The organism is Algoriphagus sp. 4150, from assembly GCF_031457395.1.
Taxonomy (GTDB): Bacteria; Bacteroidota; Bacteroidia; order Cytophagales; family Cyclobacteriaceae; genus Algoriphagus.
Genome location: NZ_JAVDWS010000006.1, coordinates 115,344 through 173,014 on the forward strand (window position 1 = coordinate 115,344; position 57,671 = coordinate 173,014).

A 57,671-nucleotide genomic window follows, 5' to 3' on the forward strand; every position below is an offset into this window, starting at 1 on the left:
CGCATTGATATTACCGACACCGCTTATCCCGAAATTGTAGTCAAATCCCTGACCGGTTTCCACTTCAATTGATGTGATGTTTTCTCTAATCTGAAACTTCCCCACACTTACCTCATTTTTCAAAGGATGCGGCGGAAGAGGCTTGACTTTTATCGTTTTTGGAGTAGAAAAGAAGGTCTTGAAATCCTCTTGTCTATTTGCCCCAAAGAAACTCGGGTTTTTGGCAATTTTATATTTGACCATCTCCCACGGTATTCTTGGGATAGCTATTTCTCCTTCGGAAAAAGGGAAAAAAGTAGCCTCATACACCTTGAATTTTGTCCATCTTTTCCCGTTGATTGTGACTTGTTCCGGATCGATATTGCTGATGTTGAAATTTTCTTCCCAGACATTTTTAGGCTTTATCTTCTTCAATATATCATCCAGCTGTCTACCCGGCTCATGAAAATTAAACTGAGCTTGATTGGATTCGGATATGTAAAATGCCAAACTCAGATCGAATCCCTCCCCTTGATAGACCTCTTCTTTATCCACAGACACCGCAAAGAAAGCATCATCTTCCAGCTCCACATATTCGGGATCTTCCACAGCCGGCCGCCCAAAGAAATCCGCAAAAGGATCAGTAGCTGAGCCCCGTCCACTGCCGGCACTTGCCGCATCTCCCACAGTGATTTTTTTTCCTGGAGAAGAATAAGACTGGCCATTGATAGCAAGCTCAAATGAAGGCAATGTAAACTCTCCCTTTCTAGTTGGCTTATAATACTGGATGATGCTGTTGGAACTACTCATCTGTCCGTTGATCAGGTTCATAGAGGAGGATTGGGAAATCCCCTGCTTCTGAAAACCCGGTATATCCGGAAACTGGTCGTAAGATTTGATTTTCTCGTTGCTGAGTGTTACTTTGATAGTGAAAGTTTCATTCAAACCGATCTCAGCAGGTCCAAGCTCAATCTGAACGTCCTGAGCTATAGCCCATCCTGAAAATAAGATTAGGCCACATACGAAAATGAATTGGGCAAGCGTTTTAATCATGGTTGCGAAAATAGGGAATATTCTACTCTTTGATTTCTAAAATAACGCAACATATGGATAAATGCCTCCGTATTGAAACTTAAAATCAGTTAAAACCCTAAACTCTTTAGACTATGATCGAATATGTGAAGACTATCTTACAAAAGGTCAGCTTTTCGAAGTATTTGTTTGAGCGTGAGCTGAGAAAAGGCTTAAGGCTTATTTCCCCTACTGAGGTTCAGGAATTCAGAGAATGGTGTTACCTGATGTTTGGCAAAATGCACCATTTAATTCTCAATAGATATTTCGAACCTGCAATTTAATTCAAAAGCCCCGGCCAAATGATGGGCGGGGCTTTTTCATATAGGATAGTTGGTCCTCCTTTAATTAATCTTTTGTTGCAAAATCCGGATATGCACGCATGCTGTGCTCATTGATATCCAATCCTTCCGTTTCTTCAGCCTCATCTACCCGGATACCGACGGTCTTTTTCATCACAAAGAAAATCACTCCCGCGAAAACAACACAGAACAGACCTACCGCAGCGACCCCTATCAACTGAGAAACAAACTGGCTCACGCCGGCCAAATCTCCAAAGATCCCAACTGCCAAAGTTCCCCAGATACCACCTACCAGATGGACTGAAATCGCACCTACAGGATCATCCACTTTGATTTTGTCAAAGAACACCACTGCCAAGACGATCAAGCCACCACCGATCAAACCGATGATGATCGATGAAGTAACTCCCATCAAATCCGCACCCGCAGTGATCCCTACCAAGCCTGCCAAAATCCCATTCAACACCATAGTGATGTCATATGTTTTGAACATCAGGTAGGAAACAATCAGTGCACCAATAGCTCCTGCTGCTGCTGCCATACATGTGGTCACAAAAACCTTGGACACCAATCCCGGATCAGCGCTTAGGACAGAACCTCCGTTGAATCCAAACCATCCGAACCATAACAAAAACACACCAAAAGTAGCCAAGGGAATATTATGACCCGGAATCGCAGTCATACCCCGAGAAGTGTACTTGCCAATTCTAGGACCTAACAAAGCTGCTCCTATAAGGGCGCCCCATCCGCCTACCGAGTGTACGATAGTAGATCCGGCGAAATCATAAAATGGCGTCTCAAGAGTATCCAAGAATCCTCCTCCCCATTTCCACATCCCTACGATAGGGTAACAAATAGCCACATAGAGAATAGAGAAGAAGATAAACGGCCCCAGTTTCACCCGCTCAGCCACTGCTCCGGATACTATCGTAGCGGCAGTAGCTGCAAACATCGCCTGAAAGATAAAATCTGTAAAGAAGGTATATCCCTCATTGTAGTTGCTAGTATCCCAGCCTTCCGGCAGTGAGAGCCCAAAGCCTGCAAATCCAAAGAACGAGCCTGCATACTCTGCTCCAGGGTACATTAAATTGAACCCAACAAAAGCATAAGTCAAAAGTCCAATTGCCGGGATGATGGTGTTTTTGAACAGGATGTTCACGGTATTTTTAGAACGGGTAAGTCCGGCTTCCAAGCTGGCAAATCCCAAGTGCATGATGAAAACCATGGTAGTGGCGATCATCATCCATAAATTATTGACGGTAAATAAGTCTTGCATTAGATAAAATAGGTTCGGTGAATTAAGTGAATAAGATTAAAGTGCCTGCTCGCCTGTATCGCTGTTTCTGATACGATACGCTTCCAAGACGTCATAAACGAAGATTTTCCCGTCTCCTACCTGACCGGTGTTGCCTTCAGTCAGGATACAGTTGATCACAGGCTCCACCAATTCTTCAACAGTGACAATTTCGATTTTAGTCCTAGGAATGTAGGCGGGTTCATAAGGAACACCACGATACATTTCAAGCCTGGCATGCTCCAAGCCCATCCCTTTCACTTCATAAAAAGTGAGAAACTTTACCCCAAGTGCTGCCACACAAGTGTGGATTTGGTCAAAGCGGGAAGTCCTGATAATCGCTTCAATTTTTTTCATTTTTTTCAATGGGTCTAATGGTTTTTTGAGATTATGGCATAAAACTAAACAGAAAATTAAAATAATTCATATTTCGGATAAAAATTTACCCTTCAATCAAAATATTCTTAGGAAATATTCGATTAGAAGGTATAAACAAAGCCAATATTCAAATTGAAAAATATAAATATTAATAATATCGGTTCAAATCAAAACGAATAGCTTTTCATGATTCACCAACTTCGACTTGCCTCGCCAACATAAAAACTTAATTTTGCCATCGTTTTAAGAACCTACATATGAACCAGAAACCTACCTTACTTGTACTTGCTGCCGGAATGGGAAGCCGCTACGGAGGAAACAAGCAAATCGACGGATTCGGCCCAAGTGGAGAAACCATATTGGAGTATTCTATTTTTGACGCTATTAGAGCAGGTTTTGGCAAAGTGGTCTTTATCGTGCGGGAAGAAATCCTGGAAGTAGCCAAAGAGAAATTTCTCCCAAAACTTAAGGGCAAAATCGAAGCTGACTTTGTAGTCCAATCGCTGGACAGCTTTGTCCCTTCAGAATTGAAGCAGGCGGAGCGCAAGAAGCCATTCGGAACAGCCCATGCCGTGCTTTGTGCCAAGGATGTCATCAAAGAGCCATTTGCGGTGATCAATGCGGATGATTTTTATGGAAAAGAAGCTTTCGATGCGATTGGCAAATTCCTGATGACTGAAGTAAAGCCGGACCTTCATGCGATGGTGGGTTATGCTATTCAGAATGTACTTTCTGAGAATGGCACCGTAAGCCGTGGGGTCTGCGAAACCAATGAAAAAGGCCACTTGATCGGAATGGTGGAAAGAACTTCCATCGCTCGTGAAGGTGACAAAATAGTTAGCAAAGGAGACGATGAAGTGTTGGAAATTGCAGAAGGTACGCCTGTGAGCATGAACTTCTGGGGCTTTCACCAGAATGTGTTTACTGACATCGAGAAAATGTGGAATAAGTTTCTTCCGGAGAATCTCGACAATCTCAAATCTGAATTCTACATTCCTACTGTAGCAAATAATCTGATACAGGCCAATGAAGCGGCATTTGACCTACTTGAAGGCGGAAAAATATGGTTTGGCGTCACCTATACAGAAGATAAACCCGTGGTGATCGATTCCCTGAAAAAACTGCATGAGGCCGGGGATTATCCCGCTGATCTATGGGAATAAGGTAAAGGAGCTTCGGCTCCTTTTTTTATTCATCGGCCTTAATGATTCCTTCATTTATCGAAAAGAAAAACACCTCACAATCCAATTCAGTTAATATTTTCTTTGACCGCTCCGGTCTGGCATCTGTCAGAAATATCTGCCCAAACATATGCTGTGAGATCAATTTCATCAGTTGGGCAATTCGCAGATCATCCAGCTTGTCAAAAATATCGTCCAGCAGCAAAATCGGTTTATCCCCTTTTTCTTTTTCAAAAATCTGAAATTGGGCTAGTTTCAGTGCGATGATATAGGACTTCTGCTGTCCCTGGCTCCCAATCTTACGGATGGGATGTCCTCCTATCATAAAAGCGAAATCATCCTTATGAATGCCCGCGTTGCTGTTTTTGGTGATCAAATCCTTTTTCCGCAAGCTTTTGAAATAATCGGCAAAATCTTCACGCAATGCCTCAGTCTCATAGATCACACTGACAAGCTCTTGCCCTTGAGATATTTGGGAATAATGACTTTGTAATAAAGGTGCCATTACTGCCAATAGCTCATTTCTCCTTAATGCCAATTTTAAACTGAGTTCGATCAGTTCACTGTCGTAACTATCCAAAAGGGTCAAATCGCGCCGCCCGGTCTCTGCAAACTTTTTCAGCAGAGCATTTCGCTGCTTTAAGAAGTGATGATACCGAATCAACTGATCCAGGTACGTATGATCAAGCTGAGAAATCAGCCCATCAAAAAACTTTCTTCGCCCCTCACTTCCACCTTTGATCAACTCCGTATCATCAGGGGCAATCAAGACTAAAGGAATACGCCCCACATGCTCGGACGTTTTGGCGAGTGCCTTTCCGTTTTGATAAATCTGTTTTTTCTTTCCCAATTCCACCGTGCATCTCACTTCCAGCGGCTTTTCATCTGCCAGTTCAAATTGCCCTTTGATGGCAAAAAAATCCCGCTCGTGCTGCACATTTAAGCTATCGCTGGACTGGACTGCACTTTTGGTCAGGGACAAGTAATGTATCCCGTCGAGCACATTGGTTTTTCCACTGCCATTCAACCCCACAAAACAATTTATCACGTTGGAGAATTGAATTCTAGTCTTCTCATGGTTTTTGAATTGTAAGAGTTCGAGAGACTTCAAGTGCATGAGATTGGGTAATTATTTCGAAGGGAGCCTGTTATTTAGGGCGGGATGATTATATTTGAGACCTAAAATTAGCATATTTTCATCAGTACGATATGGCAAAGAAAACTGCAGCAACTAAATCAAAAGTAAAATATTCGAAGGAGACCTACACCTTTTGGTACGAGAGCATGCTCTTAATGAGGAGGTTTGAGGAAAAAGCGGGGCAACTTTACGGTCAGCAAAAAATCAGAGGATTCTGTCATTTATACATTGGTCAGGAAGCTTGTGCATCCGGTGCTATTTCTGCCTTGACCAAAGACGACAAGTGGATTACAGCTTATCGCTGTCATGCCCATCCACTTGGATTGGGCACTGACCCGGGAGCTGTCATGGCTGAACTTTTCGGCAAAGCAACAGGTACTACCAAGGGAAAAGGTGGTTCCATGCACATTTTCGACAAAGAAAAGAACTTCATGGGAGGTCATGGAATCGTAGGGGCACAAATCCCTATGGGTCTAGGAATGGGCTTCGCAGAGAAATATAAAGGCACCAAAAACTTAGCTATTTGCTACATGGGTGATGGTGCTGTACGCCAAGGTGCTTTTCACGAAGCGTTGAATTTGGCTATGCTTTACAAAACCCCGGTGATTTTCGTAATCGAAAACAACGGCTACGCAATGGGAACTCCTGTTAGGAGATCATCGAATGTGGAAGATCTATCTACATTGGGAGAGTCTTATGACATGCCTTCTTTTGCAGTGGACGGGATGAATGTGGAAGCTGTACACGAAGCAGTAGCCGAGGCAGCTGATAGAGCAAGAAGAGGCGACGGACCTACCTTGCTCGAAATGCGGACTTATCGATACAAAGGACACTCGATGTCTGATCCTCAGAAATACAGAACTAAAGAAGAGGTAGAGGAATACAAGCAGCGTGATCCTGTGGAGCAGGTACTTGCTACGATCAAAGAAAACAATATCCTCAGCGAGGAAGAGATCGAAGAAATTATCAAAGGGGTGAAGCAGAAAGTAACCGACGCAGTGAAATTTGCCGAAGAATCCCCTTGGCCTGACGGGCAGGATGCCTTCAAGGATGTTTACATCCAAGAGGACTATCCTTTTGTAATGGAATAAATCAACAAAATCCTAACGTCTTAAAAGCCATGAAGACAGAAAGCTTTCATGGCTTTTTTATTGGGCTTTGAGGAAATTATAAAAACCGTATATTTGCGGCTGAAATTTGAGTAGCATGGCAACGAAACAGACTAAAAAAGTACACCCGGAACATCACAATGATATTTTGGAAGACCCTTCCGAGATAGCATCAAGACTAGGCAGAGGTGAGGCTTTTTTAAAGCAGAATAGCAAGGTACTGGCTGGCGTATTAATCGCCGCAGTGGTTTTGATCGGAGGAATCTTATTTTTCCAAATCAACACACAGAACCAAAATGAAAAAGCACAGAAGGAAATGTTCCAAGCTGTATATTTCTACGAGCAAGACAGTGTGCAGTTAGCATTGAACGGAGATGGCATCAATGCCGGATTTCTAACGATAGTGGATAACTATCCAAGGACAGACGCTGCAAATCTTGCCCATTTCTACATTGGCTCTATTTACCTTTCTGAGAGAAAATACGAAGAAGCATTGAAAGAATTGGAGCAGTTTTCTGCTGATGATTTCCTTGTACAGGCTAAAGCCTATTCTCTTATCGGCGATACCCACATGGAGCTTGGAAATACAGACAAAGCTATTTCCAACTATAAAAAGGCTGCTGAATACGATGAAAACAAGTTTTTCACTCCTAAGTATTTGAACAAATTGGCTATTGCATACGAAGCGGCAGGTAAAACTGCTGAAGCAATCGCTGCTTATGGTCAGATCGAGGACAAGTATTTCGAGTCATTCGAATTTGCTGCAGCACGAAAACATAAAGCTCGCTTAGAAGGTCTTGCCTCTAAGTAATGCTTCTTGAATAGCATACTAAGAAGAGTAAGGCCCTGTGGTCTTACTCTTTTTTTGTTTAAATCAGTTCTACTTCCCCAGAATACGATAATCCAACGGTTCCAAAATCCAGATTCTTGGTTCTTGATTCTTGATTCTTAAGCCTTAAACTCTAAAAGCTTCCCCATATGGCAACTTCCCTTAAAAGCCTCAGTGCCCACTCCTCCAAAAATATTCAGGACATCAGTAAAAAAACATTTGGCATCATCGTCTCCGAATGGAATGAAGATGTGACCGAAGCACTCTATTCCGGTGCCTATCAGACACTTTTGGAAAATGGAGCAAAAAAAGAAAATATAATCCGTAGAAATGTTCCGGGTTCGTTTGAACTCACGCTGGCAGCCCAATGGCTAGCTCAGGAAGAAAGTATAGATGCCGTAATCTGTCTAGGCTGTGTAATTCAGGGTGAAACTAAGCACTTTGACTTCATCTGCGACGCGGTAGCACATGGCATCACCAACGTAGCCTTGAAATATAACAAACCTGTGATTTTCGGAGTATTGACACCGAATACTCAGCAACAAGCTATGGATCGTGCCGGAGGAAAGCATGGCAACAAAGGCGACGAGGCAGCTATCACTGCTGTCAAAATGCTTGGATTCTAAAAACAAAAACCTATTAACCTTATACTGATTAATCTATGAAAATCATGAAATTTGGAGGCACCTCTGTGGGCCGTCCAGAACGCATGCACCAGGTAAAAGACCTGATCATCCGTGGTGATGAATCAAAAATCGTAGTTCTCTCTGCTCTTTCAGGTACCACCAATTCCTTGGTGAGCATCGGTGAGGCGTTGGCAGCGGCAGATAAAATCCTGGCAAAATCCAGAATTGACGAACTCCATGCCCATTACAACGACTTTTATCCCAAGCTAGTCACAACTGAAACGGCTAGAGAAAAAGCTCAGGAAATCATCAAGGAACATTTTGAGTTTCTGAATATCCTGCTGAAAATCTCCTTCAATGAAGCGATCAACCGTGATATTCTCGCTCAGGGTGAATTGCTTTCCACCAAGCTTTTTCATACGCTATTGGAAGAATTGGAGATTCAGTCAGTATTTCTGTCAGCATTGGATTTCATGAGCATAGATGAAAATGCCGAGCCGGAATTGCAAAAAATTTCAGACCGATTGAAGTCAATTCTAGCGCAGCATCCCGATGACACCATTTTCATCACCCAAGGGTTTATTTGCAAAAATCACCTGAATGAAGTGGATAACTTAAAACGTGGTGGAAGCGATTATACTGCCTCATTGGTAGCAGCGGCAATCCAAGCTACTGCCTGTGAGATCTGGACAGATATCGACGGCATGCACAACAATGATCCTAGAATAGTCGACAAAACCCGACCCATCGCAGAGATGTCATTTGACGAGGCGGCAGAGCTTGCCTACTTCGGCGCCAAAATTCTCCACCCCGCATCCATCTGGCCAGCCCAGCAATTCAACGTGCCCGTGAAACTGCTCAATACCATGCAACCGGAAGCCCACGGCACGCTGATCAAAGCAAAAGTAGAGTCAACAGGAGTAAAAGCAATCGCCGCTAAAGACGGAATCACAGCCATCAAAATCAAATCCAGCCGCATGCTGCTGGCTTACGGTTTCTTGAGAAAGGTCTTTGAGATCTTCGAGAAATATAAAACGCCCATAGACATGATCACCACTTCAGAAGTGGCTGTTTCTGTCACCATTGATGATTTAAGTCACTTGGAACATATTCTGGAAGAGCTTGGCACGTTCTGCAATGTGGAAGTAGACCGTGACCAGACGATTATCTGCATCGTGGGGAATATGGTTTCGGAAAGCAAGGGAGCAATCCAATCTGTCATTGATTCTCTGATAGAATATCCTGTACGGATGGTTTCCTTCGGTGGTAGCCGCCATAATGTATCCGTCTTGGTGGATTCCAAATTCAAGAAAGAGGCACTTCAAAGTCTTAATCAAGACCTGTTTACTTGGTAAAATCAAAGAGGCGGTTTCAAAAGTCAAGGAAAATGTCTTCGCGGGTGAAACGAAGCGATCTCAATGTCGATTCAAACGAAATCGGCTTAGATTGCCTCTCCGCCTATGGCGGATCGCAATGACGAAACACTTTTGAGATCGCCTCACTTTTATTTAGACTGAATCTGATTATTTTTACGGCATGTCAGATGAAAAAGAGAAAGCAGGGTTCTTAAAGCGCCTACAAACCAAGTGGAAATTGGATAGCCTGCTTCAGGTCGTTCTGGTTCTGGTGGTTTTCGCCTGTACAGGTTTCACTATACTTTTTATCAAAAACCCAATCTTAGATTTTTTCGGGGTCGAGAAAGGCGGATTTGTCAACACATTTTTATACCTCTTGTTGGTGCTGCCTCTATACCAGATTTTTTTGCTGATCTACGGCTTTATTTTCGGCCAGTTCACCTTCTTTTGGGAAAAGGAAAAGCAGATTTTTAGGAGAATTGGAGAGATGTTTAAGCAAAAAAAGACATAGTCTAAAACTCTTCCTTAAGGATTACCTTCTGGTTTTTATCGAAAAGCCTTAGAAAATCAATTTCACCTGTACCCTCAAAAAAGTAGGCAACACCCACTATATCCCCCGCATCTTCAGAAAATGATTTTTGTAAAACCAATTCATCAGCCATGTGGACTTTCACTTCCTTATTTATTACAGAAACTTGCATTTCAGCCCATTCTGAAGAATCCACACCAAAACCTGACAAGTCAGCCTTTTTCCCCTCTATGCTTTCCCCTGCCAAAAACACACCAATCTCAGAGGAGCATCCCGGGATCGAAACCGGGATCATTAAGGCACTATTCTGACAAATAATTACCAACTGGGAAAACTGACAGGTTCCACTACCCTCCGAATAGGTATTCCGAAAACGCGTTTCCAAAGAAAAAGAATCACTGGATAGCCCCCCAAAGTCCTCCACATAATAAAACCGGGAAATTGGCAATTCCGGTTGCAAACTGACGTTCTTGCTCAGAAGATCGCTTTCAGAAAGGCCTAATTTACCATTTTTGATAACTACCTCTTTTTTGAAATAAATGGGGACAGGATCTTTTTCGACAAGTGAAAGCCACCCACCTGTGGCTATTAAAAGATCATGCTCCTGCATCACTTCTTCTCCCATAATCAGTTTTGCCCTAAAATAGCCCGGATAGTAATAGACGGAAGTAGCTTGATCTTGATTTTTATCGATTTTAAACCTCTTGCTTGTGTCCCAGGATTGCTGAATAAAAAGAGAATCTGTGGACGCACTTGAAACATCAAACTCAAATACTACCGAATTAGGAACCCCGGAAGTGACAGGCTGGCTGCTAAAAGTAAATGCTGCAGGGTCCACTGCCTGTTCAGGTTTTTTATCCAAAAAGTCCCATCCGACTAAGACCACAGTAATTAAAGCAGCAACAACTAATAAGGCGGAAATCTGCTTTGAACTCCATTTTAACACCCCCTTTTTTTGAAACGGTGCATCTTGCGGTTTTTCGGGCTCAGGGGTTTCTATTCCTACCTCTTCGTGAATTGAGTCATTGAAAGCTCTAAAGCTATCAAATCCAACAAATTTAGCCAGTGCGTTTAAGGTAGTAATCTGAGGTTCACTCTCATATTTGACTTTTCCCCAAAGTCTCCTTAGGGTACTTGTGCTCAGATTTACGCCTGTTTTAGAAAAGATTTTCTCACTCAATAATTCGAAATCATTATTTTTCCAATGCCGGCTGTCACCCCAACCCAAATTTTCTTCAATCAGTGCTAAGCATTTTTTTAAACTGGATGGATTATTTAGCATTCGTTATTCTCTGTTTTCTACAAAGAAAGATAACAGTTTGATTTTTTGCCCACAGAAAAAAGTTCGTGAAAAGCCTTGAACAGCTTTTGAACAGCCTTTTAGCCTTGGTTCAATGACTGTGCTCTTAAATTGGCAACCATATTCTCGCACCCTAAACCAACAAAAATGAAAAAACTCATTCTACATAGCGCTGTACTTTTCCTTTTTTTCAATGCCTATAGTCAATCAATTCCACTTAATTCCGAAAGTTGGAATTTCACGCCGAATTCTGTTGAATTCAAAACTAAGAATGGGGTTGAAAAAATGCTTATTTCTCCTTCATCCGGGAAAGTCGTAGCGAAGAACATTGAGTTTAGCAATGGGACTATCGAGTTTGATTCATTTGCCACCAAGGCACTTTCCTTTTTCTTCAGGATGGAAAATAAGGATGAGAATGAATATTTCTACCTAAGAACTGCTAGAGCCGGGGATTCCACTGCCATGGATGCTATTCAGTATGCCCCCTACATAGATGGCGTTTTGATGTGGAATATTTATCCTCAGTTTCAATCAAATGCCAATTTTAGTCTGGAGGGAAAGAACCATTTCAAGTTTGTAGTCTCAGGTTCCAGAATGGAAATCTATATCAATAGTGAAACTCCAACTTTAGAAGTGGATCATCTGGAGGGAAATTTTGAGACAGGACTATTGGGTTTTGAGGGAGAAGCGGAGATATCAAATGTAAAGATTGACCCAAAGAATACAGGTAGTCTTTCTACTTCACCGGGTATCGATCCTGTAGCAAATGATCCCAGGTATATCCGCAACTGGGCTGTGAGTGAAGGAATACAAATACCTGATAAGGTGGATTTTAGTTATGAATATCTTCCTTCACCGGATACTGAATGGAAGATAATAACGACAGAAAGAAGAGGCTTAGTAAACCTGACAAGGCTATTTGGTAAAATAGAAGGAAAAAGATTGAATTGGCTCAAACTGAAAATTGAGTCAGAAAAAGAACAAACCAAGCAAGTTGATTTTGGATTCCTTACCGAAACATGGGTATTCCTGAATGGTCAAATGCTCTACTTAGACAAAAACTTGCAAGGAAGACTAATGGCAAAGAAACCTGATGGAAGAATATCTATAGAAAATACATCTTTCGAATTGCCCTTAAAAAAGGGACAAAATGAGCTGTTAATAGGAATAGCAAATCAGGCATGGGGTACAGGGGCTATGATGAGACTCGACAATCTGAACGACGTCAAGGTTTCTCCTGACCCCAGTTTTGACGACCGCATGACCAAACTTCCAAAAGCATCTTTAAAAGCATTTGAGGGCAAATATTTGACAGAAAACGGGATCGAACTTGTCGTCACAAGTAATGCTTACTCCTTAATTTTTGAAAGTCAGAATTATATTAATGCAACTGCATATCCAAAATCTGACAGTCTTTTTTTTGTGAGAGAGTTCGATGCTGAATTTCAGTTTCTCTTTGATAGCAATAAGGTAGTATCAGGGTTGGAGATTATTTTCAATGGAGAAAAATTTGCGACTTTGAAAAAGAAAAAGGATTAACTCCAAATTCTAATGATAAACAACTGGAAAACAATTTTAAGATAAATAGAGCATAATTCTAAGTGGCACACCCTGGGATGATTATCCATCAAGTGAGATTCTCCCGAAGGTCGGGACAGGTTATGACCTTTGAAAAACAAATTATAAACACATGAAAAACACAATAATTTCTTTTGTATTAGTGACACTAGCTCAAGTTGCATTTGCACAAGAGTTTACACCAAACCTACACGATAGTAATCTCTGGTATGTCCAGAATAGAGAGCCATCAAAAACGACGACTAATGGCATAGAACTGAATGCTGAGGAAGGAGACGGAATGATGGTTCTAAAAGACTTTGATTTTAAAAATGGAAGCATAGAGCTTGATGTCAAAGGGGAGGATAAACAGGGGGCAAGTTTTGTAGGCTTGGCTTTCAATATTCAAAGTGAGTATGAGTATGAAACACTTTATTTTAGACCTTTCAATTTTCAAAACGAAGCACGAAAGTCCCATGCTGTCCAGTATACTTATAATCCAGATTATACCTGGGATGTGCTTCGGGAAAAATTCCCGGCTAAATACGAAAACTCGCTTGAACCTGCCCCGGATCCAAATGATTGGTTTCATGTACGTATCACTAAGCTCAACGGTAAGATCAGCGTTTACGTAAACAACCAATCCGACCCTTGTTTGGTGGTGTCAAGTCTCTCTAAAAAGAAAAATGGAATGATTGGACTTTGGGTGGGAAATGGGTCAAAGGGAGAATTTAAAAATCTTAAAATCGTGTTATAATTCTAAGAAATTCTACTCCAATTCACAGCAGTTTTCTTTTGTTGTCTGACTTGTCTGAGAATAGGTAGATTTTCAGGCTGAGCCAGCTCAGGGTCTACAGCCAATAGTTGCTGCGCCGCATCTCTGGCCAAAGTCAATATCGGTGCATCTTTACTCAGGTCAGCAATCAGCAGATCGGTAATCCCGCTTTGCTGCGTTCCCATCAAATCCCCGGGACCACGCAATCTCAAATCCACATCGGCGATCTCGAAACCATCGTTGGTGCGAACCATAGTCTCCAGTCTGACACGGGAATCTTTAGAAAGCTCATACTTGCTCATCAGGACGCAATAACTCTGCTCAGCACCTCTTCCCACTCTTCCTCGCAGCTGATGTAACTGAGACAGTCCAAAGCGCTCTGCATTCTCTATAATCATCACCGAAGCATTGGGCACATTCACACCCACTTCGATCACCGTTGTCGCTACCATGATTTTGGTTTCTCCCTTGACGAAACGCTGCATCTCGTACTCCTTAGCATCGGCCTTCATACTGCCATTTACTATGCTGATCGGATAGTTTGGAAAGGCTCGGGAAATACTTTCGTAGCCATCCATGACATTTTTCAAATCCATTTTTTCGGATTCCTCGATCAGAGGATAGACGATGTAAACTTGCCTGCCTCTTTTGATTTCCTCATTGATAAAGCCAAAAACCTTCAGACGGTCTTTATCATAGCGATGCACGGTCTGGATCGGCTTTCTACCCGCAGGCATCTCATCGATCACCGACACATCCAAGTCTCCGTATAGCGTCATCGCCAGCGTCCGTGGAATAGGTGTAGCTGTCATGACCAGTACATGAGGGATAAATTCCTCATTCTTTGCCCAAAGTTTGGCCCGCTGAGCCACGCCAAAACGATGCTGCTCATCGACAATGGCCAGCGCCAAGTTTTGGAACTGTACCACATCTTCCAAAAGCGCATGGGTACCGATCAGAATCTTAAGTTCACCGGAAAGCAGCTCCTCATGGATTACCTTTCGGGCAGATTTCTTGGCTGAGCCTGTCAGCAAGGCAATTTTCAATCCCATCATATCGGCAAATTCCTTCAATCCCGCATAATGCTGGGTAGCTAAAATCTCCGTAGGTGCCATCAGGCATGCTTGCGCACCGGAGCTGATCGCTATCAGTGCACAGATAAATGCCACCATGGTTTTTCCGCTTCCCACGTCACCCTGGATCAGGCGGTTCATCTGTTTGCCCGACTTCAAATCACTATACGCTTCCCGGATTACCCGCTTCTGGGCATTGGTGAGCTCGAAGGGAATATGATTGGTATAAAATTCCGTCAGCAATTCAGTATTGTTCAATACCTGGCCACGGTACTTCTCCGTTCTAGCCACTTTCAGCGTGAGCAGACGGAGCTGTAAATAGAAAAACTCCTCAAATTTCAAGCGTTTTCTAGCCCGCTGAAGAAGATTAGGCTCAGTAGGAAAATGAATCTGCCGTATCGCTTCCTTTTTCCCTATCAGCTGATATTGCTCCATTACCTCACTGGATAAGGTCTCCTGAATATGCGGAAAACACACCAGCACCAGTTGCTCCATGATTTTGGAAATTCCTTTGGAGTCCAAAAATCTTGCTCTCAGCTTTTCAGTGGTGGAATAAATAGGTTGGAAATTGTTCCTTTTCTCATTTGCCGTGGTCAAAGGCTCCATTTCGGGATGAGCTATGCTCCACTTTCTTCCAAACTGGGCCGGTTTTCCCAAGAAAACATAAGCCGCTCCGGAGACAATATTTTTTTGAACCCAGGCAATCCCCTTGAACCAAGTCATCTCCATCTCCCCGGTCTCATCAGCCACGTGGGCAACCATGCGCTTTTTATTGCCCATTCCCACCAATTCTACCTTTCGGATTTTGGCAATCACCTGCACAGATTCCATATCAGAGTGAAGCTCCCGAATCTTAAAAAATTTTGTCCGGTCTTCGTAGCGAAACGGATAATGCTGTAGCAATTCCCCGAAGGTGAAAATATTCAACTCCTTGTTGATCAGAGCGGCACGCTGTGGGCCAACTCCTTTGAGAAATTCTATCTTGGTGTCAAAAAAACCGGACAAGGAAATTTGATTTTTGGGATAGGACAAATTAAAGCCACTCTGTCCAATTGCCAATAAAAATGACTGAAATTGTCTGAAATCAATTTCAGGATTGCGTGACCGACTTCCAGATTTCCTCCAATTCAGCCTTATTTGCCTGAAGGCTTTGGAGCAAAATCATCTGGTTTTTTGCTCTGTGAAAATTCTGCTCGGGATAATTCACTTTGTAGTAAATATTTCCCTGCAAATGATCTGTCAAAAACCGAAGTCCCATAATACAAGTCATCACTTCCCCTGCCAAGAGCAGGGACCTTGTCTCTTTCTTTGAGCATAGGGATTTTACTCCTTCCCAATAGCCTTTGAGCAGTTGTTCGAATACAGGAATTTCAACTTTAATCGCATCCCAATTTCCGCTGATCTCTGACTCAGAGCATGCAACGGTACGCACCAAGTCTCCGAAATCATACATCAGGTATCCACTCATCAACGTATCCAAATCCACCAAGGCCTCCACTTTCAGAAGATCATGTGAAAAAATCAGATTGTTGATTTTGGTATCGTTGTGCGTCAACCGATTCGGTAAGACAGCCTGATAATCTTTATATTCAGCAATCAGCTCCACTTGTCCCAAGTAGAAATCCAATAGTTTCTGATCTTCAGTGGATGGATTCCCTCTTTCGCTTGCCACTTCCTGAAGCTTTGCGAAGCGTAGGTCCAACCGGTGAAAATCCGGAATACATTCCTGCAGCTGCTTCGTATCTACCTCTTTTCCCCATTCTGCGAAAACTCCGTAAGCTTTTGCGGCAAGATACGCCTGATCCAGTGCTGTAATTTCTTGGATAGTTTGCCCAGATACGAAATCAAACAGGCGGAATATCTTTCCATTCCATTCTGTAATCAGTTTTTTAGCCGAATTGGGTAGGGGCAGAGGCAATCGGAAAGGCAGAAGCTTTTCGTCACCCTGAGTCTTTACCAATCGCTGATTGTTCGAAATTCGCTCGGGATATGGGAAAACAGAATTGTTAAACTCCTGTAAGATATATTTAGAATTCCCCGATTCGATCAGGTAAGTCCCGTGAATAAGGCCTGCCCCGAATGGATGAAATATAAAATCTTCGAAAGAATTGAAAGAATATGCAGCAAGAATACCTGCGATGTTTTCCTTTACCATGGCCCAAAGCTATAGGATAGCTTGCAAATCAGAATTATCGGCACAAAAAAATCTTCTCATTGATCATTCTTCTATTAATTCCTTCTTCCTTCGTCGACCAATTAGCACGCTGCTATTTCAATTACATCCTTTTTCACACAGGTACAATCCATCACCCTAACCCTCCCCAGTAGGCTATAATCCTTCAGTTATTCATCTAAAGTGCTTATATCAGAAAAGAGAACGTACCGAATTCATAGGAAATTGACCCGCTTATCCGAAAGGCTAACCTTTTTCTTAATCTTTTATTTTGGAATTGATCAAATAAGGCAAAAATCTGAGTAAACTTCTGCTTCAGACTTTTTCCATTTGACAGAAAATAAATACATTAGCAAAATTTATTATTTAAGTAGAAGGTGTTTTATAAAAAAAATTAAAGAATACATTAATCCCATATATTATGAATGTAACCTCTATTGACTGGGCGATCATTGCCTCTTTCTTTGTTATCTCCCTATTGATAGGAATTTATACATCGAAAAAAGCAGGAACCTCTGCCAAAGAATTTTTCCTTTCGGGTAGAAACATGCCTTGGTGGTTACTTGGCGTATCTATGGTGGCGACTACATTTTCTGCAGATACTCCCAACCTAGTGACGGATATCGTGAGGAAAAACGGGGTCGCGGGCAACTGGGCATGGTGGGCGTTTTTGCTTACAGGCATGTTGACCGTATTTGTCTATGCCAAACTATGGAGAAGATCTGAGGTTACCACTGATTTGGAGTTTTATGAATTAAGATACTCCGGCAAGGGAGCTGCATTCCTTCGGGCATTCCGGGCGCTTTACCTTGGTGTATTCTTTAATGTGGTGATTATGGCGACAGTTTCGCTCGCCGCCATCAAGATCGGCGGTGTAATGCTAGGCCTGAGTCCTATTCAGACTTTACTGATTGCCTCTATTGTCACCGTGGTGTATAGCTCACTGGGTGGCTTAAAAGGCGTTTTGCTGACTGACTTCTTCCAGTTTTTCATAGCAATGATCGGTTCATTTGGAGCTGCTTACTTTATAATAGACCTTCCTGAGATCGGAAGTTTGAACAATCTTCTGACACACGAGAATGTGGCGGGAAAGCTGGACTTTCTTCCTGATTTCTCTGATCCCAACGCTTACATCCCTCTTTTTCTGATGCCTATTGCTATACAGTGGTGGGCCACTTGGTATCCCGGTGCTGAGCCCGGAGGCGGGGGATACATCGCACAGCGAATGCTTTCTGCCAAAGATGAAAAAAATGCCATAGGTGCGACCTTGTTTTTCAATATCGCGCATTATGCCATGCGCCCATGGCCATGGATTCTGATCGCACTTTCATCCCTAATTATTTTCCCGAATATTTCGGATTTGCAAACCGCATTTCCAAATATCCCTGTAGATAAACTGGGAGACGATTTGGCATACTCGGCCATGCTGACCTACCTGCCGACGGGTCTAATCGGTATTGTACTAGCCTCATTGATAGCAGCTGTGATGTCCACGCTATCCACTCACCTGAACTGGGGATCATCTTATATAGTGAATGATTTCTACCTGAGATTCATGAAACCGGAAGCTTCAGACAAGGAATTGGTAGCAGTGGGAAGAATCTCCACGGTGGTCTTGATGATCCTATCGGCGACCTTGGCACTAGCACTTTCCAGTGCCTTGGATGCCTTCAACATCCTGCTTCAAATCGGTGCCGGAACAGGCCTGATTTTCATTCTAAGATGGTTCTGGTGGAGAATCAACGCCTACACTGAAATTTCTGCCATGGCAATTTCATTTGTAGTGGCCATTTTCTTCGAGGTGATCAATCCAAAGGTAAACTGGATCATGATTCCGGAAAACCAGGCCTATCTGAAACTTGTCTACAGTGTCAGCATTACCACAATTGGCTGGCTGATCGTGACCTTCGTCACTGCCCCCGAAAAGGATGAAGTATTGCTTTCTTTCTATAGAAAAGTTACTCCTGCTGCATTTGGCTGGAAAAAAGTACTCGATAGGTATCCTGCCGAAAAGCAAGTAATCGGTCAACTTCCGAAAGAAATCGGCCTGATGATGATAGGATCTCTAATGGTGTATGCAGCACTATTCTCCACAGGATTTTTCATCTATGGAAATATGATGGCCGGATTTATTGCCGGCGCCATTGCTTTGACCGGAGGAATAATTATTATCCGTTCTTGGAAAAAACTGGGTTAATCAATAAATTTTACTGAATTCATCAAGTGGGCCATGTCCTCCTTGATGAATTCTATTACAGGAGAAAGAGAATCATTTTTCATCGCTGTATTGAAGTATAAGGCTCCTCTGAGAAAATTCTTGGTAGAGTCCGTCACAAAGAACTGAAACTGTGTGGGCACCTCCCCGGTAAGTTCTGCCACCACTCCTGTGTATCCCCGGGGAGTCAATAGTACAGCTTCCTCAATCCCATAAGCCTTGACTTGATGCTGTGCCGTAAGCCTAAAAGCATCATTGGACAGTTGCTTAAAATCCACATTTTTTCCATCGATTCTCTTATAGGTCAAATGCACTTTTGCCCCAAAATCCGCATAGTTTAAATTGACCCAAGCATTCTCGTGTATATTAAAAGAATCTGCTTCCACCCTAGAATAACTGGAATAGTCTATTTGATAGGGGTACCCCTCTGTCAACTTCTCAAAAGAACGGGCAGGTAAATCTATCCGATTATAACCCGGCGGCTTTGGCAGATATGACTGATCGCATCCTGCTAATCCAACTAGCAACAGACCGATCCATAGATATTTCCTCATGGTTTAAAATTAGGTAAAGAGTTTGATTTGGCCCGGGAATAATTGAAATTTAACCAAATAACCAATCTCTATTCAAAATGAAGAAAGCACTACATTCCCTTTCAGGTGCCCTGATGGCTGCCGTTTTTATGTTGGCTGCTACAGCAGTTTCTGCCCAAACAACCAAAGAAGAGTTTCTCAGCAAATGGGAAAATAGCAAGCAATTTACCATAGACGTACTGGAAAAAATGCCTGAATCCGGCATGGACTACAGGACTGATTCTGATGCTATGTCATTTAAAGAGCAGATCCATCACATTGGAAATGCCGTCGTAGGGATTTCTCAAGGATTTCTAAAAGGTGGAGACCCCGGATTCACTATTGATATGGCCACTGCAACCAAAGCTGAGTTGGCAGATTATATAGGAAAATGCTACGATTATGGCACAGCTACCATGCAAGCGCTTTCTGATGCTGATGCAGGTGAGACTATCGAAGTATTTGGGAATAACGTGACTAGACGTCAGGTGATGGCCTTGCTAATGGATCACACCACACATCATAGAGGTGCTGCTATTGCTTACCTGAGAGCTGAGGGTGTAGAACCTCCTGCCTTTGTAGGTTTCTAACCGGAATATTCAAAAAAAAACGAGGCTGTCTCATAATCAGGTTTTCTTGTCAGGCTGAGCGAAGTCGAAGCCTTTTATGCGCTAATTAAGCTCATTTCGACTTCGCTCAATGAGACAATTATGAATTATGAGACAGCCTCGTTTCTGTTTTTGGAATACTTTACTCTCTGATCCAAGCTACTTTTTCATCCAAGCTTTCCCTTTTACCTTCAGGCCAGTTGTCGGATGCCGGCTTTGCCACATAGAAAAAGCCCATGAGTGCATCTTCGCCCTCAAGTCCGAAATCTTCTCTCGCTTCTTGCCAGAAAGTCGGCCCACCGGTTCCCCAGTAAGCCGCCAGTCCATGGGCAGAAGCCGTCAAATACATATTCTGAACTGCCATAGAAACAGCTGCAATCTCTTCCATCAAGGGAATTCCTTCAGATCTTTTCATCAAGATCGCAATCACGTGAGAAGCCTTCAAAGGCCCCTGCTTGAACTTCTCGTACGTAGCTTCCAAAAAAGGTGTTCCATTCTTCTCTGCTCGAAGCTTGTATAGATCAGCCTGATAGTCCGCAAACTTCTTCAGACCATCCCCTGTGTACACAATAAACCTCCATGGCTGAGTCATTTTATGTGTAGGTGCCCAGCGTGCATTTTCCAGCATTTCTTCGATAATAGAATCATCTACCGGATCATTTTCTTTGAACTGTGCCGCAAACATGGATCTGCGTCCACGGATAATTTTATTTACTTCTTCGATGTTGAAGTCGGGTCTTTGCATAATTTTTGGTGATTTTATTCTTCAATTGAATGTGAGTAAGGTTTATTAATCGACAAAAGTTTCCCTGATCACGAATTTACATTTTCTTATTTCTGACTGTGTCAATTTCTAAAGAACTAAAATACTTACTCAAATGATCCGTCAAGGAATAGCCTTCTCAAGCTTGGATCAAATTTCTCAATAGCATACCGCAAAGCCGTTCGGGGCATCGTGGTATAGTGCTTTCTTAAAAACTCCATTTCCACTTCAAAATCCTTATTGCCGATCTCCCGAAGCATCCAGCCCACAGCTTTATGAATTAAGTCATGGGGATGAAACAACAGCTTCTCAGCTAGAGCCAAAGCATCATCGAAATACCCTCTTTTGATCCAATAATAAGAACTGATCATTGCCACCCGCTGTCGCCAGAGATGATCTGTTTCAGCCAACTCATAAAAGAGATCCTTCTCCAGATGCAAATAATAATGCCCGAGAATGTGATGACAAGAGCTATCAACTAAGTCCCAGTTGTTCACATAATCAAGTTGGGACAAGTAGAAATCCACCAATTTCTTTCGGTCAGAATCTGTTTTTAACTTTTGGTAGCGATAGACAAGGATAAAAATCGCAGTGAGCCGTACCTCATGATAGGCATCATGAAGCAGTTCTTCCACCTCAGTAAAGTTTATTTCCCTGAAAACCACTTTGGCAATCTTCCGCTGTTCGGGAACTGACACTCCAAGAAACAGGTCTCCCTCACCATATTCACCGGGACCGGATTTAAAAAACCGGGGAAAAAACATCGCTTTCTTAGGATTAGCTTTGTCCGTAAGCGATGCTTTGATTTGCTCTGTCAATAGACTCATCACTAAAAGTAAAAAAGCTTACCCTAATCTAAAAATCATCTCCCCCGAAGTTATCTCCTCCTTCTCTGCGGCTGTTATTTTCACCATTCTTCTCCTTGAATCCTCCAAATCGATAAGTAAATGCAAGTGTTCCCACTCTAGTTTCCCGCTGAAAAACCCGCCTTTCATCAAATCTGGGGTTGGTGGTGGTGATTCTGAAATTTCTGGTATTGAAGATATCACTGACATTGGCAGATATGGTGGCTTTACCATTGAACAAATCCTTTCGGATCCCCATGTTCAAACTGTACTGGGGCTCGATTTGGCCTTGAGGCAAGACAATCGGACCTCTGTAGTTTCCCTGAGCCTGCACGCTAAACCAATTTGGAATCAACCAATTTGCGAGCAAATTCAAAGTCCAACTGAAGTTCTCATTGCTAAAGTCCTCCTCTATATTCTCTGCGTTGACCTTGGAATAGAAAAGATTTCCGGTCAATGTCGCATCAAGGTTATTAAAGACTTGGATCTGGTTGATCAACTCAAAACCTGTACTGGATCTGGTGTCTGCATTTTGACGGCTTTGGATAGCCACATTATCATCTGTCAGAATGGTAATTCTGGTTTCCACATCCGTACTGTAGCGGTGATAAACCGTCGCATTGAGAAGATATTTTTCCCAGCCTTTCATGTAGCCTACCTCATAGCTGTCTGTGAATTCCGGCTGTAAATACGGATTACCGATACTGAAATTGTACTGATCCCGTAATCTGTAGAGAGGTGCCAAACCCCAGATACCGGGTCTAGAGATTCTCCTTGTATAGTTAAGCGTAAGCTCATTCTCTTCAGCTATAGAATAACTCAAAAAAGCACTTGGGAAAACATTAAAATAGTTATTCGGAATGCTTTCCTGATCTCGGACAGTCTCTCCCAGAGTCTCTGTATACTCCCCTCTCAGACCAAGCTGATAGCCAAATTTGCCCATAGTATTTCTATATGTAAAATAGGCCGCATAAACTTTCTCATCGAAGTCATACCCATCGCTCAGCGAATCTACTACAGCAGGCACGAAATCCGTAAACTCATCCCCCTGAGCGAACTCCTGACTCCGCTGCCAATTGCCGATTGTGGCTTTTAGTCCAGTCTCGATAGACGCTCCGTTTTGAAAAGGTTTTTCATAATCCATCTGAGCCACATAGAGCGTGCTCGTCCTAGGTCTATTATTTCTCTGAATAAAACGCTTGGTCAGATCAGAATTCCCATCGGCATCGAAATACGCCTGATCTGAAAAATCCCTTTGGTCTCTGTCATCATAAGCGTAAGAAAGTGAAGTGTAAAACTTCTGCCCGAGACTGTCGATGTTCCATGTATAATTTATTCCGCCTTCATAATTTCCACTGTTACTAAACTCATCATTAATTCGGATAGAACTAGAATCCAATGAACCGCTCTGGCTTAAGTTACGCTGTCTGATATCAGAAAATTCTACTTCATCGTCGAAATTCCCCTGAAAATAAACTCCCAACAATCCCCTGTCAGAGACGCTATAATCTACTCCCACTCTGATTAGATGGGTTTGTTCTACTTCGTGCCCATCCTGAACCTGCTCTAGCCGTGGAGAAAATCCTTCGAGATAATTGTTTCTAGCGCTTTCACCATTTTCCAATTGACGACGATCCTGCCAATTGTAGGAGGCATAGAAATTAGCTTTTTCGGTACCATAATTAAGATTGATGCCGGCTTGATATTTTTCCCTAGTTCCGACGGAGGCATTCACCTGGCCGTTAAAACCCGTTTTTTCATTCTTTTTCAATACGATATTGATAATCCCTCCGACCCCTGTAGCGTCGTATCGGGAAGATGGATTAGTGATCAATTCCACTGACTTGATACTATTGGCGGGAAATTGAGACAAAATACTCTCCGTATCATCGCCAGATAGATTAGAAGGCCGTCCATTGATGTAGATCAGAATATTTCCACTTCCCCGCATCGTAATTCCTCCCTCATCATCCACTTGAATGGATGGCAATGTGCTTAACAATTGCGAAGCAGTTTGGCCTTCTGCCACGATACTGTTTTCCACATTATACGTACGCTTATCAATATCTGACTCAAACATCGATGTGACTCCCTCCACTACCACTTCGTCAAGATTTTGCGCATCTTCCACCAGCGTGATCGTACCTAGATTCACTGAGTTCTTATTAGCAACTAATGTGATCCTCTCATGAAATTCCAAGTAGCCTATAAACCCTACCCGTAAAATATAATCTCCTGCGGTTGTTTGAAACTCGAAGCCACCGTTCAGATCACTCATACCTCCGGCGACAACGATGGAATCTGATGGAGAAAGTAATGCAATATTTGCAAACTCAAGAGCAATTTCACGGTTTCCATCCATCACTTTTCCCTTCACTCGAATCTCCTGAGTAAAGGCATCAAAAGATGACATCATAAAAATAAGACTGAAAACAAGGGAAATTTTATTCATAATAATAGGTCAGAGCGGGTTCTGTAAATGAGGTAAGTCTTTTTATATCACTGACATCAACCAATTAATAATCAAATATGTATAGCTGATTTCCCTCAGGTAAAGAGACAAAAGCAACATAGGATTTGGCAAACTTGAATGTTTAGACCGCTTCGGTCTTCCGGTCAGATAAGCGAAGGAACTAAGGCAACGGATATAATTGTGCCTAATCAGATAATTTAAGAGATCTCTGTTAATAACAACCTTAAAATTTAGCGTAAGGTTTTGCTTTTTGTATAAACTTGTTTGATGGAACCATGTCTGGATAACAAGAAAATTAGCTATTCAAACGGTATCCCCTTTCTGATAACAAATCAATAGCTCTGCTTCGGAAGAGATTAATAATCACTTAATTATTGAGTTACCTGCCTTTAAAGATGATTCGATTGATATTTTCATTATGCTATATGCCAGTCATTGCTCATGTTGACTAAAGCTCTCCTATCCAAGTCAATCAACAATGGGAAGACTTCAGAATGGAAACATTTATTTCTCAAAGTCAAATCCAAACGTAAAGAGAGGCCTTTTTTCAGCAATAAACTTCTAGGGCAGTGCGGATCATACGATCTACTGTTTTTTCAGCTTCTTTATCAAATTCCCCGCTGGGGCGGTTGGCCACAATTGCATTGAGACTTAGCATTCTATGATTCAAAAGTTGCCCCATGGCATAATAACCTGCAGTCTCCATTTCAAAATTAGTCATCCTTAGCCCTGCAACTTCCAGCTCTGCCAGACGCTCTATCATATTTTCCATCTTCGGCTTAAGTCTTATTTCCCTGCCCTGTGGTGCGTAAAATCCCGGAGCGGTAAGTGTAACCCCATGATAGAATTCACCGGGTAATTTCTGTAATAACTTAGACGAGGCTGATGCCTGATAAGGTAAAAAAGTGAGGTCAAGTGTATCTTTCACCAAGTTTGACCAAGCTTGACTTCCTTCAAGTTTCGGATAAAACTGCATCAATGTATCTACGCCTACGGCTATCTCTGAAACCAAGAGACTTCCCACAGGCAAGTCTGCCTGCATGCTTCCTGAGGTACCCAGCCGGATAATTTCCAAGCTTTCCTGTGTAGGTTTGACAGTATGCGTCTTGAGGTCCACATTGACCAAGGAATCCAACTCAGTCATCAAAATCTCCACATTATCAGTCCCCATACCTGTACTCATTACAGTGACCCGTTTACCTTGAATTCTACCTGTATGAGTGACAAATTCCCGCTTACTTACTTTAAAGTCAATTTGATCAAAGTATTTGGAAACGAGGGCTACCCGATCCGGATCCCCTACAGTAAAAACAAGAGAAGCCAGGTTCTCTGGCTTCAAATGCAAATGATAAATGCTTCCATCAGCATTCAATATCAATTCGGATTCTGGAATTTGTCTACTCACGCTACAAGTTAAGTATTTGATTTTTCTTTGGCTCTACGATTCAGACCTTTGTACGGATTGTACCCGTTGGTATTTTTCTGATAATAGCCTGTTCCATCATAGGGCCGTTTGTCAGGATTTTCTTTGCATTCAGCAGAGCAGGTTCCCTCCATTTCCCATCCGCATTTTTCACACATCGGTACATGCGCATTGCAACTTTGATTGGCACAGTTCACCATACGGTCGGAAGGCGTACCGCAAACGTGGCAGGTAGATACAATCTTCGGATTCACTTTATTCACATCCACGGCTATTCTGTTGTCAAACACATAGCACTTTCCTTCGAAATCTTCACCTCCAGCTTCCATCCCGTATTTGATGATGCCGCCATGAAGTTGGTACACATCTTCAAAACCCTGTTCCAAAAGGAAAGCAGAGGCTTTTTCACATTTGATTCCGCCGGTACAGTAGGTCAATACTTTCTTGTTCTTCAGGTGCTCCAGCTCTTTGACTTTCTCCGGAAAATCACGGAAGTTGTCGATATCAAGCGTCAGCGCATTTTTGAATCGTCCCAATTCATGCTCATAGTTAGAACGCACATCCAAGATCACTACATCTTCCTGATCCTTCAACTTTTTGAATTCCTCAGGATCAAGGTGTTTGCCGGTTCTTACATTTGGATCAAGATGTCTCAGCGCACTGTGGACAATCTCCGGCTTGTAGCGAACATGGATTTTGGTAAATGCATGCTTGTCATAAGTATCAATTTTAAACTCTGTCTTGGCAAATCGTGAATCAGCATGAATATAGGCCATGTATTTTTCACAGTCTTCTACCAATCCGGAAACCGTTCCGTTCAGACCTTCGTCAGAAATGATGATCCTACCCCGGATGTTATTTTCGATACAGAATAAGTGATGCTGCTCACGGTACTCTTCAGGATTCTCAATCTTGGCGTAGCAGTAATAAAGGAGAATTTGATAGTTGTTGTTTTCCATAACTGTAGCCCTGTTGCGGCAGGGTGTTTTAGGATGTTTAGTTTAAATTAATTTGAATATCTTCCTTATTTATCATTCGATATTCGACATTCAATAGTTAATGATGATCAACAAAATACAAAATCTCAACTCTGGGTTGAATCTCGTAATTCGTAAATCAAAAATCGTAAATCTATTTAACTTTTGCGGCAGGATTTCCAAAAACTGTCTCATTCGCTCCCACAGTAGAAATTACCACTGAGCCAGCTCCAATTCTCGCATTTTTGCCGATAGTAACACCGGAAACAATCGTAGCACCCGAACCGATAAAAGCGCCTTCCTCTATAGTCACTTCAGAATTGACCACAGATCCGGCTCCGACTTGAACAAAATCGCCCAATTTGGCTTTGTGCTCAATAACCGCGGCGGAATTAATGATGCAATGGCTTCCTACCTCAGCACCTGCACCGATATTGACATTGGCATTGATGAAATTCCCATGACCAATGATGGCATCTGTAGAAATGTAAGAACGCTGATGGATTGCATTCACAGGCTGCACCTTTCTGCGATCATTCAACAACTCCACCAAGAATTTACGGTATTTCGGATTTTCTTCTGCCACAAACGCCTCAGTCTTCTGGCCTATAAGCTTTAAGAAACCGTCATCCTCAGGATTTCCAAGAACCGAAACAGTATTGATTTCTGTCCCATGGATTTTCTCATCCTCATCCAAGAATCCAAAAACAACGACGTTGTTACTGTTGAATATCTCAAGTGCGGGATGAGCGATGCCCTTGGCACCAAAGATTATTACCGGTTTTTCCATAGTTTTCTGCAATTCAGGGTGCAAAAATACAGGAATTCACTGGCTTACCCAAAATCATTTGGATTCTGATTTGATGAGCGACTGGGCTATTTTACATTGCAGGCATTTCTTAGGCTGGCAGTAATTTTTAAAAAGTCCAATCATCCCCTGAGAATCAAATGCATTCTCGGCCGCCCAACCATGAGATTGGAAGCGCCGAATGATATGGTTGTTTTCTGTGGACACTTCCTGCAAAAGATCGAAACACCGCTCCTGCCAGTCCGGCTCCTCAAAATATCGTCCGTATGCAAACCAGAGCGGAGTCACATAATTAATCACCAAAAGCTCCAATACCATGCTGGAAATCCCTGAGCTTGCCTGTCTTTCTGAAGGCTTGCCAAAGCTGTAATGATACTTCCAGTAATCACTTGGCTTCACTTTGAGCAACTTCCTGAAACTTGCGAAATCATGGGAATCCTGCATCACTGATTGAAGTAAATTCGGTGCATTGGATAATATCGCCGAAAGCTGCGCAATCCTAACGGTAGGAAAATTACCGGGTCTCACGCCCATAAATGTCCAATGTTGCCGCTTCATCGGAGATTCCCAGTTATACTTCTTTTTATAAAAATCATATTCCCGGATCAAATGCTGCACATACGGTTCATCAGATTCCATTGGCAGCAAACCAGCCTGCCCCATTAGAATTGCCTCCAATATCGGTAATTGATCCCGGTGCTTTTGAAGGATTTTATAAGGAACCAAAGTAGCCAATTCTCCCATAGCTTGACTATTCGTCTTAAACCCAAAGCAGACAAACAACCATCTATACGCTGTTTCCTCCCAATCATCGGTCGTAGATCTTAGAATTTCCAAAATCAGCGCCGACTTTTCCTGAAGCCGTTCTACCAGTGCCTTTTCCAAGGCAGAAAACCTCACAATTCCCGGTGCTTCCTTCAACCCATAAGCACAGGGCAAATCAGATTTGTAATCCAGCATCCGCTCATAATTCCTCCAGATATCCAAAAAAATCAGCCCTTTCAGCTCCAGAGTCGGCATAGGGGTGCCATCATTGCGCAACACATCCATATCATTTTCCCAAACTACATGAAGCACTACTGAATTGTAGGCAGGATTACCGCCATGCGCATGCTGCTTCCATTCACTTGCCAGCCTGTGCACCTCCACATGCCCATGGAAGATTACCCCATCGATTACCACAACTGAGTCCCGAAAGTCCGGCCCCTCGCTTTGATTATGAAATCCTACCTGGATTATTTTCAGTTCATCGCCGTTCACGGTGCGAAGTTTAGCCTTTTGGAAATATTGGTACTTCCACACGAGTTGTAAAAAATCTTCTTTGAATGTCATAAAAGCTTAGGTTAAAAATTTAAGGAATTTAACCAAAACCCAAAAAATAAAAAAATCAGGAAGCCCTGACTTTCAAAATCTTATAAAAACAATATAATTATCTGCAATGATGCCAGTAGCCATATTTCCCTTGTTTTACTGGACGGAAGACCGAAGACAGGTGACCGAAGTAGCCTCAATGCTATTATTAACCAAATCCTATAATGCTTTAGTCTCTTTACTATTTACTAGCAGAAAAGTGGATATACATTAAAAGCAAAATATGAATCAAAGGTATTTCTCCAGCAATTCAGTCATTTCGACCTGCAGTTTCTTCGCTTCCTGCTTCGCCACCTGAGCAAAATCCCTCTCCCTGGATGCATATATTATCCCTCTACTGGAATTTACCAGAAGTCCACAACTGGAGTTCATGCCATATTTGGCTACATCATTCAAATTCCCTCCCTGGGCACCTACTCCCGGCACCAAAAAGAAATTATCAGGCACCAGTTTTCTAACCTCTCCGATCAGCTCTCCACGTGTGGCCCCCACCACATACATCAGATTTTCGGGAGATCCCCATTCTTGACTTTTTTCCAACACAGATTGATAGAGGGGCTTGCCATTTTCGTCTTTGATCAGCTGGAAATCCATAGAACCGGCATTGGAAGTCAATGCCAAAAGTATCACCCACTTATCCTCAAATTCCAAAAATGGTGTCACACTATCCGCTCCCATATAAGGCGCTACTGTCACCGAATCAAAGTCCATTTTCTCGAAAAATGCTTTGGCATACAGCTTAGAAGTATTGCCAATATCACCGCGTTTCGCATCTGCAATAGTAAAAATCTCCTTTGGAATAAGCTCCACTACCTTCTGCAAGGTCTCCCAGCCTTGGGGCCCCAGTGCTTCAAAGAAAGCTATATTCGGCTTGTAAGCCACCGCATAATCTGCCGTCTCCTCTATGATCTGCCTACAGAAGCTATAGATCGGATCTGCTTCACTTTTCAGGTGAGTCGGGATTTTAGTGATATCTGCATCGAGACCAACGCACAAAAAAGATGATTTCTTTTGGATTTGGGAGAAAAGCTCGGCTCGGGTCATAGAGGTAAGAATTTTGGCAAAGGTAGGAAAATCAGAATTAGTTCGGAAAACTCAATTCTAAGTGGCTCCAAAGGAAAAATCCGCACAAGTATCGTACACTATTTTTTGTAGCTTTTCAGAATGAACGTTTATATACTTTATGTACAAATGAATTCATCTCCTGTCAAAATCATTTTTTTGCTGTTAATGAATTCCATTTTTACCTCCGTAGTTTATGCTCAAAATATCTCCGGCTCATGGAAATGGGTGGACAGCCCGGAGGATAGAGTTTTCCACGTCACTATTTCCGAAGCCAATCCAAAAGACAGCGAGTTGGCATCTTACGATTTTATTGGTAAGCATTGCGGACAATACTACAACGGAGGCAGAATAGACTGCGCTGAGCAGCTTTCTGTTTTTCTGAAAAAAGAAAGAGACAACATCTTCACCGGCACAATCAAAAGTGCTTATTCTGCCGGGATCTCCGAAATTCGCATACTATATTCTCCGAAAACCAACCAAATCAATTGGCAGGTAATCAAAGGAGTAGGGCAATTTTATTTTCCCCATGATGCCATTCTAGAAAAATAGCACTCACACTTTGATAACAGGAAAAGAAAAGCTTCTCAAAAACCCTCTTTCATTTTTTCCATAAATCCGGCAAGACCTATCGCAAGAGTATTTCCGCCCAACGGGAATTCATCTTTCCCTGCATAGATAAAATATCGATGATCTGCCGATATGTCTTCCACAGCATTTAAAAACCCCTTGGATAGTTTGGGGCTCAATGTCCGCTTGATTTCTATTGCCCAAATCTTACCGCCCAAGCTGATCACAAAATCAAGTTCAGCACCTGCTGCAGTTCTATAAAAGCCATACTCGGCGCCTTTTGGCAAAACCGAAATGATGTTTTCAATGATAAATCCTTCCCAACTACCTCCTACCACCGGGTGTCCGAGCAGATCATCCAGGTTTGTCAGGTTCAATAAGGCATGTGTAACCCCGGAATCCCTGATATAGATTTTCGGAGATTTCACCAGTCGCTTGCCCACATTCACCAGCCATGGTCTAAGAGAACGAATCAGCAAAAGATCCTCAAGCATTTCCACGTAACTTTTCACAGTTGGTGAAGTCAAATCGAGACTTGCTCCAAGTTTGGAAAGATTGATCAGTTGACCTTGCTGATGGGCGAGCATTGTCCAAAGGCGACGAAGACGATTTGCCGGCACAAATTGCGCAATCTGCGAAATATCTCTTTCTAAATACGTGGTAATGAAATTTCCTCTCCAAGTCATGCTGGATTTATCTGTCCTCGCCAGAAGACTGTCCGGAAAACCTCCACGCAACCATAACTTTTCTACATGACCTTCCATCGAATCAACTTCTAAAACATTGAACCCGGAAAGTTCTTCATATGCGATTCTTCCTGCGAGTGATTCGGAAGACTGTCGGATCAAATCCAATGATGCAGAACCTAAAATCAAAAATTGACAAGCCAGCAAACCTTTCTTCCGCCTCCTGTCTATCACGCCTCGCAAAAGTGGAAACAGGTCTGGCATACGCTGGATTTCATCCAAGATGATCAAGCGCCCTTCGTGAAGATCAAAATACTGCTCAGGTTCGGCAAGCTTACTTCGGTCAGACGGACTTTCCAGATCCAAATATATAGACTGGGGATCTATGTTCTTCACAAGCTCCTGAGCTAAGGTTGTCTTTCCTACTTGGCGTGGCCCAAGAATAGCTATTGCCGGAAAATCCTGCATCAATTCTTGGAGTTTATGAGTCAAATCGCGTTCAATCATCCTTGTAAATTTAAAATTGAATTTTAAATTTACAAGGATGATTTTCAATTATTAATCTGAAATACAGATAATTAACTATTTTTATCAAAATTAACTGTGACCATAGATCCAACAAGTGAAACTGCGGCTGTAATCAAGAAAAAGATTAAGCTGAAAGCAACTGCGGTAGTTTCTTCTATCCCCGCATAGGTATGCGCATAGACGAATACCAGCTCCCTTGCCCCGACTCCACCGATCGTCAAAGGAAGCACTGCCACAATAGAGGAAAGTAGAAAAACCAGCTGGTAGGCAAGAAAATTCTCTGTCACACCCAAGCTTTTCAGAATAAACCAAGCACACACCAGTTGAGTCACTTGGCCGGCCATGGACCAGCCATTTGCTTTCCAAAAAGACGGTAAAAATGATTTAAACATCAGTTTTTGAATCAACCAAAAAATGGGAAACACGAGTAAAGTCGCTATCCCTATCAGCAGATTCCAGGGAACTGACGAACCATAAGGCAAGGGCAAATCCGCAGGAAGGATCAATACCAGCAGTAAAAAAACAATTGCAATCAATCCCCCCAAGCGATCCAAAAGAGATGCCTGAACCAACGGTTTGACGGGAGTCCGGTAATGCTTGTTCAGCAAATACACCTTGTATCCATCTCCGCCTATTCCTCCCGGCAGAAACAGGTTATAGAACATTCCTATCAGGTAAAGCTTGACATTGAGCTTTTCCGGGATATTAAGATTGATGTTTTTGAAATAGAGATTTAACCGAAAGGCAGTAAACAGCTTGCTCAACGCAAACGTGAGAATGGCTGGAGCCAACCAAATCCAATGAATTGTCTTGGTGATTTGCCACAGTTGGTCCGTGTCTATTTTCCTAAAAACCAGAAAAAGAGCCAAGCCGGTCAAAACCAGCTTTAAGGCAGTCGTTAGTTTTTTCTTGAGAGAACTCCCTATTTTCACCAAAATTCAGCCGCTAGTTGGAACCCATCTTATCATTTGGCAGAATCTGTAAATCCCCCACAGATTCCCGGATCCCCTGATAAACAGATTTAATGGTGTAGGTCTTTTTATTCTGAGATTCGAAATAGGTACGGACAATAATCTCCGCGATAATCCCTGTGGTAACGAATTGAATACCCCCCAGCACCAAAATAAATCCAAGAATCATAAGTGGTCTCCCCCAGATATCCTCGCCCAAAAGTTTCAAAATCAACAGATAAAAGTTGATCACTATACCGATCATAAATGCAATCAGCCCAATTCCACCAAACAAGTGGATCGGACGCTGAAAATACTTTTGAAAAAACAGCATCAGGATCAAATCCGACATCACTTTGAAGGTTCGGCTCAGACCATACTTAGACTCCCCGTGGATTCTCGGGTGATGCTTCACGTCCACTTCAGTCATTTTGGCTCCTTGTTGCTTTGCCAAGACAGGGATGAAACGGTGAAGTTCACCATAAAGCCCCATGCCCTGAGCTATCTCCGCCTTGTAAATCCGAAGTGTACATCCGTAATCATTCAAATATACTTTGGTGCTGTTTCGTATCACCCAGTTGGCGATTTTACTTGGAATTTTACGTAGCACAAAGCCGTCTTTTCTGTCGGCTCTTCGTCCCGCAACCACATCCCATTCTTCATCGATGGCCTTTTTCAGCATCAATGGAATGTCTGTAGGGTCATTTTGAAGATCTCCGTCCATGGTGGCAATGTATTCCCCGATAGCCATATCGATGCCTGCCGCCAAGGCAGTGGTCTGACCAAAATTTCTGTTGAAAATAATCAGCTTAGTCCGGCTATTGGCATATTTTTTCACTTCTGCCACTGTACCGTCTGTAGATCCGTCTTCGATCAATATCACTTCGTAATCAACCTCTTCCAAAGCCGAATAGGTGGCCTCCAACAAGGGTTTGATATTTTCTTCTTCGTTGTAAACAGTGACTACAATAGAAATAAGTGGCTTGGACATGCTATAAAATTTTGTCAAAAATACGCTAAAATACTTCCTAGGACAAAAAAGCCAGAAATGGCTTTCGGATGCCTGCGGAAATTTGGTGTGACAATTCCAACCCGCATTATGCATTAGCATTTCTATTACAGGCTAAAATTGCTTTAAAATCAGACGCTTCGCTGCTGTTTTCGCCTTCACCATAGCGGTGCTATTCTTCAGACTCCAAACAGCCTGAATTTCTTGCAATTTTAGCCCTCACTACGAATCCTAATGCAAAATCCGGGTTCAATCAGCCTATCTTTGCAGCATGTCTTTAGTCTCCTCCCAAAACTCTCAAATCAATCCTTGGATAACAATGATTGCTTTCGCCCTATTGGTTGGCCCGTTTGCGTTGAGCTTTCATATGCATTATCCGGATGAGATGTATTACACCGATGCGGCAGTCAAAATGCTCCAAAACGGTGACTACCTCACTACCTATTTGGGCAGTGGTGAGCTCAGATTCAAAAAACCCATAGGAACTTACTGGACCGTTCTAGCAGGATTTAAGTTGTTTGGAGTCAATCCTTTTGCCTCCCGGTTTTTCTTTTTGATCGCAGGAGCTATGACTGTTGGATTTACCTACCGGGCTGCAAAAATCCTATTTGAAGACGCTCGAATAGCCGGGCTTTCTGCTCTGATTATGGCTTCAAATCCGGTATTGATTTTCAGTGCTACACGATCCATCCCCGATGTATTGCTGGCCATGACTATGACAGCAAGTGCTGTAGGATTTGCGGGACTGATCCGCTATGGCAATGCTGCGCCGAAAAAGTACCTCTGGATTCTTTACATCAGCTTGGCATTGGCATTTGAGGTAAAAGGACTTCCGGCTGCAGCTTTGGGTGGAATTGGGTTGATCTATTTACTTTTCAATCCTTGGGAAAAAATCTCATTCAAAACGTTATTTCATTTCCCCTCCATCCTTGTCAGCATTTTCATAGCCTTGTTTTGGTTTGTAGCCATGTGGAAAATTCATGGACCTACTTATCTGGACAGTTTTCTTGAAGACCAGGTCGGTACACGTGTAGCTTCACGTTACATCCTAATTAGTCAAAATGGCTTCTTGGCCATGGGAATCTTGGTCCTAATCTTTCTCCCTTGGGTTATTTTTGCACTGGCAAAAGCTAAAAGTTCAATCATAAGAGCCAGAAAGGAAAACCCTGTGTTTTTCTGGTTTGCAATACTTTGGGGACTGGCGATTCTCGGAATGGGAGCAATGACCAGCAGATTCTATGAGCGCTATCTGCTTCCAGTCGCTCCCGTTCTGGCTATTTTGCTGGCGTGGCTTCTGGTAAGAGCAGAATTTGAAAGCAAAAGAACCGCTTTAAAAATCACAAGTTGGTTTTTCCTTGTCCTAAACTCAGTGATTTTCTTCTTTAGTCTTTGGCTGAATATTAATCTGGGAGCGCCATTGCTTGTTTATGCGCAGCTTGGGCTTGCTCTACTAATTCTGCTTTATCTGGGCCAAGCGACCATAAAAAACAAAAAACTTCCGAATGTGATCGCTTACGGGTTTATGCTACTCTTCTTCTTACTTTCTACGGGCACTTTCCAGATTTCCTTGCCGGACCAAGGCCAGCAGCTAAAAGCCTTTGCAGCACAAGAAAAAATTGATCCTGCCGGTAAAATTGGTTTCATAGGAAATCTGCATACCAGCAGCAAGATCAGAATTGGATTGGGCACTGACTTTCATATGATTGACTTAGACCATCATGAATTGGAAAATGAAATCAAAAATTATGACCGGCTGATCATCGAGGACAAGTATCTGGACTCCATCGATACAGTAGGATTTCATATGGAAGTAGCTTCGCTCAACTGGGCTTCCCGTGCGATTCCTGATTTATTGAAAAATGCAGGAAATCCTGATTTCAAAAAGACATTAGAGGAAAAAGGGCAGAAATACTATTGGCTGGAAAGAGTGTCGGAGTAGAATTAATAGGAGTCTGGCTGATATGGATTGAACTCCTCCAGCTTCCTCCATACTTGGATTTTGGCGATTCTCAGCGGTTCGCCCTGGAATGTAACAGGCAATTCTTCTTCATAGAGTAGTTCCTGAAAATCGGCAAATTCACCGGGAGAATTGAAGTTCCAGCTTACAAAAATCCCAATTTTGTCCTTCCCTACAAATTGCTCCAAACCGGGCCATAGATCAAATTGGTTTTTCCTTGACCCCATATTCAGCATGTAAGTTTGAGGATGATCAGGAAGGTAAAATGACAGTTCCGAAGCCATATGATAGGTTTCTGAGAATACAAAAGCATCCTCAATACCCAAACTGTCCCGCAACGAAACCAAACGGTCGGCCAAAGCCTGATAGCCAGACAATCTTCTGAATAAAGATTTCTCCACTTTCTTGACAGGAGGAATGCTTTTCAAAAAAGTGAAATCCGGCAGAAAAAGTAATAAAGGCAGACCTATACTCAATCCAATTGCCCAGTTTCTTACTTTTCTCCACATCAGGTTTTGTTCACACACCCAAGCCGCCATTACTATCGACAAACTGCTATAGGAAAACTCAGGCCAATTCACTTCGATTTCGGCAAAAAAGGTCAATAATGCAAAACCGGCCCAAGACATAAACGCGGGCAAAATCAGATAGATCTTTACCTTATCTTTAGAATTGACAACTTCCCTAAAGGCCCCTATAAAAAGAGGCAACAAGAACACGGAAACCATCGCAAGCTGGCCTCCCAAATATCCTAGAAATCTGGCAAACGCTTTCCCTACATTAAAATCTCCTGACTTTTCTCCACCCGTCCCAAGCGCTGCCAAATGTCTGAATGTATCGAAATTGTTTTGCCAATTCCAGATCAATGCAGGTAAAAAGCCAATCAGGCTGATGGCCAAAAACAGAAAGTAATTCTTATTCTGTGCTTTCCAGTTATGTGTATAAATCAAATAAATAAGCAGAAAAGGAAAGATCAGAACCATGACTACTTTTGCCATCAACCCAAAGGCTGTGGCTACGCCTGCCCATATCCACCAGGTTGTTTTTCCCTCCGAAACACCCAGATAAGCCAAATAAATGGCTAAGATCCAGCAGAAGGAAAGTGAGGTGTCCGTTACATGGAAAGTTGAACCCTGCCACCACATTGGCATGGAGCACAAAATCATCGCTGACCAAAACCCGACTCTCTTGGAATATAAGTGTGATGCAAAACGAAACGTCACCCAGGACATTCCCAATCCCAATGCAAATGCGTTGAATCTCACGCCAAGTTCCGTATTTCCCAGAATAGCCGTACTGAGATAATTTAGCACTGCAATTAATGGAGGCTTTGAATAGTAATGCCAGGCCATATTCTGAGACCAAAGCCAGTATTGTGCCTCTTCTGTGAACAGGTCAATCTCGGGCCTTAGGGTAAATAGAATCTTGGCTATAACCAATCCTATAGAGACGAGCCAAAAGTAGAGTGTGTAATTAGGAGACTTCCGCATAAGGTAATTTATAAAAAAAGCACCTCCCAGAAACTGAGAGGTGCTGCAAAATTACTATCCCAAACTATTACTGCTTAGCCAACACTACTTTTTCTTTGTATTTTTTAATTTGACGTCTAAGTCCTTCGATAGCATCGTCGGAAGCTGCTTCGAAAGAATCCGCTTGACTCTTTGCAAAAAACTGCTTCCCCGGTACGTTTAACTTTATCTCTACGATTTTATTATCGTTGTTATCGTTCTTATCAAGTCTCAAAAAAACCTCTCCGTCTATTATTTGATCATAGAAAGTATCCAACTTATCGGCTTTTTTTTGAATAAAATCGATCAATTTTTGATCGGCGTCGAAGTGGATGGAGTGCATCTGCAGTTTCATATTCAATTGCATTTAGTGGTGAACAAATAATTTATTTATGCTTTGGGATGTGCCTGTTCGAACACAGCCTTAAGTTTTTCCATGGAATTGTGTGTGTACACCTGAGTGGCGGCGAGATTTGCATGTCCCAGCAAATCTTTGACAGCATTCAGGTCAGCTCCTTTATTGAGAAGGTGGGTAGCAAAAGTATGCCGCAGCACGTGGGGGCTGCGCTTTGAAGTCTGCGCAAAAAGGTCCAGATAATGTCTGACGATGCGAAAAATCATCATAGGGTAACTTTGCTTTTGTTGATTGCTGACAATAAAATACTCACTTTGACCTACTTTTGAAAACCTTTCCTCAAATACTTTTTTGTACAGCAAAATATTCTGTTTTAAGCCTTTTGTGATCGGAATAATTCTTTCCTTTTTCCTTTTTCCAAGCACCTTAACCGAATCTTCTATCAAGTTGATGTCCGACCATTGTAACCCGATTAACTCTGAAAGTCTGACACCGGTGAGGTAAAGAAACTCCATCACCATCTTATCACGCTGCCCTTCGAAGGTCGGTTCGTAGACGCTTTCATTTAGAACGGATTCTATGGCCGATTCCTGCACAAATTCGGGAAGTTTTTTCGGGTTTTTAAGACCTTTTAACTTATACGTTGGATCCTTGGAAATGATTCTGGACCTAAGCAAAAACTTATAATAGGACCTCAAAGTGGCTATTTTACGATTGACGGAAGTAGTGCTTAACCCACTATCTACCAGATCGATCACCCATGCCCGAAGCTCAGGATGTTCTGCTCTGGAAATTTCATTTAGTTCGAAAGAAAGCCCTACAAATTCCTCAAATTGCCTCAGGTCCCGGCGATAAGCATCTACCGTATGCGGGCTGGCTTTTTTCTCAAACTCCAAATAATTGATGAAAGAATCGATCATATGTCACGTAACTCAGAAGATAAGTTAGGAGAAAAAAAATGAATAATTGCTGACCAAAATCACAAAAAGGCATAAAAAAACGCACCTGCCTGATGACAAGTGCGTTTGGTATCTGAAGATCAAAACTGATTACTTCGCTGCTTCTTCTTGAAGATGCTGCTTGTAAGCCGCTTTGATTACTTGTGCTCTTCTTACTACGGAAGGCTTAGTGAAAGCTTGTCTCGCACGAAGTTCACGGACTGCACCAGTCTTGTCAAACTTCTTTTTGAAACGCTTTAGCGCTTTCTCGATTGATTCGTTTTCTTTAACGTTAACTATGATCATATCTATACACCCCCTTTCGTGGCTGCAAAGGTATAGAATAAATAATACGGAAACAAGGTATCTATAAATACCCTAGGGGAATTACTTGAATTCCTTCAAGGATTCGTCAAAAATAGTAAATCAACAAAATTCAAAAAAACACTCAATGAAGGGCTTTGCCCGTTGGATTTTTAAAACTGATTTCCTCCTTCACTAAGCGCTGGAAAAGCAATTCGTACACGAAATACTCCGTTCACCTAATTTTTAATTTGTTTTCATCCAAGTTATCAACTGATTGAATTTCAATTCGAACGAAGATGATTAACATCAAGAATACAATCCCAATTTTTTGCTTGGTATTCAGTCTCGGCGCCTTTTCCTGCTCGAATAAGAGGTCGGCTGAAATATCCCCGGCAATTTCGCAGGGAATTATGAATCAATTCAAATTCGATCAAATTGGGGTCCAGCCGGGAGAGAAGCTCCCAAATTTGGAAGTCTGGAGTATTTCAGGAAAAGCCCAATCCCTCAGCGAGATCACTGCAAACACGAAACAAACTGTCCTGATTACCGGAAGCTATACCTGCGATAAAACCCGTTCCAACCTAAACGCCATAGACAGCCTCTCCAAAATCTACGATGAACACATCGCCTTCTATCTAGTAAATACAATAGAGGCACATCCAATCGATACCCAAAGCCCTTACTCGGGTGAACAAGAACCTTGGCTGGCAGAGGACAATCTGGAAGCAGGAATTGAAGCTCCTCAACCCAACACGATGGGCGAACGGATGGACTTGGCTGAGCGATGGCAATCCGAACAGGAAATAGAAATTCCCATAATTCTGGATGGCCCTGAAAACGGATTCTGGATACAGGCAGGGCAGGGGCCAAACACAATTATGGTACTATCGCAGGAAGGAGAGGTTGTCTACAAACAACCTTGGTTTGATGCCGGGGAACTGGGAAGTTTTTTAGAAGAGTCTAACTATTGAATCGAAAAATCAGATCATGCCTGTATCTAGTCAGATATTGAGAACAAATATTCAAACTAAATATTTACCTATTTTAAATATTTACCTATTTTCGTCAAAATATACCGTTTATAAAAACCTCAAAGAAAGGGTTTGCTATTACCAAATGATATCTATAGTTTGAACTAAGCTAGCTTTTTAATTATTTTTTATCTTATAACAAATTAATCATGAAAAAAATGATGATTTTAACCCTTGCCTTACTGGGTATGGTCTTGGGTAGTTTTGTGTCGATCTCTTGTAAGAGGTCAACTGAAGGAAATGCCCTACCTTCTCTAGTTCAGCTTACTGTTGTTGACTCAACTTTAATTAACGAATCTGACTTCTTCATGAATGGACAGTTTCATGTACAACTTATCGGAGACAGCCTAATCGGGGTTTCCTCCTATAAATCTCCCTCAGTAGGATTTTATCATATTTCCGGAAAACAACGAAAAAGAATTGCCTCAGGAGATTATCCTATAGGCTCTTTTTTACCTTCCTATTTTGATGCCCCTGAATACCCTATCGTCTATATTCTGGACAAGAAAAGTGAATCTATATTAGTTTTCAATGTCGAGAAGCAAGAATTCCTCGAAAAAATAAAGCTGGATTTACCCGAAGGAAAGGAAATTAGAATCTTAGGTTCAAAATTTAAAAAGCTTAAAACAGGGTTTTTGATAGAACTAGCTTCTTCACTCCACGATAATCTTCATCCTGATTACTATAGAGAAAGCGGAGAGCTAATCTATTTATTCGGAGAAAACGGTAAAGTAAAAGAAAATCCTTTTTTAGAATATCCAAATGAAATCAAAGTAATTGGAGGCTCTTTAAAGGCTATTAATTATCTCTCTTTTACCTCAGACAATCAATCTCTATTGTTTTCCTTTCCCCATGAAAAAATAATAAGAAGGTTTGACATCAATACCTTTGGAAAGGCTTTGGAGGAAATCCCGCTCCCAACCAGTAGGTATTTCGACTATCAACTGACTGGATCAGAAGGGATAGTAACCTTTGAGGACGGCCTTGGTGGCATGGCGGGGGCTAAGAAAATAAATATTCCAACTAATCATTATTTCACCAATATTTCAGAAACTGCTACAAGAATTATTATCCAGACCTGGCTTATTGGTGATGAGAGTGAAGGATTGAACCGTACTTCACACCTGATGGTTTACGATAAAGAAGAAGAAAAATGGTCCGAAACCTCCAATCCACTAAATATTCTGGACATCGGTATGCTTGCCGGGGTGGCGAATGACACACTCTATTTCTATGAAGGAAGCCTAATGAAGCAAGACGAAAAATACATCAAACGGGCCGTGCTTAAACCTATTGAAGAATAAGAATTGATTAAAAAGCTTTTCCAAAGTTCCGAACTTTGGAAAAGCTTATCCCTATATAAGACAAAAGGTCTCCAATTCACATAGGAGACCTTTTTATATGTATTGAATGAAATTGCTTATGCGACTACTTTCTCAGCCAGCAGTACAATCACATTGTCTTTTACTTCCACTACTCCGCCATCCACGATCATGGATTGCTTGCCTTCGGGTGTAGTAAAGGATACTGTACCCTTTGCCAAAGCCGACACGATAGGAGCGTGATTGTTCAGCACCTGAAATGATCCATTGGCACCGGGAAAACTGGCCTCGGATACTTCACCCTGAAATACTTTTTTGTCCGGTGTGACGATTTCTAAATGCATATGCTCAATTTCTATTTAGTTGTTGAAGGTTAAAGTCTTTTCATTGAATTGAAATGCCCCAGTTATGGTTGACTAAACATTTAACCCTTAACTTTTAACCTCTTTAACAATAATCCTTAACCAAATTACCTTACTTCAGCCAACAACTTCTCTCCCTTGGCAATAGCATCTTCGATGCTGCCGACCAAGTTGAACGCTGCCTCAGGAAGGTGATCCAACTCACCGTCCATGATCATGTTGAAGCCTTTGATGGTATCTTTGATATCAACCAACACACCTTTAAGTCCTGTAAACTGCTCGGCTACGTGGAATGGCTGGGAAAGAAAACGCTGCACACGTCTTGCTCTGTGAACGACTTGCTTATCCTCTTCAGAAAGTTCTTCCATACCCAAGATCGCAATGATATCCTGCAATTCTTTGTAACGCTGAAGAATCTCTTTCACACGCTGCGCACAACCGTAGTGCTCTTCACCCAAAATATCAGGAGAAAGAATACGGGATGTAGAGTCCAAAGGATCCACTGCCGGATAGATACCTAGTTCGGCGATCTTTCTTGACAATACAGTAGTAGCATCCAAGTGAGCGAAAGTCGTCGCCGGAGCCGGATCAGTCAAATCATCCGCAGGTACGTAAACTGCCTGTACAGAAGTAATGGAACCGTTTTTGGTAGAAGTAATACGTTCCTGCATGGTTCCCATCTCTGTAGCCAGAGTTGGCTGGTAACCTACCGCAGAAGGCATACGTCCAAGAAGTGCGGACACTTCAGAACCAGCCTGGGTGAATCGGAAGATATTGTCGATAAAGAATAGGATATCCTTACCTGCGCCATCACCTTCGCCATCTCTATAATATTCCGCCAAAGTCAAACCTGTCAAAGCCACACGTGCACGTGCCCCCGGAGGCTCGTTCATCTGACCGAAAACAAAGGTTGCTTTAGAGTCTTCCAGTTTTTTCAAATCAACTTTAGAAAGATCCCATCCACCTTCTTCTTCAAGGCTATGGACGAAGTCGTCACCGTAAGTCACGATACCGGACTCGATCATTTCTCTCAACAAGTCATTTCCTTCTCTTGTTCTTTCACCTACACCTGCAAATACAGACAGACCGGCATATGCTTTCGCAATATTGTTGATCAATTCCTGAATCAATACAGTTTTACCTACACCTGCACCACCGAACAACCCGATCTTACCGCCTTTTGCGTAAGGCTCGATCAAGTCAATTACTTTGATCCCTGTAAACAATACTTCGGTAGCAGTAGAAAGATCCTCAAAACGTGGAGCAGATCTGTGAATAGGCAATCTCTTTCCTGCAGGAACTTGAGGCAAGCCATCGATAGCTTCTCCGACCACATTGAAAAGACGGCCTTTGATCCCCTCACCTGTAGGAACTGAAATAGGAAGACCTAAGTCTCTTACTTCCATGCCACGGACCATCCCTTCAGAAGAGTCCATTGCGATAGTTCTCACTCGATCTTCACCCAGATGCTGTTGAACTTCCATTACGACCACTTGGCCATTTTCTTTGGTAACTTCTACCGCGTCAAGGATATTTGGCAGCTTACCGCCTTCAAAGGAAACGTCCACTACGGGCCCGATCACTTGAGTTATCTTTCCAATATTTGCCATTTGATAATTGAAATGTAAAAAGGATATGCTTTTTGAATTCGACCGCAAAATTAAGCAGAAAAGACTAATACCAAAGGATATTTGGGAAATTAATATCCTAAGCTTCAATTTTTAATACCTTCTAAGTAGAGCTTGTTGAAAAACCGAAGCGATGAGCAAAGCTTCGTATGGGTAATTTGCCAGAAAACCTCAAAATGCGTCTCCTTTGGTAAAAAATCCAGCCCTTGAAAACTGAGCTTCCTAACCGAAACTATTCAGCCCTTCCTGTTTATCCGGAAATCATCGAAGAAAATTCCGAATTTCAATTTATCGAATTGGCTCTAACTCAATTAAAACTTTCATCTTCTATTGACTTAGTCAAGTTATTAAGAAAAAAAAATATATTTGAGTTCATAATTTTAACAAACTAACTAAATGAAAAAGATAATCTTAAGTTTACTACTTGTAAACTGTTCATTTTTTGCATTCGCTCAGGATTTCCCAAAACCTGAATTTAAAAATCAGCCTATGCTATTATCCGATGGGGAGCTGTCAAAACTGGAAGTACAAACTGCCGAAATAAAAGTCAAAGTAAAAGGTTTGGGATATGGAGGTTCGCAGCAGGAGATTTCCGTGCCTGGCGGCAAATCACCGGTAGTAACACCCCAAGAACCATCTTTTGTTATTTGGGTAGATGAAGGGGTGGATCCGGAATCACTGATTGTCCTAACAAAAACCGAGTTCAGCAGCAAGAAAAGAAACATTCCTATGCTTAAAATTAGTGCACTTGCCGGATTTGGGGCGCGGGGAAAATCAATGTCCGATAAATATCATGTCAATTTTGATATTGAAAAAGTGGAAGCGGGCGTGTATAAAATCACTCCATCAGGACCATTGGAAACAAACATGGAATATGCTTTCTACGCTCCTACAGAAACAAACGCTCAACAAATCAAAATCTACCTATTTGGAGTACGTCAGTGATTAAGTAAGTCTCCTAATTACAGTAACTAGTAATAGCCACCTATTTATAGATGAATGAGATTCATCTATAAATAGGTGGCTATTCGTTTTTCTATCATCGGTTATTGCTTAGCCAAAAGCAACTCCTGTCCTTCCTGCAAGCAGGACTTTTGTAAGGATAATCCTCCACATGTTACTTACTTTTTATTTTGATCAGCTTTTGTAGCAACCCTAATAATTAAGACTAACAAAGTAATGCTGCTCCCAACCAAATTTAGGGAGCTTCTTACTCAGAGTTTACCATTCCTGTAAATGAAATAATCATCCATAATTCTCACCCTTTTTTATTTGGATTCAATCCAGTTAAGCGTACATTTGCACAGTATTTGAAATCAATCTAAATAATGATAAAGCGCTTTTTCCCCCTTATACTTGTAGTAGTTGCAATCTTTACCGCATGCTCCCCGTCATCAAAACAGGAGGACTCTACAGAGCAGCGAAAAATCATAACCGCAGGAGGCACAGTAACTGAAATAGTAAATGAACTCGGTCACGGGGATGAAATCATTGCAACGGATCTCACCTCTACTTTTCCTGAAAGCATGAAGGACCTCCCTTCCATAGGCTACAGAAATCAAATAAAAGCTGAGGGAATTCTAGCTTTGGGGCCCGACCTTGTACTTATAGAAGAAGGATACCTCAATCCTGATGTAGTGACGCAACTAAAAGCAGCAAAGGTTTCTATCGAAGTTTTCACCAAGCCCACTACTGTGGCAGGTTCCAAGAAGCTGGTATCTGAAATAGCTGCATTTTTTGATGAAGAAGAAAAAGGAAAAGAAATCAATGCGGCAATCGATGCTGATATAGCCCAGCTCAAGACCTATTTGGATACTCAGGAATCCAAACCAAATGCTGTTTTTTTAATGGCAAGAGGTCCTGAAACAGTATTTATTGCGGGTGACAATACATTTACAACAGAAATGTTTGAGTTGGCAAAAATCGAAAGAGCAGCAACCGGCTTTGACGAATTTGCCCCAATGACCCCTGAATCATTGGTGTCCATGAATCCGGAATACTTGGTGTTTTTTGAATCAGGAATTCAAAGTGTAGGTGGAAAAGATGGCTTGGCGGCGATACAGGGCATAGATCAGACCACCGCTTTCAAAGAGGGACATATCGTCTCACTTGACGGCCAATACCTTTCCGGTTTTGGGCCAAGAGTGGGAAAAGCAGCATTGGACTTAGCTAAAGCAGTTCGCGAATAATTCATGATCACCGCATTGAACCATAATAAGATCCAAAGTCAAAACCTTACCTTAATCGGTTTTGGTTTTGTGTTGGTTTCGGTGGTACTTGCCTCTCTCTCTTTAGGAGCTTTTAGCATTCCTTTACCCCAGACCTTTGCAATCTTATTTGACCTAATCGGTATAAAAACGGGAACCTTTGAAGTCCAACAAGCAAACGTTCTCCTACAAATCCGTGCCCCAAGGGTTTTGATGACCCTGCTAGTAGGTGGTGGATTGGGGATCGCCGGAGCAGCACTTCAAGGCATGTTCCGAAATCCTCTTGTAGAACCCGGGTTGATCGGTGTAAGTACAGGATCCGCATTATTTGCTGTGATTTTTATGGTTTTGATTCCGGCAGCACCTGCTTCATTGGCTTGGATAAAAATGCTCGGGTTGCCTTTATTTGCTTTTGTTGGAGGCTTAATCTGCATGGTCTCAGTCTATCAGCTCTCAAAATCCCAAGGGAAAACGGATGGAGCGACTTTGATATTGGCAGGTGTAGCAATCAACGCTTTGGCAGCAGCCTTAATCGGTTTGGTGCTGTTCTTTGCAGATGACTCGGCACTGCGAAGTTTTACTTTCTGGAGCCTTGGGGATACGGGAGGAGCCACATGGGCCAAAATCCCGGTGACACTGACCCTTATCGCTGTGCCTTCCCTTCTGGTATTGTTCAATTCCAGACAACTAAATGCTCTAGCACTAGGAGAGCACGAAGCATTTCATATGGGAGTGAATGTGCAGCAGGTTAAATCCCGTCTACTTATTTGCAGCGCATTGATCGTGGGAGTAGGAGTATCTATGGTCGGGATGATTGGCTTTGTGGGATTAGTAGTGCCACACTTAATTCGGATTCTATTTGGTGCAGATCACAGGCTGGTACTTCCGGGATCATTTCTTCTAGGGGCCATCCTATTGAATTTTGCCGATCTTATTGCAAGAGTGATCGTAATTCCTGCCGAAATGCCAATAGGAGTAATCACTGCACTCATCGGCGCTCCCTTCTTTATCTGGCTTATTTTCAACCTGAATAAATCCAAAAAATAATGCTTCAAGCCTCCAGAGTACATTTTTGTATCAAGCAACGGCCTATAGTAGATGAGGTCAGCCTAGAATTGAATTCAGGAGAAATTTTGGCAGTATTGGGCCCAAACGGTGCCGGAAAATCAACTTTTTTCAAAATCCTCTCCGGAGAAATCCAGTGTAAGCATGGATCTGTAGCCTATAACGGCCACAACATATGCGGCCTAAAAGCAGGTGAACTTGCAGCAGTAAGAGCAGTGATGCCGCAGCATACGCAGGTCAATTTTCCATTTACCGCACAGGAAGTCGTGGAACTGGGTCTTATCAGCACAAAAGTCAAGCAGCCTTCTGCCTTAATTCAGGAAGTCTTGGAGGCTACCAACACTGCTCATTTGAAAGATCAGGTTTTCAACCACCTTTCCGGGGGAGAAAAGCAGCGGGTGCAACTCGCGAGAGTTTTGGTACAAATCTGGGAGACTAAACCCTTCCCTAGATACTTACTGCTCGACGAACCGACTTCAAGCTTGGATATAGCACAGCAGCATGCCGTCCTGAAAATCCTTCAAACGCTGAAATCAAGAAATATAGGGATTTTGGTGATTCTCCACGAATTGAATCTCGCAGCTCAATATGCCGACAAAATTGCATTGCTGAAAAACGGCATGATCGCAAAAGCAGGAACAGTAGAAGAAGTGCTCGAAGAGAAAATTCTCGAATACGTCTTTGATCATCCCATTCATCTAATTAAAAACCCTGTCACCGGGGGAGTGCTCATATCCTCCGCTGCACAGACTCATACATCAGTACCAACATTTAAACAAGCCTAACCATGGAAACTATCCAAGAATCCGCACAATCCCTGAAGCAAGCATGGGACAATCTGAAAGAATCTGAACCGCAACTTAGAATCCGTGATGCTGCTGCCAAACTCGGTGTGACGGAAGCACAACTTTTAGCTACCGGTATCGGTGCCAACGTGATCCGTTTGACAGAAAATTTTACGGAACAGTTAGAAGAATTCCCAAAGCTAGGCCGCGTGATGTCCTTGACCAGAAGTGAGGGATGTGTATTGGAGCATAAAGGCCCCTTTCAGAAAATCGAAATGCATCAAGCCGGCCCGCACAAGATCGCGACTGTAATCGGCCCAATCGAACAAAGAGTATTTTTCGCAGGTTGGAAATTCGGTTTTGCAGTGACTACTGAGACTCCAAGAGGCACGATGAAGAGCTTGCAGTATTTCGACAAAGCAGGTGAAGCTGTAATGAAAGTCTATCTGCAGGAGAAGTCAAATGGAGATGCTTACGAAGAACTGGTAAAAAACAACACCGCCGCTGATCAATCTGCCGAATTGGAACTGGAGGCATTCCCTACGCCGGAATACACTTCAAAAGCCAAATTGGACTTTGAAGGATTCACTCAGGACTGGGAGAACATGAAGGATACGCATGACTTCTTCGGCATGCTGCGCAAATACAAACTCAACAGACAAGACGCTGTAAAATGGATCGGTGAGAAGTGGGCTTATGAAGTGGACAGACTTGCTGCGCGGAAAATTGTAGAGACTGCCGCAGCGACAAAGCTTCCAATTATGATTTTTGCGGGAAATAAAGGAAACATCCAAATCCACCAAGGCAAAGTGCAGACTGTCCGTCAGATGGGAGATTGGCTAAATGTCCTCGATCCGGATTTCAACATGCACTTGAATGAAAATGTAGTGGATAAAGCCTATGTGGTCCACAAAAACACGGAAGATGGTTTGGTATCGGCAGTCGAGCTTTTCGACAAAACCGGTGAAATGGTAGCTCAATTCTTCGGATTGAGAAAACCCGGACTCCCACAGAAACCGGAGTGGAAAGCATTGGTGGATAGCCTTTAATTAATTATCGGACGGGAGTTTTCGGCTCCCGTCAATTCAAAAAATTTTATGCATATGCATAGATTTAATCTAAATAAACACTTCACCCTGCTTTTCCTACTGCTGGCGGCAATGCCGCTTGTCCTTCAGGCGCAAACTGTGCTGAATGGAAAAGTAGTGGATGCGCAGGGAAATGCAGTTCCTCATGCTACTGTATGGCTGGCTGGCCTCGCAGGTGAAGTTGCGGATGAGCAAGGCAAATTTTCACTTGCAAAACTCCCTAAAGACGGTCAAATCAAGATCTCTGCGGTAGGATTTGAAACCATCGTAGCAAACTGGCCCGCAGGAGAAACCACGGCGACCTTTTCGCTGACAGCAGCAATTTCGGATTTGGAAACAGTGGTGGTGACCGGGAGTTTTGAGCCACAATCAGCCAAGCAATCGGTTTATCAAGTCCGTACGATCAGTTCTGAAGTCATCCAAAACCGTGCTCCAAGCAATATTCAGGAAGTACTGAACACAGAATTGGGAATACGCTTTTCTCAGGACAATGCACTCGGTTCAAGCAACTTGGAACTCCTGGGAATGTCTGGGCAAAACGTGAAAATCCTGATCGACGGAATTCCTATGGTCGGTCGGCAGGGAACATCCAATGAGATCAACATCAATCAGATAGATATCAACCGCATAGAGAGGGTAGAAATCGTGGAGGGTCCGATGTCAGTGGTGTATGGCGCTGATGCTTTGGCTGGGGTGATAAATATTATTACCAAGTCAGATAACCCTGAAAAATTCAATGTAAAAGCCAGAATTCAAGAAGAATCCGTGGGCAACGAGTACAGTGCATTTGATGGGAAAGGCACACATATCAGAAGTGTGACGGGAAGCTATCGCTTAAAAAACTGGGACTTTGGAGCCTCTTTCTCCCAGAATAATTTCGGCGGATGGAAAGGCGAAAAAACAGGAAGAGATTACGAATGGCTCCCAAAAGAGCAGAATTTCTTTAACCTAAAAACAGGTTGGGGAAGCAAATCCTTAAACTTGGAATATCAGCTGGATTTTTTGGATGAGACTGTATTCGCTTATGGTCCCGAGGCTAGGTTAGAAATCCTTGATCAGGAATTCATCACTTCCCGTTGGATGCATAGACTCAGCGGAAGATGGGATACCAATTCCAAATTTGGCTTGATATGGCAAGGAGCATTTACGGACTACAGCAGAGAAAGCCAGACTTGGGTGAGCAATGTCCGAACAGGAGAACATTATCAATCCCAAGCTCCCGGAGCAAATACCACCATTGACTACAAAGGTTTCAGCTGGAGAATGATCGGGGACTGGAAGATCGCTGACAGCTTCAAACTGCAACCCGGAATAGACCTGAATACTGAGACTGGCTCCGGAGAAAGAATTGAAGAAAATGAAGGCATTCAAGACTATGCAGTCTTCCTCTCAGGAGAATGGACACCTTTCAACGCAATCAAGATAAAGCCGGGAATTCGCAAAAACTGGAATTCTGCCTATGATGCTCCTGCTTTGATTCCTTCGTTGAATACCAAGTTTGTGCTGAATGAAAATCTGGATTTAAGATTGGCGTACGCCAATGGCTTCAGGGCTCCGTCAATCCGTGAACTTTATTTCAACTTCTTTGACGCAAGTCACAGCATCACGGGCAATCCTGACTTGAAAGCGGAGACCTCAAATAGCTTCAACGGCTCCCTAGACTGGAAAGCGCAAATCAATCCAAGTTGGAAGATTTCAACGGTTTTGGGGGCTTTTTACAATGACGTAAAAGACCGAATCGCATACGGCCAGGATCCTAGCAATATTCAAGTCACCACGCTCTTCAATGTAGAACGGTACAAGACAACCGGTTTTACGCTGAACCATACGGAGTCCTTCAAAAATCTCTCTGCCAATGTGGGATTCTCATACATCGGCAGATACAATCTCCTTTCTGAAGAACAGACCATAGTGCCGGAAATGAGCTGGACACCTGAAGTAAATACAAATCTGACCTATCAGTTTTTACCATGGAAAACCACAGCGACACTTTACTATAAATGGACAGGCGCACTGCCCGGATACGAAACGGTCGCTGACTCAAACGGCAATCCCTCTGCCAGAGAAATCATGCTTGACGGATATCACTGGATGGACATTTCTTTCAAAAAAGACATTGGCGGGCATCTATCAGTAAATGCCGGTGCCAGAAATATGCTGGATGTAAAACAGATCAGCAGTACCTCTAGCGGTGGTGACGCCCATGGTACAGGGCCACAAAGACCGGTTGGCTACGGAAGATCATATTTCCTAGGGCTCACCTATCAACTAAACAAGTAACTAATTCTCTAATCTAAATACAAAAAACAAATATAAACACATGAAACAGTATCGTTTTCTCTCCCTTGCGGCACTTATTGCCGGCGTGACAGTCTTCTCTTCTTGCAGTGACGATGATAAACCGGCTCCGGTGGTGACACCTCCTACAGAATCCGGTGTTATCGAAGTAAATGGTGGCGGAGCCACTTATCCAAATACCGCTTACATCCAGTTCCGAACAGGCACTCAGACGGCAGTAGCCAGAGAATCATGGGATCTTGCCTTCGCTACGGGATCTGACTTCAAAGTCTTGATCAACGGCACCACAGGAGCTATGGCTTCTGCTACCGGAAAAACTGATATCAATGCAGTTTCCGCTGCGGATATGAACGCTGCTGATTCTGCGGCTTTGGTTTTAAGTTTTGCTAATTTGGTGGGGATTCTTCATGTAGACGATGCTGTGGCACCACTGTCCAAGCCTGCAATCGCTGCCGTCAGTTCTACTGAAAGTAGCAATGAAGTCTATATTCTTTCGAGAGGTGCTAGTGCAGTCGATGCCAAACCATTTAAGAAAATCAGAATCATTAGAAACGGAGAAGGCTATACGCTACAGCATGCGGATGCAGATGCGACTACCTTTACCTCTGTAGATATTGCGAAGATCAACGAATTGAATTTCGTTTATTTCAGCTTTGATAATGGTATAGTGGACGTAGAGCCCGGTAAAGCAGCGTGGGATATCTCATGGACTGCCGGAACATCTTCTACCCCATATCCACAAGCTACCAATGGAACTTTAGCTTATTTCTATCAAGACCTAATTTTCCATAATATTTACGGCGGCACTGGGGCAACGGAAATATTGGAAGAGGATATTGCCTATGAAGCTTTCACCGAAGGTGATGCTTTGGGGCTTACCTTCAACACCACAGATAGACTAACTATTGGTTCCAATTGGAGAGTGACACAACCATCACCAGGAGAAATCAAACAAGACCGATATTACATAATAAAAGATGCTGAAGACAATATCTACAAAGTAAGATTCCTATCTCTTACCAAAGACGGTGAAAGAGGAAGACCAAGCTTAGAATTCGAGCTTGTATCAGGTGGGCAATAACAATTATTAGGTTCAATATTTCGGAAAGGCCAGGGATAGCGAAAGCTGTTCTTGGTTTTTTTTTAAACCACTGAGTTCACAGAGGGTGACACAGAGGGCACAAACTATACTGCTATCCTACTTCTCCGGAAGCTGGGGTTTTCCCAATTATTTTTTTAGCCGCGAAGACCACAAAGAATACTCAAAAGCAGTCTAAAAAAATGAATTACGCCCTCCACGCTAACCTTGTGGATTCAGTTGTCCTGCTTCTCCGGAAGCCGGACTTTTTCCCTTTATTTTTTCTAATTAAAGCTCCAGAGCAAGATAGTTTTAATGGAGCAATGATGACCATTTATAAACTGCGTGCTCTGCGTAAACCTCTGTGTACTTTGTGGTTTAAAAAATGATCAATTTTCAAATTCAATGGTCAAGGGCAAACCAACTATAATCTTTGCGCTCCTTGGTGGACTTTGTGGTTTAGAAAAGCCTCAATCCAAGATCCTCCTCGCAAATAAAAATGCATTTGACCAATAGCGGTTGCTCAGGTAATCCTCCGATACACCAAGCGAAGTGGAAGAGTGGATAAAACGGACATCTCCGCGCGAAGTCTCAGTCACTATTCCGGAATGGGTTACCCCTTTCTTCTTTTTCCCCGTAGCAAAAAATAATACATCGCCCGGCCTGATCTCATTGGTGCGAATACCCTTGCCCATTTTACTTTGATCCGCTGAAATTCTCGGCATCGTGACGCCAACAGCATAAAATGAATGATACACCAATGCTGAGCAATCCATCCCCGAACGGGTAGTTCCACCATACCTATAGGGAGTTCCTGTGTAGCTCCTAGCAGTCTGAATCACAGTATTGAAAGGCTCACCGGCAGCTTTCTTTTTGGATGCACAGGAAGTGGCGAGCATCAATCCCAAAACAAGAAAAAAAACGGTAAAACGGAATTCTTTGCGCAGCATAGTGGTTTTTGATCTTTCAAGTATAAGCCGAAGTCGATCAAGAATCAACCTTTTTTGATCAAAAAAGAATTCATTTCCTTACCTTAACAAGAGCAATTGAAGATTATGAGTAAAGAAGAATTCGCCAACCTTCCGTTTCACAAAAAAATAGCCACCCTCTACACCGAAGGTACCTTCGTCGTGGGCATTCGCTATTACAAGCACAAGGTGAATTTGTATTTGTTGGAAAATGAATACGTGGAAGTCTTCTATAATCACAAGCAGGACAAAATCGATAAAATTGACTTTTTGCCACGTGATCACACAAGGATGAAGTTCTATCTGGATCAGATTAAGCTGGCTTAATTGATCCCGCGGATGAGGGCTTGGATGATGAAAGTATTTCCCGCAGATTTGCGGAGAAAAAAACGCTGATTTACGGGGATTTATTTTTCAACCACCTTAATCTGCGAATATCTGCGCTAGTTATCCGCGTCAATCTACGGGAGATATACTGTGACTTTCCCGCTGATATACGCAGAAAAAGACGCTGATTATCGCTGATTTTTATTCTAGCTCCTTTAAATCTGCGAGCATCTGCGCTAGTTATCCGCGTCAATCTGCGGGGAAAAACCATACTCCATAAATTGTAAATTTAGTTCACTTTCAGTAAATTAGATAATATTTTTAAAACTGAAAAAAATGACTGAAAACGAAATCTCATATAAAATCAGAGGGGCTATTTTTAAAGTTTACAATACGCTTGGACCCGGTCTTTTAGAATCAACTTATGAATCTACCTTAAATCATGAACTCATAAAAGAAGGACTAAATGTAAGACGTCAAGTGGGACTACCACTGGTATATGATAACCTTAGAATGGATGTGGGTTATAGAATTGATTTAATCGTTGAGGACAAAGTAATAATCGAAATTAAATCTGTGGAGAATTTAATGGAAGTTCATCACAAGCAAGTCATCACTTATCTAAGGTTATCGGGTATTAAACTGGGTTTATTGGTGAATTTTAATGTACAAGACATCACAGAAGGGATTATCAGAAAGGTCAATAAGCTTTAACTATTTCCCGCTGATCTTTCGCTGATTTGCGCTGATTTTTATTCTAGCTCCTTTAAATCTGCGATCATCTGCGCTAGTTATCCACGGGAATCTGCGGGAAAGAAAAAATATTGAGTCGTAGCAAGTTTCCCGCTGATATACGCAGAAAAAGTCGCTGATACGCACTGATTTTATCTATTAGATCTCTATACCGGTTCATTTGCGCAAATCTGCGGTTTTTTAATCAGCGAAAATCTGCGGGAACCATTTAAAAATTTTCACCTTCCCGAAAAATTCGAGTAATTCGTACCGTTAATACTGATACCTATGAAGAGAAAAATTGCCTTGGTGACCGGTGGATATACCGGAGAGTCTGTGATCTCATTGAAAAGTGCCGCCGTGGTGGAAAAGACCATCGATAGAGAACTGTATGATGTGTACAAAATCCTGATTTATCTGGGAGATTGGCATTTTTTAAGTGCGGCAGGAGAAAAAATCCCAGTGGATTTGAATGACTTCAGTATTATGCTTGGCGATGATAAAATCACCTTTGACGGAGTCTTTAATATTCTCCATGGCTCACCGGGAGAAGACGGCAAACTTGCGGGCTACTTCGATATGATCGGATTACCCTATACCACCTGCGACCAATTGACATCTGCGATTACGATGAACAAGGGCTACACCAAAGCCATTGTGGGTGATATAGAGGAGTTACACATTGCCAAATCGCTTCAACTATTTGAAAATTCCACTGCAAATCTCAAGCGGGTGGAAGATGAACTGGCTTTACCGCTTTTCATCAAGCCCAACAACGGAGGAAGCTCCATCGGTATGAGCAAGGTGAAAACATGGGAAGAATTGCCTGAAGCGCTGGAAAAAGCTTTTGCAGAAGACACTCAAGTACTTGTAGAGGAGTTCGTCTCAGGCCGTGAATTTTCTATCGGATGCTTCAAAGGAAAAGGAAAAATCACTGTTCTTCCGGCTACGGAGATCGTCAGCAGTAAAGAGTTTTTTGACTATGAAGCGAAATATGTCGCCGGTGTAACGGAAGAAATCACACCCGGCCGTCAGTCAGAGGAAGAGGTCGCTAGGGTAAATCGTATCATTTCCAAAATCTATGAAAAGCTTAACTGCAAAGGTGCAGTTCGCATTGATTACTTTCTGCAACATGAAACAGGCAAGTTCTATTTTATCGAAATCAACACTGTGCCCGGCCAAACCGAAACTAGTCTGATTTCCCAGCAAGTTCGGGCAATCGGAATGGAAGTGAGGGATTTTTATACTGAGTTGATTGAAGAGATGTTTTGAAGACCGAAGTTAAAAACAAAGGCTTCCGATTTTTCGGAAGCCTTTGTTTTTATAGTTCGAATGCTTTTTTGATTCTGTCCACATAGTCCAGTTTTTCCCAAGTGAAAAGCTCCACTTCTAGTGTGATCTTGTCTCTGTAAGGGGAAAGGAACGTTTTAGTTACGACTTCGTTTGTTCTTCCCATATGACCATAGGCTGCAGTTTCCTCATAGATGGGATTTCTCAGCTTTAAGCGCTGCTCTATAGCATAAGGACGCATATCGAACAGCCCTTCTATTTTCTTTGCAATCGCACCATCACTCATATTCACTTTAGCCGTGCCATAAGTATTGATGTAAATACCCATTGGCTGGGCTACTCCTATCGCATAAGAAACCTGTACCAAAACCTCATCAGCAAGACCGGCTGCAACCATATTTTTGGCAATATGACGTGTAGCGTAGGCAGCAGAGCGGTCAACTTTAGAAGGATCTTTTCCTGAGAAAGCTCCTCCACCGTGGGCTCCTTTTCCACCATAGGTATCTACAATGATTTTTCTACCCGTGAGACCGGTGTCTCCATGCGGCCCGCCAATTACAAACTTCCCAGTAGGGTTGATGTGGTATTTGATTTCTGAAGTGAAAAGCTGCTGTATTTCCGGCTTCAACTTCGCTATCACTCTTGGAATCAAGATGGAAATTATATCCGACTTGATTTTGGCTAGCATTTTTTCCTCCTCGTCAAAATCATCGTGCTGCGTAGAAACCACAATTGCCTCAATTCGCTGCGGCACATTATCGTCACTGTATTCTATCGTCACTTGAGCCTTGGAGTCAGGACGGATGTAGGTGATATCCTTATTTTCTCTTCTCAGTTCTGCCAATTCCCGAAGGATCATATGAGAAAGATCCAATGCCAAAGGCATGTAATTCTCGGTTTCATTGGTAGCATAACCAAACATCATTCCCTGATCCCCTGCACCCTGCTCTTCAGGATTTTGACGGACTACACCCTGGTTGATCTCCGAAGACTGCTCATGAATCGCAGAAAGAACTCCACAAGAGTTCCCTTCAAACATGTATTCGCTTTTGGTATAGCCGATTCTATTGATCACATCACGCGCGATTTTCTGCACATCCAGATAGATATCTGAATTCACCTCACCTGCCAGTATCACCTGACCGGTCGTCACTAGCGTCTCACAAGCTACCTTGGAATTAGGGTCAAAGGCTAAAAAATTATCAATTAATGCGTCAGAAATTTGATCTGCGATTTTATCCGGATGCCCCTCAGATACCGACTCTGAGGTAAATAGATATGCCATAAATAAATGTTGGTAATGCGTAATGTAAAGGAAGCCCAAAAATACGGTAACCGGGTGAAATAAAAAATTGAAAAACTAGGTGAGTTTAAAGTGAGTGAAATTTATAATCTTAACCTAAAAACCTGTAACTTATCAATACGCTTATAGCAAAAAAAGATTCGTTAATCTTCTGAGCATCATGAGAAATCCTCTTTTAACAATTTTGATTCTTCTGCTCTTAGGTTGCTCGAAAGAAATTGAAGAGCCTGAACCTTTTGAGCCGCTTCCCATCGGGTCATATTGTAATCCCAAAGACATTTGCTGCTATGACTTGAGCGACAAGGCAGGAGCTTTTGATTTGTATAGCAGCTGGGAGTTTGCAGGATTTCAGGATATCACCACCGATCATGGAACATTAGACAACCTGACTTGTTTTGCAAGAACAGCTGTCTTTGCACTTGGAGGAGAAGATTACGATAATGTGTTCAAAGTAACGCTTCAGTTTTCTAAAGAGGACTCCAAATTGTCAGAATGCCCGAATTTGGCTGCTTTCAACCTCAGGACATTTTCAAATAAAATCACAGGGTGTTATTCCAGCAGTAAGGCAGGAAATCTCTCAATTGTTGCTCCTGAAGAAGGAATAGAATTTATACCGAATAATAATGCTTCAAACACTTTTCCGGTATTAGAATTTGAGGCTGACTTTTTAAAAGCAATCGAGTCGGTAGAATCCTACGAAATAAAAAGCAACAAACTCTATCTGACATCAAAAAGCATAAGCGAAAAACTCCTTTTTATCGCTATTGAAGATTGACTTAATCGAGGACTCCTATTTTTTTTAAAATTTTCTTCCTAATGCTTACGGCTCATAAAAATAAACCGAAGGTATAATCAGAATTGCATTATAAACTGCATGGAACAATATCGCATACCAAATTCCATAAGTGAGCCGAATATAACTAAGAATCAATCCTATGAAAAACTGAGCTGCTACCAGAAAAGGTATCCAGTAAAAGTGGTCTGCTAATTCAAAATTAGAAAAGTTTCCCAAATGGATTAGAGCGAAGAAAGTTGAGGACGTATAGATAACAAATTTGAGATTCGGCGGTCGATGGCGAAATACTTTTAAAAGTAGATAAACTAGGTAAACAATAAATACAGCTGTTACATACCATTGTTGACTAATCATTAGAATAGACAGGCCCAATCCCCACCAAATAGATGTTATTTTCAAGTCAAGATGTAGCCTAAAAATCGGCTCCTCTAGTAGAGGCGCCAAGAATATCACAGCAAAAACTACCGGCATTTTGTTCTCAGCCAGCATTTTCTCCAGTAGTGAATCAAATTGATTTACTCCAAGCCATTCCAGTAAAACGGAAAATGGAATTGCCAAAGCCAATGCAACAAGTAACAAAACCAAAAAACCTCCTGCCGGCATTTTGGTATAGGACTCAGCTTTGCTTGGGCTTCTTAGAAAAATGAGGAAATCTTGAAAAACAGGTGGAATCATTTGAAAGAATATAAAAGTGTTAAATATGATTATCGGCAATGATGCCGGTAGCTATATTTTCCTTGCTTTATTGGCTGGAAGACCGATGACGGATGACCTAAGTAGCTCAATGCTAGCATTTTC

At 42.3% G+C, this 57,671-nt stretch carries 55 protein-coding genes (2 of these 55 cut by a window edge); 27 read left to right on the forward strand and 28 right to left on the reverse strand.

Features of this window, described 5'->3' with window-relative positions; translation table 11 throughout:
* Positions 1 to 1,032, reverse strand: partial view of a BatD family protein gene (locus tag J2X69_RS10635; protein WP_310102793.1) — the 5' portion only. 417 nt of this gene lie to the left of the window's left edge; 1,032 of the gene's 1,449 nt are visible here — the first part of the coding sequence; its start codon is at positions 1,030 to 1,032; the stop codon falls past the left edge of the window.
* A 113-nt stretch (positions 1,033 to 1,145) separates the two neighbouring features.
* Between J2X69_RS10635 and J2X69_RS10640 the strand changes: the two genes are divergently transcribed.
* A complete protein-coding gene (locus J2X69_RS10640; RefSeq protein ID WP_310102796.1) occupies positions 1,146 to 1,334 on the forward strand; it encodes a hypothetical protein in 189 nt (62 codons plus the stop codon).
* Between the two features lie 64 nt (positions 1,335 to 1,398).
* Here J2X69_RS10640 and J2X69_RS10645 read toward each other — a convergent pair whose 3' ends face one another.
* Both J2X69_RS10645 and J2X69_RS10650 read right to left on the reverse strand, forming a co-directional pair.
* The gene (locus tag J2X69_RS10645; protein WP_310102799.1) at positions 1,399 to 2,628 is read right to left on the reverse strand and encodes an ammonium transporter; all 1,230 of its coding nucleotides are present in this window, start codon (positions 2,626 to 2,628) and stop codon (positions 1,399 to 1,401) included.
* Between the two features lie 36 nt (positions 2,629 to 2,664).
* Entirely contained in the window at positions 2,665 to 3,003 is a 339-nt protein-coding gene (locus J2X69_RS10650; RefSeq protein WP_310102801.1) for a P-II family nitrogen regulator, read from the reverse strand.
* Between the two features lie 278 nt (positions 3,004 to 3,281).
* Here J2X69_RS10650 and J2X69_RS10655 point away from each other — a divergent pair, with 278 nt between their 5' ends.
* Complete coding sequence (locus J2X69_RS10655; RefSeq protein ID WP_310102804.1) at positions 3,282 to 4,187, forward strand: sugar phosphate nucleotidyltransferase; 906 nt, start codon at positions 3,282 to 3,284, stop codon at positions 4,185 to 4,187.
* A gap of 25 nt (positions 4,188 to 4,212) precedes the next feature.
* Here the strand turns inward: J2X69_RS10655 and recF are convergent, their stop codons facing one another.
* The gene (gene recF / locus J2X69_RS10660; RefSeq protein WP_310102807.1) at positions 4,213 to 5,322 is read right to left on the reverse strand and encodes a DNA replication/repair protein RecF; all 1,110 of its coding nucleotides are present in this window, start codon (positions 5,320 to 5,322) and stop codon (positions 4,213 to 4,215) included.
* A 92-nt stretch (positions 5,323 to 5,414) separates the two neighbouring features.
* Here recF and pdhA point away from each other — a divergent pair, with 92 nt between their 5' ends.
* From pdhA to J2X69_RS10685, 5 genes are all read left to right on the forward strand, one after another.
* Entirely contained in the window at positions 5,415 to 6,434 is a 1,020-nt protein-coding gene (gene pdhA, locus J2X69_RS10665; protein ID WP_310102810.1) for a pyruvate dehydrogenase (acetyl-transferring) E1 component subunit alpha, read from the forward strand.
* A gap of 115 nt (positions 6,435 to 6,549) precedes the next feature.
* Positions 6,550 to 7,263 (forward strand): tetratricopeptide repeat protein, encoded by a 714-nt coding sequence (locus tag J2X69_RS10670; protein WP_310102813.1) that lies wholly within the window; start codon positions 6,550 to 6,552, stop codon positions 7,261 to 7,263.
* A gap of 167 nt (positions 7,264 to 7,430) precedes the next feature.
* Positions 7,431 to 7,907, forward strand: coding sequence for a 6,7-dimethyl-8-ribityllumazine synthase (gene ribH, locus J2X69_RS10675; RefSeq protein WP_310102816.1), 477 nt, complete (start codon positions 7,431 to 7,433; stop codon positions 7,905 to 7,907).
* Between the two features lie 35 nt (positions 7,908 to 7,942).
* A complete protein-coding gene (locus J2X69_RS10680; RefSeq protein ID WP_310102820.1) occupies positions 7,943 to 9,262 on the forward strand; it encodes an aspartate kinase in 1,320 nt (439 codons plus the stop codon).
* 181 nt (positions 9,263 to 9,443) lie between these two features.
* Positions 9,444 to 9,773: a DUF6787 family protein gene (locus tag J2X69_RS10685; protein WP_310102822.1), complete on the forward strand. Its 330-nt coding sequence runs from the start codon at positions 9,444 to 9,446 to the stop codon at positions 9,771 to 9,773.
* A 1-nt stretch (position 9,774) separates the two neighbouring features.
* Here J2X69_RS10685 and J2X69_RS10690 read toward each other — a convergent pair whose 3' ends face one another.
* A complete protein-coding gene (locus tag J2X69_RS10690) occupies positions 9,775 to 11,073 on the reverse strand; it encodes a hypothetical protein (RefSeq protein ID WP_310102825.1) in 1,299 nt (432 codons plus the stop codon).
* A gap of 165 nt (positions 11,074 to 11,238) precedes the next feature.
* Between J2X69_RS10690 and J2X69_RS10695 the strand changes: the two genes are divergently transcribed.
* Together J2X69_RS10695 and J2X69_RS10700 are read left to right on the forward strand one after the other, a co-directional pair.
* Positions 11,239 to 12,630 (forward strand): hypothetical protein, encoded by a 1,392-nt coding sequence (locus J2X69_RS10695; protein WP_310102828.1) that lies wholly within the window; start codon positions 11,239 to 11,241, stop codon positions 12,628 to 12,630.
* 151 nt (positions 12,631 to 12,781) lie between these two features.
* Positions 12,782 to 13,405 (forward strand): family 16 glycoside hydrolase, encoded by a 624-nt coding sequence (locus J2X69_RS10700; protein WP_310102831.1) that lies wholly within the window; start codon positions 12,782 to 12,784, stop codon positions 13,403 to 13,405.
* 2 nt (positions 13,406 to 13,407) lie between these two features.
* Here J2X69_RS10700 and recG read toward each other — a convergent pair whose 3' ends face one another.
* Both recG and J2X69_RS10710 read right to left on the reverse strand, forming a co-directional pair.
* Complete coding sequence (gene recG / locus J2X69_RS10705) at positions 13,408 to 15,501, reverse strand: ATP-dependent DNA helicase RecG (RefSeq protein WP_310102834.1); 2,094 nt, start codon at positions 15,499 to 15,501, stop codon at positions 13,408 to 13,410.
* A gap of 85 nt (positions 15,502 to 15,586) precedes the next feature.
* A complete protein-coding gene (locus J2X69_RS10710; RefSeq protein WP_310102836.1) occupies positions 15,587 to 16,651 on the reverse strand; it encodes an aminoglycoside phosphotransferase family protein in 1,065 nt (354 codons plus the stop codon).
* A 439-nt stretch (positions 16,652 to 17,090) separates the two neighbouring features.
* Here J2X69_RS10710 and J2X69_RS10715 point away from each other — a divergent pair, with 439 nt between their 5' ends.
* Complete coding sequence (locus J2X69_RS10715) at positions 17,091 to 18,866, forward strand: sodium:solute symporter family protein (protein ID WP_310102839.1); 1,776 nt, start codon at positions 17,091 to 17,093, stop codon at positions 18,864 to 18,866.
* Here the strand turns inward: J2X69_RS10715 and J2X69_RS10720 are convergent.
* Positions 18,863 to 19,438, reverse strand: coding sequence for a gliding motility lipoprotein GldD (locus tag J2X69_RS10720; RefSeq protein WP_310102842.1), 576 nt, complete (start codon positions 19,436 to 19,438; stop codon positions 18,863 to 18,865). The two genes, J2X69_RS10715 and J2X69_RS10720, sit on opposite strands and share 4 nt — an antisense overlap.
* Before the next feature lie 77 nt (positions 19,439 to 19,515).
* On the opposite strand from J2X69_RS10720, the gene J2X69_RS10725 reads away from it, so the two are divergent.
* Positions 19,516 to 20,046 carry a DinB family protein gene (locus J2X69_RS10725; protein ID WP_310102845.1) on the forward strand — a complete coding sequence of 177 codons (531 nt, stop codon included), beginning with the start codon at positions 19,516 to 19,518 and terminating at the stop codon, positions 20,044 to 20,046.
* A gap of 160 nt (positions 20,047 to 20,206) precedes the next feature.
* On the opposite strand, the gene J2X69_RS10730 is transcribed toward J2X69_RS10725, so the two are convergent.
* From J2X69_RS10730 to pyrF, 8 genes are all read right to left on the reverse strand, one after another.
* The gene (locus J2X69_RS10730) at positions 20,207 to 20,809 is read right to left on the reverse strand and encodes a nitroreductase (protein WP_310102848.1); all 603 of its coding nucleotides are present in this window, start codon (positions 20,807 to 20,809) and stop codon (positions 20,207 to 20,209) included.
* Positions 20,810 to 20,934: 125 nt separating this feature from the next.
* A complete protein-coding gene (locus tag J2X69_RS10735) occupies positions 20,935 to 21,654 on the reverse strand; it encodes a DNA alkylation repair protein (RefSeq protein ID WP_310102851.1) in 720 nt (239 codons plus the stop codon).
* Between the two features lie 28 nt (positions 21,655 to 21,682).
* Positions 21,683 to 24,124 (reverse strand): TonB-dependent receptor domain-containing protein, encoded by a 2,442-nt coding sequence (locus J2X69_RS10740; protein WP_310102854.1) that lies wholly within the window; start codon positions 24,122 to 24,124, stop codon positions 21,683 to 21,685.
* A gap of 568 nt (positions 24,125 to 24,692) precedes the next feature.
* Entirely contained in the window at positions 24,693 to 25,550 is an 858-nt protein-coding gene (locus J2X69_RS10745; RefSeq protein ID WP_310102858.1) for a nucleoside phosphorylase, read from the reverse strand.
* Positions 25,551 to 25,558: 8 nt separating this feature from the next.
* Positions 25,559 to 26,527 carry a rhodanese-related sulfurtransferase gene (locus tag J2X69_RS10750; protein ID WP_310102860.1) on the reverse strand — a complete coding sequence of 323 codons (969 nt, stop codon included), beginning with the start codon at positions 26,525 to 26,527 and terminating at the stop codon, positions 25,559 to 25,561.
* A gap of 172 nt (positions 26,528 to 26,699) precedes the next feature.
* On the reverse strand, positions 26,700 to 27,335 hold the full coding sequence (locus J2X69_RS10755) for an acetyltransferase (RefSeq protein WP_310102863.1): 636 nt from the start codon (positions 27,333 to 27,335) through the stop codon (positions 26,700 to 26,702).
* A gap of 54 nt (positions 27,336 to 27,389) precedes the next feature.
* On the reverse strand, positions 27,390 to 28,685 hold the full coding sequence (locus tag J2X69_RS10760) for a DUF2851 family protein (protein WP_310102866.1): 1,296 nt from the start codon (positions 28,683 to 28,685) through the stop codon (positions 27,390 to 27,392).
* Positions 28,686 to 28,952: 267 nt separating this feature from the next.
* Positions 28,953 to 29,768: an orotidine-5'-phosphate decarboxylase gene (pyrF, locus tag J2X69_RS10765; RefSeq protein ID WP_310102871.1), complete on the reverse strand. Its 816-nt coding sequence runs from the start codon at positions 29,766 to 29,768 to the stop codon at positions 28,953 to 28,955.
* A gap of 186 nt (positions 29,769 to 29,954) precedes the next feature.
* Between pyrF and J2X69_RS10770 the strand changes: the two genes are divergently transcribed.
* Positions 29,955 to 30,338, forward strand: coding sequence for a hypothetical protein (locus J2X69_RS10770; protein WP_310102874.1), 384 nt, complete (start codon positions 29,955 to 29,957; stop codon positions 30,336 to 30,338).
* A 35-nt stretch (positions 30,339 to 30,373) separates the two neighbouring features.
* Here J2X69_RS10770 and J2X69_RS10775 read toward each other — a convergent pair whose 3' ends face one another.
* The 3 genes from J2X69_RS10775 to J2X69_RS10785 all read right to left on the reverse strand — a co-directional run bounded on the left by J2X69_RS10775 (position 30,374) and on the right by J2X69_RS10785 (position 33,511).
* Positions 30,374 to 31,549, reverse strand: coding sequence for an ATP-binding protein (locus J2X69_RS10775; protein ID WP_310102876.1), 1,176 nt, complete (start codon positions 31,547 to 31,549; stop codon positions 30,374 to 30,376).
* Between the two features lie 71 nt (positions 31,550 to 31,620).
* Entirely contained in the window at positions 31,621 to 32,502 is an 882-nt protein-coding gene (locus J2X69_RS10780) for a lysylphosphatidylglycerol synthase transmembrane domain-containing protein (RefSeq protein ID WP_310102878.1), read from the reverse strand.
* Positions 32,503 to 32,515: 13 nt separating this feature from the next.
* Positions 32,516 to 33,511 (reverse strand): glycosyltransferase family 2 protein, encoded by a 996-nt coding sequence (locus J2X69_RS10785; protein ID WP_310102880.1) that lies wholly within the window; start codon positions 33,509 to 33,511, stop codon positions 32,516 to 32,518.
* A gap of 337 nt (positions 33,512 to 33,848) precedes the next feature.
* Between J2X69_RS10785 and J2X69_RS10790 the strand changes: the two genes are divergently transcribed.
* Entirely contained in the window at positions 33,849 to 35,468 is a 1,620-nt protein-coding gene (locus J2X69_RS10790; RefSeq protein ID WP_310102882.1) for a phospholipid carrier-dependent glycosyltransferase, read from the forward strand.
* Positions 35,469 to 35,470: 2 nt separating this feature from the next.
* On the opposite strand, the gene J2X69_RS10795 is transcribed toward J2X69_RS10790, so the two are convergent.
* From J2X69_RS10795 to rpsU, 4 genes are all read right to left on the reverse strand, one after another.
* Positions 35,471 to 36,976 (reverse strand): glycosyltransferase family 39 protein, encoded by a 1,506-nt coding sequence (locus tag J2X69_RS10795; protein WP_310102885.1) that lies wholly within the window; start codon positions 36,974 to 36,976, stop codon positions 35,471 to 35,473.
* A gap of 67 nt (positions 36,977 to 37,043) precedes the next feature.
* Positions 37,044 to 37,349, reverse strand: coding sequence for a ribosome hibernation-promoting factor, HPF/YfiA family (gene hpf / locus J2X69_RS10800; RefSeq protein ID WP_192347155.1), 306 nt, complete (start codon positions 37,347 to 37,349; stop codon positions 37,044 to 37,046).
* A 35-nt stretch (positions 37,350 to 37,384) separates the two neighbouring features.
* A complete protein-coding gene (locus J2X69_RS10805) occupies positions 37,385 to 38,269 on the reverse strand; it encodes a tyrosine-type recombinase/integrase (protein ID WP_310102889.1) in 885 nt (294 codons plus the stop codon).
* A 129-nt stretch (positions 38,270 to 38,398) separates the two neighbouring features.
* A complete protein-coding gene (gene rpsU / locus J2X69_RS10810) occupies positions 38,399 to 38,593 on the reverse strand; it encodes a 30S ribosomal protein S21 (RefSeq protein ID WP_091692504.1) in 195 nt (64 codons plus the stop codon).
* A gap of 410 nt (positions 38,594 to 39,003) precedes the next feature.
* Here rpsU and J2X69_RS10815 point away from each other — a divergent pair, with 410 nt between their 5' ends.
* Complete coding sequence (locus J2X69_RS10815; RefSeq protein ID WP_310102896.1) at positions 39,004 to 39,564, forward strand: deiodinase-like protein; 561 nt, start codon at positions 39,004 to 39,006, stop codon at positions 39,562 to 39,564.
* Between the two features lie 218 nt (positions 39,565 to 39,782).
* Positions 39,783 to 40,928, forward strand: coding sequence for a hypothetical protein (locus tag J2X69_RS10820; protein WP_310102899.1), 1,146 nt, complete (start codon positions 39,783 to 39,785; stop codon positions 40,926 to 40,928).
* A 116-nt stretch (positions 40,929 to 41,044) separates the two neighbouring features.
* Here J2X69_RS10820 and atpC read toward each other — a convergent pair whose 3' ends face one another.
* Together atpC and atpD are read right to left on the reverse strand one after the other, a co-directional pair.
* Entirely contained in the window at positions 41,045 to 41,290 is a 246-nt protein-coding gene (atpC, locus tag J2X69_RS10825; RefSeq protein ID WP_057936785.1) for an ATP synthase F1 subunit epsilon, read from the reverse strand.
* Positions 41,291 to 41,415: 125 nt separating this feature from the next.
* Positions 41,416 to 42,918 carry a F0F1 ATP synthase subunit beta gene (gene atpD, locus J2X69_RS10830; RefSeq protein WP_310102912.1) on the reverse strand — a complete coding sequence of 501 codons (1,503 nt, stop codon included), beginning with the start codon at positions 42,916 to 42,918 and terminating at the stop codon, positions 41,416 to 41,418.
* 414 nt (positions 42,919 to 43,332) lie between these two features.
* Here atpD and J2X69_RS10835 point away from each other — a divergent pair, with 414 nt between their 5' ends.
* The 7 genes from J2X69_RS10835 (at position 43,333) to J2X69_RS10865 (ending at position 51,460) form a co-directional block, all read left to right on the forward strand.
* Complete coding sequence (locus J2X69_RS10835; RefSeq protein WP_310102915.1) at positions 43,333 to 43,881, forward strand: hypothetical protein; 549 nt, start codon at positions 43,333 to 43,335, stop codon at positions 43,879 to 43,881.
* 383 nt (positions 43,882 to 44,264) lie between these two features.
* Positions 44,265 to 45,125 (forward strand): ABC transporter substrate-binding protein, encoded by an 861-nt coding sequence (locus J2X69_RS10840; RefSeq protein ID WP_310102918.1) that lies wholly within the window; start codon positions 44,265 to 44,267, stop codon positions 45,123 to 45,125.
* Positions 45,126 to 45,128: 3 nt separating this feature from the next.
* Complete coding sequence (locus J2X69_RS10845; RefSeq protein ID WP_310102921.1) at positions 45,129 to 46,190, forward strand: iron ABC transporter permease; 1,062 nt, start codon at positions 45,129 to 45,131, stop codon at positions 46,188 to 46,190.
* On the forward strand, positions 46,190 to 46,993 hold the full coding sequence (locus tag J2X69_RS10850; RefSeq protein ID WP_310102924.1) for a heme ABC transporter ATP-binding protein: 804 nt from the start codon (positions 46,190 to 46,192) through the stop codon (positions 46,991 to 46,993). Before J2X69_RS10845 ends, J2X69_RS10850 begins: the two co-directional genes overlap by 1 nt.
* 2 nt (positions 46,994 to 46,995) lie before the next feature.
* Complete coding sequence (locus J2X69_RS10855; protein ID WP_310102927.1) at positions 46,996 to 48,042, forward strand: ChuX/HutX family heme-like substrate-binding protein; 1,047 nt, start codon at positions 46,996 to 46,998, stop codon at positions 48,040 to 48,042.
* A gap of 54 nt (positions 48,043 to 48,096) precedes the next feature.
* Positions 48,097 to 50,361, forward strand: a complete 2,265-nt coding sequence (locus J2X69_RS10860; protein ID WP_310102930.1) for a TonB-dependent receptor — start codon at positions 48,097 to 48,099, stop codon at positions 50,359 to 50,361.
* Positions 50,362 to 50,401: 40 nt separating this feature from the next.
* On the forward strand, positions 50,402 to 51,460 hold the full coding sequence (locus J2X69_RS10865; protein ID WP_310102933.1) for an HmuY family protein: 1,059 nt from the start codon (positions 50,402 to 50,404) through the stop codon (positions 51,458 to 51,460).
* A 467-nt stretch (positions 51,461 to 51,927) separates the two neighbouring features.
* Here J2X69_RS10865 and J2X69_RS10870 read toward each other — a convergent pair whose 3' ends face one another.
* Complete coding sequence (locus J2X69_RS10870; RefSeq protein ID WP_310102936.1) at positions 51,928 to 52,407, reverse strand: C40 family peptidase; 480 nt, start codon at positions 52,405 to 52,407, stop codon at positions 51,928 to 51,930.
* A gap of 105 nt (positions 52,408 to 52,512) precedes the next feature.
* On the opposite strand from J2X69_RS10870, the gene J2X69_RS10875 reads away from it, so the two are divergent.
* From J2X69_RS10875 to J2X69_RS10885, 3 genes are all read left to right on the forward strand, one after another.
* On the forward strand, positions 52,513 to 52,752 hold the full coding sequence (locus J2X69_RS10875; protein WP_091692516.1) for a hypothetical protein: 240 nt from the start codon (positions 52,513 to 52,515) through the stop codon (positions 52,750 to 52,752).
* Positions 52,753 to 53,088: 336 nt separating this feature from the next.
* Positions 53,089 to 53,466 carry a GxxExxY protein gene (locus J2X69_RS10880; RefSeq protein WP_310102939.1) on the forward strand — a complete coding sequence of 126 codons (378 nt, stop codon included), beginning with the start codon at positions 53,089 to 53,091 and terminating at the stop codon, positions 53,464 to 53,466.
* A 306-nt stretch (positions 53,467 to 53,772) separates the two neighbouring features.
* On the forward strand, positions 53,773 to 54,756 hold the full coding sequence (locus tag J2X69_RS10885; protein ID WP_310102941.1) for a D-alanine--D-alanine ligase: 984 nt from the start codon (positions 53,773 to 53,775) through the stop codon (positions 54,754 to 54,756).
* A gap of 49 nt (positions 54,757 to 54,805) precedes the next feature.
* On the opposite strand, the gene metK is transcribed toward J2X69_RS10885, so the two are convergent.
* Positions 54,806 to 56,059, reverse strand: coding sequence for a methionine adenosyltransferase (gene metK, locus J2X69_RS10890; RefSeq protein ID WP_310102943.1), 1,254 nt, complete (start codon positions 56,057 to 56,059; stop codon positions 54,806 to 54,808).
* Between the two features lie 178 nt (positions 56,060 to 56,237).
* Between metK and J2X69_RS10895 the strand changes: the two genes are divergently transcribed.
* Complete coding sequence (locus J2X69_RS10895) at positions 56,238 to 56,852, forward strand: hypothetical protein (protein WP_310102946.1); 615 nt, start codon at positions 56,238 to 56,240, stop codon at positions 56,850 to 56,852.
* A 45-nt stretch (positions 56,853 to 56,897) separates the two neighbouring features.
* Here J2X69_RS10895 and J2X69_RS10900 read toward each other — a convergent pair whose 3' ends face one another.
* Positions 56,898 to 57,548 (reverse strand): type II CAAX prenyl endopeptidase Rce1 family protein, encoded by a 651-nt coding sequence (locus J2X69_RS10900; protein WP_310102949.1) that lies wholly within the window; start codon positions 57,546 to 57,548, stop codon positions 56,898 to 56,900.
* 25 nt (positions 57,549 to 57,573) lie between these two features.
* Here J2X69_RS10900 and J2X69_RS10905 point away from each other — a divergent pair, with 25 nt between their 5' ends.
* A protein-coding gene (locus J2X69_RS10905) for a hypothetical protein (RefSeq protein WP_310102952.1) crosses the window boundary here: on the forward strand, positions 57,574 to 57,671 show its 5' portion. 58 nt of this gene lie beyond the right edge of the window; only the first 98 of its 156 coding nucleotides appear in the window; its start codon is at positions 57,574 to 57,576; the stop codon falls past the right edge of the window.

Bases quoted from the DNA above. Each gene is read 5' to 3' on its own strand.
- J2X69_RS10640 (WP_310102796.1), top strand. From the start codon at position 1,146: ATGATCGAATATGTGAAGACTATCTTACAAAAGGTCAGCTTTTCGAAG.
- J2X69_RS10645 (WP_310102799.1), bottom strand. From the start codon at position 2,628: ATGCAAGACTTATTTACCGTCAATAATTTATGGATGATGATCGCCACT.
- J2X69_RS10650 (WP_310102801.1), bottom strand. From the start codon at position 3,003: ATGAAAAAAATTGAAGCGATTATCAGGACTTCCCGCTTTGACCAAATC.
- J2X69_RS10655 (WP_310102804.1), top strand. From the start codon at position 3,282: ATGAACCAGAAACCTACCTTACTTGTACTTGCTGCCGGAATGGGAAGC.
- recF (WP_310102807.1), bottom strand. From the start codon at position 5,322: ATGCACTTGAAGTCTCTCGAACTCTTACAATTCAAAAACCATGAGAAG.
- pdhA (WP_310102810.1), top strand. From the start codon at position 5,415: ATGGCAAAGAAAACTGCAGCAACTAAATCAAAAGTAAAATATTCGAAG.
- J2X69_RS10670 (WP_310102813.1), top strand. From the start codon at position 6,550: ATGGCAACGAAACAGACTAAAAAAGTACACCCGGAACATCACAATGAT.
- ribH (WP_310102816.1), top strand. From the start codon at position 7,431: ATGGCAACTTCCCTTAAAAGCCTCAGTGCCCACTCCTCCAAAAATATT.
- J2X69_RS10680 (WP_310102820.1), top strand. From the start codon at position 7,943: ATGAAAATCATGAAATTTGGAGGCACCTCTGTGGGCCGTCCAGAACGC.
- J2X69_RS10685 (WP_310102822.1), top strand. From the start codon at position 9,444: ATGTCAGATGAAAAAGAGAAAGCAGGGTTCTTAAAGCGCCTACAAACC.
- J2X69_RS10690 (WP_310102825.1), bottom strand. From the start codon at position 11,073: ATGCTAAATAATCCATCCAGTTTAAAAAAATGCTTAGCACTGATTGAA.
- J2X69_RS10695 (WP_310102828.1), top strand. From the start codon at position 11,239: ATGAAAAAACTCATTCTACATAGCGCTGTACTTTTCCTTTTTTTCAAT.
- J2X69_RS10700 (WP_310102831.1), top strand. From the start codon at position 12,782: ATGAAAAACACAATAATTTCTTTTGTATTAGTGACACTAGCTCAAGTT.
- J2X69_RS10710 (WP_310102836.1), bottom strand. From the start codon at position 16,651: ATGGTAAAGGAAAACATCGCAGGTATTCTTGCTGCATATTCTTTCAAT.
- J2X69_RS10715 (WP_310102839.1), top strand. From the start codon at position 17,091: ATGAATGTAACCTCTATTGACTGGGCGATCATTGCCTCTTTCTTTGTT.
- J2X69_RS10720 (WP_310102842.1), bottom strand. From the start codon at position 19,438: ATGAGGAAATATCTATGGATCGGTCTGTTGCTAGTTGGATTAGCAGGA.
- J2X69_RS10725 (WP_310102845.1), top strand. From the start codon at position 19,516: ATGAAGAAAGCACTACATTCCCTTTCAGGTGCCCTGATGGCTGCCGTT.
- J2X69_RS10730 (WP_310102848.1), bottom strand. From the start codon at position 20,809: ATGCAAAGACCCGACTTCAACATCGAAGAAGTAAATAAAATTATCCGT.
- J2X69_RS10735 (WP_310102851.1), bottom strand. From the start codon at position 21,654: ATGAGTCTATTGACAGAGCAAATCAAAGCATCGCTTACGGACAAAGCT.
- J2X69_RS10740 (WP_310102854.1), bottom strand. From the start codon at position 24,124: ATGAATAAAATTTCCCTTGTTTTCAGTCTTATTTTTATGATGTCATCT.
- J2X69_RS10750 (WP_310102860.1), bottom strand. From the start codon at position 26,527: ATGGAAAACAACAACTATCAAATTCTCCTTTATTACTGCTACGCCAAG.
- J2X69_RS10755 (WP_310102863.1), bottom strand. From the start codon at position 27,335: ATGGAAAAACCGGTAATAATCTTTGGTGCCAAGGGCATCGCTCATCCC.
- J2X69_RS10760 (WP_310102866.1), bottom strand. From the start codon at position 28,685: ATGACATTCAAAGAAGATTTTTTACAACTCGTGTGGAAGTACCAATAT.
- pyrF (WP_310102871.1), bottom strand. From the start codon at position 29,768: ATGACCCGAGCCGAGCTTTTCTCCCAAATCCAAAAGAAATCATCTTTT.
- J2X69_RS10770 (WP_310102874.1), top strand. From the start codon at position 29,955: ATGAATTCCATTTTTACCTCCGTAGTTTATGCTCAAAATATCTCCGGC.
- J2X69_RS10775 (WP_310102876.1), bottom strand. From the start codon at position 31,549: ATGATTGAACGCGATTTGACTCATAAACTCCAAGAATTGATGCAGGAT.
- J2X69_RS10785 (WP_310102880.1), bottom strand. From the start codon at position 33,511: ATGTCCAAGCCACTTATTTCTATTGTAGTCACTGTTTACAACGAAGAA.
- J2X69_RS10790 (WP_310102882.1), top strand. From the start codon at position 33,849: ATGATTGCTTTCGCCCTATTGGTTGGCCCGTTTGCGTTGAGCTTTCAT.
- J2X69_RS10795 (WP_310102885.1), bottom strand. From the start codon at position 36,976: ATGCGGAAGTCTCCTAATTACACACTCTACTTTTGGCTCGTCTCTATA.
- hpf (WP_192347155.1), bottom strand. From the start codon at position 37,349: ATGAAACTGCAGATGCACTCCATCCACTTCGACGCCGATCAAAAATTG.
- J2X69_RS10805 (WP_310102889.1), bottom strand. From the start codon at position 38,269: ATGATCGATTCTTTCATCAATTATTTGGAGTTTGAGAAAAAAGCCAGC.
- rpsU (WP_091692504.1), bottom strand. From the start codon at position 38,593: ATGATCATAGTTAACGTTAAAGAAAACGAATCAATCGAGAAAGCGCTA.
- J2X69_RS10815 (WP_310102896.1), top strand. From the start codon at position 39,004: ATGAATCAATTCAAATTCGATCAAATTGGGGTCCAGCCGGGAGAGAAG.
- J2X69_RS10820 (WP_310102899.1), top strand. From the start codon at position 39,783: ATGATGATTTTAACCCTTGCCTTACTGGGTATGGTCTTGGGTAGTTTT.
- atpC (WP_057936785.1), bottom strand. From the start codon at position 41,290: ATGCATTTAGAAATCGTCACACCGGACAAAAAAGTATTTCAGGGTGAA.
- atpD (WP_310102912.1), bottom strand. From the start codon at position 42,918: ATGGCAAATATTGGAAAGATAACTCAAGTGATCGGGCCCGTAGTGGAC.
- J2X69_RS10835 (WP_310102915.1), top strand. From the start codon at position 43,333: ATGAAAAAGATAATCTTAAGTTTACTACTTGTAAACTGTTCATTTTTT.
- J2X69_RS10840 (WP_310102918.1), top strand. From the start codon at position 44,265: ATGATAAAGCGCTTTTTCCCCCTTATACTTGTAGTAGTTGCAATCTTT.
- J2X69_RS10845 (WP_310102921.1), top strand. From the start codon at position 45,129: ATGATCACCGCATTGAACCATAATAAGATCCAAAGTCAAAACCTTACC.
- J2X69_RS10850 (WP_310102924.1), top strand. From the start codon at position 46,190: ATGCTTCAAGCCTCCAGAGTACATTTTTGTATCAAGCAACGGCCTATA.
- J2X69_RS10855 (WP_310102927.1), top strand. From the start codon at position 46,996: ATGGAAACTATCCAAGAATCCGCACAATCCCTGAAGCAAGCATGGGAC.
- J2X69_RS10860 (WP_310102930.1), top strand. From the start codon at position 48,097: ATGCATAGATTTAATCTAAATAAACACTTCACCCTGCTTTTCCTACTG.
- J2X69_RS10865 (WP_310102933.1), top strand. From the start codon at position 50,402: ATGAAACAGTATCGTTTTCTCTCCCTTGCGGCACTTATTGCCGGCGTG.
- J2X69_RS10870 (WP_310102936.1), bottom strand. From the start codon at position 52,407: ATGCTGCGCAAAGAATTCCGTTTTACCGTTTTTTTTCTTGTTTTGGGA.
- J2X69_RS10875 (WP_091692516.1), top strand. From the start codon at position 52,513: ATGAGTAAAGAAGAATTCGCCAACCTTCCGTTTCACAAAAAAATAGCC.
- J2X69_RS10880 (WP_310102939.1), top strand. From the start codon at position 53,089: ATGACTGAAAACGAAATCTCATATAAAATCAGAGGGGCTATTTTTAAA.
- J2X69_RS10885 (WP_310102941.1), top strand. From the start codon at position 53,773: ATGAAGAGAAAAATTGCCTTGGTGACCGGTGGATATACCGGAGAGTCT.
- metK (WP_310102943.1), bottom strand. From the start codon at position 56,059: ATGGCATATCTATTTACCTCAGAGTCGGTATCTGAGGGGCATCCGGAT.
- J2X69_RS10895 (WP_310102946.1), top strand. From the start codon at position 56,238: ATGAGAAATCCTCTTTTAACAATTTTGATTCTTCTGCTCTTAGGTTGC.
- J2X69_RS10900 (WP_310102949.1), bottom strand. From the start codon at position 57,548: ATGATTCCACCTGTTTTTCAAGATTTCCTCATTTTTCTAAGAAGCCCA.